Raw genomic sequence first — 55,935 nt, 5'->3', positions numbered from 1 at the left:
GCCCAGCATCCCGCGCAGCACCTGCTCGGCGATGTCGTCGGGGAGCATCCGGAAGTAGTCCACCGGCGCCCACGGCGTGTGCGAGAAGTGCCCGATCCGCACATCCGGCCGGAAGTCGCGCAGCATCCCCGGGACCAGCGTCAGGTGGTAGTCCTGCACCACCACGGCCGCGCCCTCGGCCGCCTCCTCCGCCAGCGCCTCGGCGAAGGCCAGGTTGTACGCCTCGTACGACGCCCACCGGTGCCGGAACTCCGCGTCGAAGACCGGCTCCAGCGGCGTCTGGTAGAGCATGTGGTGGACGAACCACAGCACCGAGTTGGCGATGCCGTTGTAGGCGTCGGCGAAGACGCCGGCGTCGATGTCGAGCATCCGTACCTGCTGCCCGCCGGTCGCCTCGGAGGGCAGCCGGCGGCCGCCCTCGAAGCGGCGTACCGCCTCGCGGTCGGCGTCGTTCAGCGCGGCGCACACCCACACCGCGCCCGCGTCCGGACCGATCGCTGACAGCCCGGAGACCAGCCCTCCGCCGCCGCGTCTGGCGTGGAGCGAGCCGTCCGGGCGTACCTCGTACGAGACCGGGCCGCGATTGGACGCGACCAGCACCTCGGCGCCGTGCGTTGAAGCCATGGTCCTCAACCTAGCCCGGCCCGGAAACGCTCAAACGTACGGTTCCGCTTCGTAGCGGGCCGTATACGACGAGGCCGGGGTTTTACGCCACCTTCCGGGATGCATACTCCGCGATCTCGGTCATCGGCGGCCGTTCCTCGGTGTCCACCGAGTACGTGCGCGGCTCGAAGCCGTCCTGCCCGCGCTCGAACTGGGTGAGGCAGGGACGGACGAGGTGGCCGCGGGCCAGCCGCAGCTGGGCGGTCCGGTAGATCGCGGCGGCCATCCGGCCCAGCGCCTGCCCGTCCTGATGCCGGTGTTTGCGCACGCCGACGTCCACCTGGGCGAGCGCGTCCAGGCCGACCAGGTGCAGGGCGTCGACCAGCATCCCCAGCTCGACGCCGTAGCCGACGGGGAACGGCAGCTGCTCCAGCAGCGAGCGGCGGGCCGCGTACTCGCCGCCGAGCGGCTGCACGAAGCCGGCCAGCTGCGGCCAGTGCATGTTGAGCAGTGGGCGTGCCATCAGCTCCGTGACCCGTCCGCCCTGCCCGGCCGCGGTCGTGCCCGGGGCGCGCCCGTCGGACACGGTGAGCGGGCGGTCGTACATGGCCTTGACCAGTTGCACGTCCGGCTCGGTGAGCAGCGGGCCCACGATCCCGGTGACGAAGTCGGAGGAGAACTCCTTCAGGTCGGCGTCGACGAAGCAGATGACGTCCCCGCGGGTGACGAGCAGGGAGCGCCACAGGACCTCGCCCTTGCCGGGCACCGCCGGCAGGCGCGGCAGGATCTCGTCGCGGTGCATCACCCGGGCGCCCGCGGCGGCGGCCACCTCGGAGGTGCGGTCGGTGGAGCCGGAGTCGACCACGACGATCTCGTCGACGAGCGGCACCTGGTCCATGAGGTCGTGGCGGATCACGGCGACGATGTCGCCGACCGTCTCCTCCTCGTTCAGGGCGGGCAGCACGACGGAGACCGACTGACCGGTGCGCTGCTTGGCGGCCAGGATCTGGTGGAGCGGGCGATCGGTCACGGACCAGGAGCGGGTGGCCAGCCAGCGCTCGACTTCTTCCAGCACAGTCAGCGGCTCCTCACTGTTGTCTCGCGGTTCGGACGACTATCTCAACTGTCCTGGCCTTCGGTTACAGTCTTGAACAACGCGGATGACCATCGCATGTCGGGGGTCGCCGCCGCTCAACAACCGCATACAGCTCATCCAGAGGGGCAGAGGGACACGGCCCGATGAAGCCCCGGCAACCCTCCAGCCGGTTCTCGTAGACCACCGTTGATCGTCCAGTCGTGGATCAGCGTCGACGGTCACCGCGAGGCTCCCGGCTAGGGAAGGTGCCAAATCCGTCTCACGGCGAGATGCGTCGTGAGGAAGATGAGGAGAAAGGGCCTCGCCTCCATGGCTGTGCAGACTGTTGCAAGCAGCACCGACTCCACCGTAGACCTCGGTCCCGCCGCGGCGCTGAGCTGCCGCGAGTGCGGCCATCGCGTGCCCCTCGGCCCGGTCTTCGCCTGCGAGGAGTGTTTCGGCCCGCTGGAGATCGCCTACGACTTCTCGGCCTACGACGCCGAGGAACTGCGCAAGAGGATCGAGGCGGGCCCCGCGAACATCTGGCGCTACGCGCCACTGCTGCCGGTCCCCGCGGACGTGGCGACCAAGCCGAACCTGAACCCGGGCTGGACCCAGCTCGTCCAGGCCGACCACCTCGCCCGCGAGCTCGGCGTCGACGCCGGCAAGCTCTTCGTCAAGGACGACTCCGGCAACCCGACGCACTCCTTCAAGGACCGGGTGGTCGCCCAGGCGCTGGAGGCGGCGCGCGCGTTCGGCTTCACCACCCTGTCCTGCTCCTCCACCGGCAACCTCGCCGGTGCCGTCGGCGCGGCGGCCGCCCGGGCCGGCTTGCGCTCCTGTGTGTTCATCCCGCACGACCTGGAGCAGGGCAAGGTCGTCATGGCCGCGGTCTACGGCGGCGAGCTCGTCGGCATCGAGGGCAACTACGACGACGTGAACCGCTTCTGCTCCGAGCTGATCGGCGACCCGGCCGGCGAGGGCTGGGGCTTTGTCAACGTCAACCTGCGGCCGTACTACGCCGAGGGCTCCAAGACGCTGGCGTACGAGATCTGCGAGCAGCTCGGCTGGCGGCTGCCGGACCAGATCGTCGTCCCGATCGCCTCCGGCTCGCAGCTCACCAAGGTCGACAAGGGCCTGCAGGAGCTGATCAAGCTCGGTCTGGTCGAGGACCGGCCGTACAAGATCTTCGGCGCCCAGGCCGAGGGCTGCTCGCCGGTGTCCACCGCCTTCAAGGCCGGGCACGACGTGGTCCGGCCGCAGAAGCCGAACACCATCGCCAAGTCGCTGGCGATCGGCAACCCGGCAGACGGCCCCTACGTCCTGGACATCGCCCGCCGCACGGGCGGCGCGGTGGAGGACGTGACGGACGAGCAGGTCGTGGACGCGATCAAGCTGCTGGCGCGGACCGAGGGCATCTTCGCGGAGACGGCGGGCGGGGTGACGGTCGGCGTGACGAAGAAGCTGATCGAGGCCGGCCTGCTCGACCCGACGAAGACCACCGTCGTCCTCAACACCGGCGACGGCCTGAAGACCCTGGACGCCGTCGCGGGCACGGGGCTCACCGCGACCATCCGCCCCAGCCTGGAGTCGTTCCGGGAAGCCGGTCTGGCGTAGACCGTCGCGCTGCGGGCCGATGGGCCGGTCGCGCAGCTTCCCCGGGCGCGCGGTTTCCCCGCGCCCCTGGGGCGTTGCCCAGCCGTATCCGCGAGACACCACCGGAGGTTTCACCGCATGAGCGTGACCGTTCGCATCCCCACCATCCTGCGCACCTACACGGGCGGGCAGGCCGAGGTGAGCGCCGAGGGCGCGACCCTCGCCGAGGTCATCTCCGACCTGGAGAAGAACCACACCGGCATCGCCGCCCGCGTTCTTGACGACCAGGGCAAGCTGCGCCGCTTCGTCAACGTCTACGTCAACGACGACGACGTCCGCTTCGAACAGGGCCTTCAGACCGCCACCCCGGACGGTGCGGGCGTCTCCATCATCCCGGCGGTCGCCGGCGGCTGATCATTACCATCGGTAACATCCGTTACGCAGAGTTCATCGAATTGCCCCCTCCGTAAGAGAAGCGGAGGGGGCAATTCCGTGTGATTGAGCGCGGTACAGTTGGGGAACGCGCTCCTGATCTCGGGGTCACGGGCCCTGGATTCCTGCCGCGGGCCCGACAAGAAGTAGCCAAAGTGCGAGGGCATTTCGCGGCATTTGTCTTGTTTGCGGGGCCCGACTTGCCCTGAATTCAGGTGAATTCTCACCACATTCCGGACCGTGTGCGTCCAGAATTCTCGTCCGATTGACCTGTTGCAGACGGCAGTTGGACAGATACATTCAGCCGCGGTCGACGCGTTCCGGCGCACACCCCCATTCCACGGGGGGTGAGGTCTGACCCGGGTCCGCGAAGTGTGGATCTGTGCAAGGGCCAGTAATAGGGGAGTTAGGCATGGCTCAGGGCACCGTCAAGTGGTTCAACGCGGAGAAGGGGTACGGCTTCATCGCGGTCGACGGTGGTGCGGACGTCTTCGTCCACTACAGCGCGATCCAGATGGACGGCTACCGCACGCTGGAAGAGGGCCAGCGGGTCGAGTTCGAGATCTCGCAGGGCCAGAAGGGTCCGCAGGCCGACATGGTCCGCGTCACGGCCTGAATCGCGCGACCACCGCAAGCAATCTTCTTCTTTCGAAGGGCTCGCACCTCCGCTGGGGTGCGGGCCCTTCGGCGTGTCCGGCCGCCACCTGCTCCGGCGCCGGCCGCCGCCGCGGCGTACCCGTGTTCGCGCCCGGCTGAGTCGCCTGCCGGACCCCCCGGAGGCGCTTGCACTCGATGGGGTCGAGTGCTAATCATTGGCGTTAGCACTCTGAAGGTGAGAGTGACAACGAAGGACCGGGTCGGTGAGGCCCGCAGGCCGGGTGGGGCAAGGAACCACAAGGCCGGCGAGCCGTCCGTCGCGGGCGCGGGCGCGGTCCGAAGGAATCACCCCCAGTCCTGGAGGGACCACTTCACATGGCCAAGATCATCGCGTTCGACGAGGAGGCGCGGCGCGGCCTCGAGCGCGGCATGAACCAGCTCGCGGACGCCGTCAAGGTGACCCTCGGCCCCAAGGGCCGCAACGTCGTCCTCGAGAAGAAGTGGGGCGCCCCCACGATCACCAACGACGGCGTCTCCATCGCCAAGGAGATCGAGCTCGAGGACCCGTACGAGAAGATCGGCGCCGAGCTGGTCAAGGAAGTCGCCAAGAAGACGGACGACGTCGCCGGTGACGGTACGACCACCGCGACCGTGCTCGCCCAGGCGCTGGTCCGCGAGGGTCTGCGCAACGTGGCCGCCGGTGCCAACCCGATGGCCCTGAAGCGCGGCATCGAGAAGGCCGTCGAGGCCGTCTCCGCCGCCCTGCTCGACCAGGCCAAGGAGGTCGAGACCAAGGAGCAGATCGCCTCCACCGCCTCCATCTCCGCCGCCGACACCCAGATCGGCGAGCTGATCGCCGAGGCCATGGACAAGGTCGGCAAGGAAGGCGTCATCACCGTCGAGGAGTCGCAGACCTTCGGTCTGGAGCTCGAGCTCACCGAGGGCATGCGCTTCGACAAGGGCTACATCTCCGCCTACTTCGCGACCGACATGGAGCGCATGGAGGCGTCGCTCGAGGACCCGTACATCCTCATCGCCAACTCCAAGATCTCCTCGGTCAAGGACCTGCTCCCGCTCCTGGAGAAGGTCATGCAGTCGGGCAAGCCGCTGCTGATCATCGCCGAGGACGTCGAGGGCGAGGCCCTGTCGACCCTGGTCGTCAACAAGATCCGCGGCACCTTCAAGTCCGTCGCCGTCAAGGCCCCGGGCTTCGGTGACCGCCGCAAGGCCATGCTCGGCGACATCGCCATCCTCACGGGCGGCGAGGTCATCTCCGAGGAGGTCGGCCTCAAGCTGGAGAACGCGTCCCTGGACCTCCTGGGCCGCGCCCGCAAGGTCGTCATCACCAAGGACGAGACCACCATCGTCGACGGCGCCGGCTCCGCCGAGCAGGTCGCGGGCCGGGTGAACCAGATCCGCGCCGAGATCGAGAACAGCGACTCCGACTACGACCGCGAGAAGCTGCAGGAGCGCCTGGCGAAGCTCGCCGGCGGTGTCGCGGTCATCAAGGCCGGTGCCGCCACCGAGGTGGAGCTCAAGGAGCGCAAGCACCGCATCGAGGACGCCGTGCGCAACGCCAAGGCGGCCGTCGAGGAGGGCATCGTCGCCGGTGGTGGCGTGGCCCTGCTGCAGGCCTCCCAGGTGTTCGAGAAGCTGGAGCTCGAGGGCGACGAGGCGACCGGCGCCAACGCCGTGAAGCTGGCCCTGGAGGCCCCGCTGAAGCAGATCGCCGTCAACGGTGGTCTCGAGGGCGGCGTCGTCGTGGAGAAGGTGCGCAACCTGGCCGTCGGCCACGGTCTGAACGCCGCCACCGGCGAGTACGTCGACATGATCGCCGAGGGCATCATCGACCCGGCGAAGGTGACCCGTTCCGCGCTGCAGAACGCCGCCTCCATCGCCGCGCTGTTCCTCACCACCGAGGCCGTCATCGCCGACAAGCCGGAGAAGGCCGCCGCGCCGGCCGGCGGCGGCATGCCGGGCGGTGACATGGACTTCTGATCCTTCCGAGGATCGGATCCGTCCTGCACGTACCGAGGGCGGCACCTCCTGCTGATGCAGGAGGTGCCGCCCTCGGGTGTTTCAGTCGGCGTATCGCTTGAGCGGCTCGGTGTCGAGGGTGATGCTCACGGGGGTGGGACATCCACGGTGGCGCCCCAGGGGCAGGACCGGGACTGCTGGTAGCGGCCGTCCCTGGGCTCGCTGTAGACGACGACCGTGGCGTTGTCCCGGTCGATGAGGAGGTAGACGGGGATGTCGACCCCCGCCTAGCCGACGGGAAGCGGACAGGGGTGTATTGGGGCGGGCGGGGGAGCGTTCACCCCTGCATGCGCCGCAGAGACCGCCCGGGAGGACCTCCGGAGGCCCGGGGCGATCGGGTGATCCAGCGTGAGCCTCCGCCCGAGTCCGCCGCTGCCACGCACTCCCTCCCCCGGCGCAAGTGGCCCGCGCGGTGCCGTGAGGCGCTGAGGCGTGTTCCCGCTCACAACTGCGCGGCGGTGGAATGGCGTGGCGGACGGCACAGTTGCCACCACTGCACAGTGCATGCGCGTGCACATACCATTTGGTATCCGATCCGCTCTGCCGAGGAGACCTCCACGTGACCGCCACCGCCTCCGAGTCCGCCTCCCGCGCGGCACAGATCCTGTCCCGTCCCGTCACGCTGAACGGCCTGACCGTTCCCAACCGGATCGTGATGGCGCCGATGACGCGCATGTTCTCGCCGGGCGGCATCCCGGGCGAGGACGTGCTGTCGTACTACGCCCGCCGCGCCGCCGCGGGTGTCGGCCTGATCGTCACCGAGGGCACGTACGTGGGACACGACTCGGCCGGTGAGAGCAGCCGGGTGCCCCGGTTCCACGGGGAGGAGCAGCTCGCGGGCTGGGCGAAGGTCGCCGAGGCCGTGCACGCGGCGGGCGGCACGATCGTGCCGCAGCTGTGGCACATCGGCATGGTCCGCAAGCCGGGCCGGCCGCCGTTCGCGGACGCGCCGCCGGTCGGCCCCTCCGGGCTGCGCATCGGCGAGTCCGAGGTCACCGGCAAGGCGATGACGCAGACGGACGTGGACGACGTCATCGGCGCCTTCGCCGAGGCGGCCGCGGCGGCCGAGCGCATCGGCTTCGACGGTGTGGAGCTGCACGGCGCCCACGGCTACCTGCTCGACCAGTTCCTCTGGGCGGGCACCAACCGCCGCACCGACGCCTACGGCGGCGACCCGGTGGCCCGTAGCAAGTTCGCGGCGGAGATCGTGGCGGCGGTGCGCGCGGCCGTCTCGCCCGCCTTCCCCGTCATCTTCCGCTACTCCCAGTGGAAGCAGGAGGCCTACGACGCCCGGCTCGCCGAGACCCCCGAGGAGCTGGAGGCGATCCTGGCCCCGCTCGCCGCGGCCGGCGTGGACGTCTTCCACGCCTCCACCCGCCGCTACTGGCTCCCGGAGTTCGAGGGCTCGGACCTCAACCTCGCGGGCTGGACGAAGAAGCTGACCGGCAAGCAGGTCATCACCGTCGGTTCGGTCGGCCTGGACGGCGACTTCATCAAGGCCTTCATGGGCGAGGGCGCGGCGATCGGCAGCCTGGACAACCTGCTGGACCGCATGGAGCGCGACGAGTTCGACCTGGTGGCCGTGGGGCGCGCGCTGCTCCAGGACCCCGAGTGGGCGGCGAAGGTGCTGGGCGACCGCTTCGAGGAGCTGAAGCCGTACGACGCGGCGGCGCTGAAGACGCTGAGCTGACGCACGGGACCGAGAGGTCCGCGATCGGGGCGGTGCCCGGCGGGGGGCGGGCACCGCCCACGGCCGGCGTGGTGGCGGGGCCGGTGCCGGCGTGCCGGCCCCGCTCGGCCACCCGGTCCGGACCCTGCGCGCCGCCCTCCGGGAACGGCTTTTCGCACCGTCCTCGCGGTCGGCGCCTAAAGGTTGCCCATCGGCTCGATGTCGACCCGCACGGGGTTGCCCCAGATCCGCACCACCTCGTAGTCGGTGAACTCGTGCACCAGCCGGTAGGCCATCGCGGCGCGCGGGGCCCGGCGCTGGGCGTTGATGAACGACTCGGCCTCGCGCCGGTCCCGGCGCGGGGTGCCGCACAACTGCCACTCCCGTCCGTTCCACAGCTCCGGCAGCCAGCGCTGCTGGGGCTGCGGCCGGTCCCCGCGCACGCCGTAGCGGGAGGGGGCGCGGTCGGCGGGCTCGGCGGCCGGGCGGGCGTACGACGCATAGGCGTCGTCGACCTCGGAGCGGCGGGCGGCCCGCCGCCGGGTTTCGCAGAGCAGACAGAGGTCGGGGGCGCTCTCGTCCACGGGCCCCTGGGGGTGCTCCCGGCAGCGGGTCGCGGGCGCGGCCGTGGTGACGGTCTCGTCCAGCAGCTCCAGGGCACGCCGGAGATCCGCCTTGACCTCGTGCAGCTTGGCGTCGGGCGTGTCGGCGGCCAGGGACTCGCCGTGCTCCCCGAGGAGACGGAGGGCCCGGCCGAGCGCGGTGAGCTGGGCGTGGTTCATGGTGCCAGTGTGCAGCGGCCGTCGGCGACCGTGATGCCGAGGTGCACCTGGTCGCGCCGAGCGCCGAACGATTCGGTCAGGTGCATGCAGAACGCGGCGTCCGTGCCGCCTCCGGTGACCGTGAAGTCGGGGGAGTCGCCCTCCTCCCGGACCATGGCGCCGAAGGACGGGCCCGCGCCGGTCTTGTCGATGGCCTCCTCCATGAGCAGGCCGTACTGGTTGTAGCCGTCCCAGTCGTCCCTGGGCTGCGGCTCCTGCTCCAGTGCCGTGGCCGCCTGGTGCGTGGCGCTGCGCAGCTCGCTCTCGCTCCAGTGCGAGTCGTCGTACTGCCAGAGCAGGACCGCGCCCGTGACCGCGAGCGAGAAGAAGATCGCCGCCAGTCCCGCCCGGCTGCGCGGGTTGTAGACGTAACCGCTCGGCGACGACCTGCTCCTGACGAGGAACGGCTCGTCCTCCCGTGCCTCGCTCAACGGCCCCCCCGCGCCGTCGACCCCAGCGCCGCCCGCAGATGACCGCCCGACTCCTCCAGGAGGCGGGCGGCCGTCGGGCCGTCGACGTCCGCGAGGAGCGTGAGGATGGCGTTCTTGACCTCGCCGTCGGTGGTGGCCAGGGCCTTCTCGATCTCGTCGTCCGGTGCGCCCGTGGCCAGGGCGACGATACGGCGGGAGCGGGCGCGGAGCTTGTCGTTGGAGGCGCGCACGTCGACCATCAGGTTTCCGTAGGTCTTGCCCAGGCGGATCATCGTGATCGTCGAGAGCATGTTCAGGACCAGCTTCTGGGCGGTGCCGGCTTTCAGCCGGGTGGAGCCGGTGAGCAGTTCCGGGCCGACGACGATCTCGATGCCGTGCTCGGCGGCGGCCGCGAGCGCGCTGTCGGCGTTGCAGGCCAGGCCGATGGTCAGGGCGCCCAGCCGCCGGGCGTGCTCGACCGCGCCGATGGCGTACGGGGTGCGGCCGGAGGCCGAGATGCCGACCACCGTGTCGGCGGCCGTCAGCCGCAGCGCGTCGAGCGCCTCCACCGCCAGTTCCGTTGAGTCCTCCGCCCCCTCGACCGAGGTCACCATGGCCTCGGGGCCGCCCGCGATCAGGCCGACGACCCGCGACGGCTCGGTGTTGAAGGTCGGCGGGCACTCCGAGGCGTCCAGTACCCCCAGCCGGCCCGCCGTGCCCGCGCCGGCGTAGATCAGCCGCCCGCCGCGTGCCATCCGCTCGGCCACCGCGTCGATCGCGGCGGCGATCTGCGGCAGCCGCTCGGCCACGGCGGCGGGCACGGTGGTGTCCTCGGTGTTCATCAGCCGCGCGATCTCGAGCGTGGGCAGCCGGTCGATGTCGGACAGCTCGGGCCGGAACGCCTCGGTCGTCAGCGACTCCAACTCGGCGCGCAGCTCACGGTAGTGGGACGTGGAGGTCATCAGAGGGCGACTCTCTTTGTGCGATGCGGTACGGCGGATCGGTGGCTGGGGCAGGGCAGGGCGGATCGGTGGTTGGGCGGGACGGGTGAGCTCGGTCCGGAGGACGGGCGGGCTAGCGCCGCGTTCCGCCGCCGCGCGGACTGTGCCGGTGGGCCAGTGCCTCGTACGACGCCGCCAGGGCCGGCGCCGCCGTCTCGTACGTCCGCTGGGCCACGCCCACGAACAGACAGTCGACCACCAGCAGTTGGCTGGTCCGGGAGGACATCGCCGCCGGGCGCAGCTCGCTCTCGCGGGCCGTGGACGTGGTCAGGACGTGGTCGGCGTACTGCGTGACGGGAGCGTCGGGCCGGCCGGTGATCGCGACGGTGGTCGCGCCGCGCTCGAAGGCCACCCGCAGCGGCTCGATCACGTCCCCCGTGGAGCCCGAGTGGGTGATCGCGATCGCCACGTCGCCCGCACGCAGCTGCACGGCGTTGGTGACGGCGAGGTGGGGGTCGCTGTGCGCGTGGGCTATCAGCCCTATGCGCAGCAGCTTCTGGGTGAGGTCCTGGGCGACCAGGCCGGAGGCGCCGATGCCGTACACGTCCGTGCGGCGGGCGGCGGCCAGCGCGGTGACGGCCGCGCCGAGCTGCACGGTGTCGAGCCCGGCGGCGGTGTCGGCGAGGGTCTGCTGCTCGTCGTAGGCGAGTTTGGTGACGACGTCGGCGATGGGGTCGTCCACCGCGATGTCGGTCGTTATGGCGGGCGCGCGGCCGGACTGCTGCTGGGCGGCGAGGCCCGCCAGGGCCAGGCGCAGATCGCGGTAGCCGGGATAGCCGAGCAGGCGGGCGGTGCGCACGACGGTCGCCTCGCTGGTGCCGGTGAGCTCGGCGAGGCCGGTGACCGTGAGGGCCGCGCAGCCGGCCGGATCACCCGCGACCGCCTCGGCGACGCGCTGCATGGAGCGGGTCATCGTGGGCGCGAGCGTGCGGACCTTGGCCGCGAGGGCGGCGGGCGCGGGGGGTGCCAGGCCCGCGGTGTTGCCCGAGCCTGCGAAAATTTCCTTCACGTCCTGGGTCACATATGAAAGATATTTTCCGTTCGGAGGTGTGGTCAAGAGTGCGCACAATGGAGGCATGGACCCCATCAGCCCCCTGGAGCAGGCCCTGCACGCCGCCCGCGCCCTGGTACTCGCCGATCTGATCGCGGGCGAGGTGGCCGAGGCGGACGTGGTCTCGCTCGTGGAGGAGTCCGTCGCCCAGCGCCGCTGGTGGGTGGAGCAGTGGCCGGACGGCATGCAGTTCGTGGCGGGGCTGGTCGCGCAGGACGTCCAGGACGCGCTCCTGGAGCGGTACGGCCGCTGGCCGCTGTGCCCGGTCTGCGGCTACGGCGACCCGCACGCGCTGGACGTCGAGCCGGAGCTCGGACCCGACCCGCACTGGGTGTGCCCGAAGGCGGGCGTGAAGGTGGCGCCGGTGGGAGAGCTGGCGCGGGCGACGGGCGGGAATCCGTCCTCGTGAGCGCGCCACCGGCCGCGGTGGCACCGTGACCGTCTACATCGACCCGGCCACCTGGCCGGGCCACGGCCGCCTGTGGTCCCACCTCGTCAGCGACGTCTCGTACGACGAACTGCACGCCTTCGCCGACCGGTTGGGCGTGCCCCGCCGGGCCTTCGAACGCGACCACTACGATCTGCCCTCGCACCGCTACGCGGACGCCGTCGCCGCCGGCGCGGTCGAGGTCGGCAGCCGCGAGGTGGTGCGGCTGCTGCACGCGGCCGGGCTGCGCCGTCCCAAGGGCCGCGCTCAGCCGGACGTGTCCCCGCAGCCGCGCAGTTCGTAGGCGATCAGCGTCCCGTCCTGGTCGTCGCACCCGCCCTGCGGGCCCCGCTCGTCCTCGCTCACCCGCACGAACCCGGCGCGCGCGACCACCCGGTGCGAGGGGCCGTTGTCCCGCTCGACCGTCGCGAACAGCTGCCGTACGTCGTCCCGGGCCAGCGCCCACGCCGACAGCGCACGCAGCGCCTCGGTCGCGTAGCCGTGGCCGCGGGCGGACTCGGCGAGGTCGTAGCCGATCTCCACCCGCCCCTCCTCGTCGGGTGCGCTGTGGAAGCCGATCGCGCCGACCGCGCGGCCGTCCTGCCGCCGTACGAGCACGAACATGCCCCACTCGGGCCGGTGCACCCCGTCCTCGTACGCCTTGGCCAGCATCCCGGCGGCCTCCCGCGTGCCCCGGAACGGGCCGTCCCCGACCCACTCGAAGCCGCCGTCGCCGCCCAGGCTGAGGTCGCGGGCGGCGGCGGGGCGGACGCCGGTCAGGATGAGGCGTTCGGCCGGGACGACCAGGTTGTTGTGCCAGCGCCACTCGGTGACCGGGGCGCGGCCGGCGAGTTCGCCGCGGCCGGTGGCCCACAGCAGGGTCGGCCAGGCGGCCGGGCCGGGCTGGACGTGCGGGAAGAGCCAGGTCAGGACGGACTCGGCCAGCTCCTCGCAGGGTTCGTGGGCCAGGCCCAGCCCCTGGGCGATGTCGTGCGTGTGCAGCAGTACCTCGGCGACGCCCATCGCGGCGAAGCCCTCGCGGTCGGCGCTGCGGAAGGGGTAGGGGTGGAAGGCGCGGACATCGCGCGGGGCGGTGCGGACGGCGGCGGCGAGCAGGGCGCCGGTCGTCTCGACGACGTGCAGCAGGCCGGTGTTGCCGGTGCCCTCGTCGAGGGTGATCTCGAAGGGGACGTAGGCGTCCTGGGCGCGTCCCGCGAGGTTGGCGGCATAGGCGACGAGGTCCTCCGCGATGTGGAACGCCGTCCGGCGGCAGCTCCACTCCAGCCCGCCGGCCCTCACCCCTTCCCAGTCCCGGTCCGCCGCCGTCCGCAGGGCCGCCACACAGCCCGCGACGGCCTCCTCCACCTGATCCCCGCCCATGGCACGCATGTGCCGCAGACTAGGCGGGCCGACCGCTCAGGTCGACAGCATTTCCAGCTCGGAGGTGAGGTTGTAGCGGGCCGTCGCCGTCCAGTGCTCCTGCCCGTACGGGGTCCGGAACAGTCGCGGCAGGGCCAGGAGCCGGCGCAGAATCGCGGCCCGGCCCTCGCGGAAGGCGTCGCTGGGGACGAAGTGGTACTCCTCGCGCACGGCGGCCGTGTAGGCGGCGTACGCCGACGGGGGTGCGGCCAGGATCGCCAGGTCGGCGTCGCACAGCACCTGGCCGTCGCGGTCGTCGTCGGCCGGGTCGTGGGTGACGGTGAGGCGGACCAGCCGGGCCACCTCGGCGGTCTTCTCCTGCGACACCCCGGCCTCGGGCAGTGCGCGTTCCGCGAGGCGGGCCGAGCGCTCCTCGTTCGTCGATCGGTCGGGCAGGTAGACGGCGTCGTGGAACCAGGCGGCCAGCCGGACCGCGTCCGGGTCGTCGGCGTACTGCCCGAGGACGTCGACGTGCTCGAGGACGGCGGTGAGGTGGGTGAGCGTGTGGTAGTGCCGCTGGGGCTCCTGCCAGCGGGCGAGCAGGTTGTCGGCGTACGGCACCGGGTCGGGCCCGCCGCCCGGGCCGCGGGTGCTTCGAAGGGCGCGGGTCCAGCGGGAACGCAGCGCGTCGAGATCGACGTGATCGGCCATGCGCTCATTCTCCCGCCGCCACCGCCCCGCCCCCCGGGACACGGCCCGGCGCGGAGGGCAGGACTTCTGCTGACGTGCGAGGTGCGCGAGACCATCGGCGAGCCGGGATCGTACGCCGGCGACGGGCTGCCGCACGCGCCCGCCGGGCCGGCGCGGGCGACCGTGGGAGGGCACCCGCCGCTGCTCGCCGGCCTCGACGGCGTGGACGAGCCGCTCGGGCTCCGCGGCCCGAGCGGGGAGAGAGGGAGGGGACGGGGACCCCGGCCCGCCACAACGGTGACGCCGCCACGCTGGTACGGCTCCACGCGGGGCGTCCGGTGCCCGCGGCGGGGCAGGAACCCGCGGGCGCGGAGAAGGGGGAGCTCGACATCTTCGGGTGACCGGTTCTCGGTCCTGGGACCAACCCGGCGTACCCTGAGATTGGACTAGACCTGTCCGCTCCAGGGGAAACCGAGGAAAGGGGTCCTATGAGCACGCGTGCAGTCCTGGAGGTGATCGCCCTCGACGTCGAGGACGCGATCGCCGCCCAGGCCGGAGGCGCGGACCGCCTCGAGCTGGTCACCGACATGGCGGCCGACGGGCTCACCCCGCCGGCCGCGACCGTCACCCGGATCCGCGCCGCCGTCGACATCTCGCTGCGCGTGATGCTGCGGCTGGCGGACGGGTTCGCCGCGGGGGGCGAGGGGGGCGTCGACCGGCTGGCCCGGGCCGCCGGGGAACTGCGGAACGCGGGGGCCGAGGAGTTCGTGCTCGGCTTCCTCGACCCGGACGGCGGGGCGGACCTGGCGGCCGTGGAGCGGGTCGTCACCCGGCTGGACGGCTGCCGGTGGACCTTCCACCGGGCGATCGACCGCGCCGCCGACCGGGACGCGCTGCGCAAACAGCTGGACGGCCTGCCCGGACTCGACACCTATCTGACGGCAGGCGCGGCGGGCGGTGTGGACGACGGACTGCCCACCCTCGTCGCCGAGGCCGCGCGCAGCGGGGAACCCGGCTACGAACAGCGGATCATGGTGGGCGGCGGGCTGCGGCTCGGCCACGTCCCACGGCTGCGGGACGCCGGGATCGACGCGTTCCACATCGGCGGGGCGGCTCGGCCCGGCGGATGGGACGGGCCGGTCTCCGCCGCGGCGGTCGCCAGGTGGCGTCGGACGCTGGACGGCGAGGTACTGCCGGGTCCCGCCGTCTGAGGCGGCGCCCGGGTCAGGACAGCTGCGGCGGCAGCGGGCTCGCGTGGGTGACGATCAGGCCCGACACCGCTCGGGTGAGCGCCACATAGAGGCGGCGCAGGCCGGTGCGTTCGTCCGGCTCGCCGTCGACCACGGCCCGGGGTTCGTCAAGGACGACGTAGTCGTACTCCAGGCCCTTGGCGAGGGAGGCCGGGACCAGGGTGAGACGGGTCTCGGCCGTGGTCTCCTCGCCGGGGGCGAGGTGGGCGAGACCAGCCGCCGTGAGGGCCTCGGCGAGGGCAGGGACGCGGGCGTCGGCGGCGATCAGGCCGGTGGAGCCCTCGTTGCGCAGCAACTCCTCGCAGGCGGCGATCACCTCGGTGTCATCGGTGGTCCGGCGGACCTCGAAGAAGCCGGGGTTCTCACGCACCGACGCGACCGGGGTCAGGCCCGGCGCGATGTGCGTCAGCAGCCGTGAGGCGTAGGTGATGACGTCGGTCGGCACCCGGAAGCCCGCCGTCAGTTCCTCGATGACGCCGCCGGACTTGCCGAGATGGGCGAGGGCCTCCTGCCAGGTTCGGGTGGCCCAGGGGGTGGTGCCCTGCGCCAGGTCGCCGAGGACGGTGGCGGAGCCGGTGGTGCAGCGGCGGCCGACCGCCCGGTACTGCATGGGGGAGAGGTCCTGGGCCTCGTCCAGCACCACATGGCCGAGGGAGTGGGTGCGCTCCACCAGGTCGGCCGCCTCGTCGATCAGTACGGCGTCGGCCGCGGACCACTTGGCGGACTTCACCGACCGCACGGGTTTTGCCCACAGGATCGTCTTGCGCTCCTCCTCGGTGAGGATTCCGTCCGCGTGTCCGGCGAGGAAGTCCGCGTCCGAGAGCAGCCGCAGCACCAGTTTCGCCGGGTCGACCGGCGGCCACACGGCCTTGACGGCGGCCTTCACCGCCGAGTTGCGGGCGACGGCGTCCTGCACGCGGTCGTCCGGGGCCTCGCCCGCCCGCTCCATCTGCACCAGTACGGCGTGCGCGATGCGCTGGGGCAGCGCCTCGCGGGCGGCCCCGTAGCGGATGCCGCGGTCTAGCAACTCCTGCACGATGTCCTGCAGTTCGTACGCCGGGACACGCCAGCGGCGGGAGCCGCGCACCACCACGACCGGTTCGGTGGGCGTCGTGACGTGGGAGTACACCGCCCTGCGCAGCACCTCGGCCATCCGTGCGTCGCCCTTGACGATCGCCGCGGCCGCGTCGTCCGAGCCCCGCACCTCCACATGGGCCACCAGGTCGTCGACCGTCGCCTGCCGCACCGTCAGCTCGCCGAGCGCGGGCAGCACTTGCTCGATGTAGTGCAGGAAGGAACGGTTCGGGCCGATGACGAGGGTGCCGGTGCGGGCCAGCCGCTCGCGGTGGGCGTAGAGGAGGTAGGCGACCCGGTGCAGGCCGACGGCGGTCTTTCCGGTGCCGGGGCCGCCCTGGACGCAGACCGTGCCGCCCAGGCCGGAACGCACGATCTCGTCCTGCTCGGGCTGGATGGTCGCCACGATGTCGCGCATCGGGCCCACACGCGGGCGCTCGATCTCCTGCTGCAGCAGCCTGCTGGTGGTGACCGCCTCCGCCGGGTCGGACAGGTGCTCGTCCTCGTACGCCGTCAGGTCGCCGCCGGTGTAGCCGAAGCGGCGGCGCAGCGCCACGTCCATCGGCTCCTTCTTGGACGCCCGGTAGAACGGCTGCGAGACCGGTGCGCGCCAGTCGATGACCATGGGGTCGCCGCCGGCGTCGTGCACGTGCCGCCGCCCGATGTAGAACCGCTCGCCCTCGGCCCCCTCCGCCCGGTCGGCGCCCGGAGCGTGCAGGTAGTCGAGGCGGCCGAAGAACAGCGGGGTGTCGCTGAGGTCGGCCAGGGCCTTGATGCGCTCGTCGATCTGGCGGGCGAGGACCTCGGCGTTGACCCAGTTCGCCGTGACGTCGCTGATGTCCAGCGACTCGACGTCCTCGCGCATCGCGCGCAGGGCGGCGCGGGAGGCGGTGAGGTGGGAGCGTTCGCGGGCGAGGGGGCCGGTGGCGGGCATGGCGGGGCCGGTGGTGGCGGTGGTGGCGGTGGTGGCGGTGGGTGCGGGGTCGGCGGGGGCGGGTGTGGGTGTGGGCGAGGGCGACAAGGGGGTGCCTCCGGAAGGCCTACGGGCAGGCGGGTCTGCCATGGGGCGGCGCCATGCGGCTGCGGGATCTTGCCGGCCGGGTTTTCCGTCCGGTCGGACGACACGGCGGCCCCGAGGGCCTCCGATGAGGGTGGTGGTGGGCGACGGGCGGGAGCTTTGTGAGGGAGCGGGCAGGGCAAGAGCGGAGATTCTAGGTCGGTGGGGGAGGCGGAGGCCAACCGATTTCCGGCGCCGGGCGCGCCGCGGCACCCGGATCCCCGCCCCCTGCCCCCTAGGGGGCGCCGTCCGCCCGGTGTAGGGGAGATGGTCCCTCCAGAGGGGTACGCAGAGGGCAGGAAGGTTGGCTCCACAGACCGATGCCGGCCTTACGTCCTCGGATCCACCATTGAGTCATGAGCGCAGCAACCATCCACCCAGCCCCCGCCGCCCGCCCGGCCGGTGCCACGGCCGTCCAGGGCAGCCACCACCACCGCCTGGGCGACGCCCTGCACGCCATCAAGGTGTTCGTGGGCGCCACGTTCGACGTCGTCGTCCTCGGTGAGTACGGCGAGGAAGCAGGCATACGCCGCAAGTGACCAACTAGGGTCGGTCCGTGACAGAACGGACAGTGGCCCGACGGTCGCACGCAGCAACTCCCTTCGTCCTCCTCGCCGTCTCCTTCGTCGGCCTCGCGGTCCTGCTCGCCCTCCTGCGCGTGCCGATGCCCGACGCGCTGGTCTACCGGGCCGAGGGCGCGGCGGTGGTCCACGGCCGTGACCTCTACGGCTTCACGATCACGCAGGGCCGGCTGCCGGCCACGTATCCGCCGTTCGCGGCGATGCTGTTCGTGCCCACGGTGTGGCTCTCCGTTCCGGAACTGAAGGCGGCGTTCCTCGCGGGCAACGCGCTCCTGCTCGCCTGGCTCGTCCACCTCTCCGCCCGCCTCGCGGGCCGCCGGGCCGGCCTTCCGCTGCTGTGCGCCGCGACGGCGGTGGCCGTCTGGCTCGAACCGGTCTTCCAGACCTTCGTGTTCGGGCAGATCAACCTCGCGATCGCCTGCCTGGTCCTGTGGGACCTCACCCGGCCGCCCGGCGCGCGGGGCAAGGGGGTGGCGGTCGGCGTCGCGACCGGGATCAAGCTCACCCCGGGGCTCTTCGTCGTCTACCTGCTGCTGCGCGGACGCGGGCGGAGCCGCGAGGCGGTCACCGCGACGGCCGCGTTCGCCGGGACGGTCCTCGTCGGCGCGCTCGTCCTGCCCGCGGCCAGCGTCGACTACTGGACCCGTCGCCTCTTCGAGACCAACCGAGTGGGGAAGCCATGGATCATCGCCAACCAGTCCCTCCAGGGCCTGGTCGCCCGCGCGCTGCGCGACCCGGCGCCCGGCCTCGCCTGGGTGCTGCCCTCGCTCGCCGTGGCCGCGGCCGGCCTCTGGCTCGCGCGCCGGGTCCCCGAGGAGCGGTGGGGCATCCTGCTGACGGGCCTGACCGCCCTGCTGGTCTCACCGATCAGCTGGTCCCACCACTGGGTGTGGTGCGTGCCGCTGATCGCCGTACTCCTGGCGGAGGGCCGCCGCGCCTGGGCCGCGGTCACCGCGGTCCTCTTCACGGCCCGCACCATGTGGCTGGTCCCCCGCGACGGAGACCTGGACCTGCACCTGCCGTGGTGGCAGGAGCCACTGGCCTCGCCGTACCCGCTGCTGGCGCTGGCCCTGCTCGCGGCGGCCGCGCTGGGATGTCACAGGCGGAGGGGCGACCGCATGCCGCTTGCCACCGCCTCCCTCTCCCTGCGGGCCGCGGGGCCGAGGTCGCGGGCCGAATAGCCCGCCCAGCGGCTCGTCAGGCATCCTCCGCCAGGAGCTCGTCGGCGTCCATGATGCGGTAGGCGTAGCCCTGTTCGGCCAGGAAGCGCTGGCGGTGGGCGGCGAAGTCCTGGTCGATCGTGTCGCGGGCGACCACCGAGTAGAAATGGGCCTGGTGGCCGTCGGCCTTCGGGCGCAGCACCCGTCCCAGCCGCTGCGCCTCCTCCTGGCGGGAGCCGAAGGTGCCCGAGACCTGGACGGCGACGGTGGCCTCCGGCAGGTCGATGGAGAAGTTGGCGACCTTCGACACCACCAGCACGCTGATCTCGCCCTCGCGGAAGGCGTCGAAGAGCTTCTCACGCTGGGCGTTGGACGTCTCCCCCTTGATCACGGGAGCGTTCAAGTGCTCGCCCAGCTCGTCGAGTTGGTCGATGTACTGGCCGATCACCAGGATCTGCTGCCCGGCGAAGCGGCGGACGATCGCCTCGGTGACCTTCCGCTTGGTCGCGGTGGTCGCGCAGAAGCGGTACTTCTCCTCCGTCTCGGCGGTCGCGTACGCCAGCCGCTCGGAGTCCGTGAGGTTCACCCGGACCTCGACGCAGTCGGCGGGCGCGATGTAGCCCTGCGCCTCGATCTCCTTCCAGGGCGCGTCGAACCGCTTCGGGCCGATCAGGGAGAACACGTCCGACTCGCGGCCGTCCTCCCGGACGAGGGTCGCGGTCAGCCCCAGCCGCCGCCGCGCCTGCAGGTCGGCCGTGAACTTGAAGACGGGTGCCGGCAACAGGTGCACCTCGTCGTAGACGATCAGCCCCCAGTCCCGGGAGTCGAACAGCTCCAGGTGCGGGTAGACGCCCTTGCGTTTGGTGGTGAGAACTTGGTACGTCGCGATGGTGACCGGCCGGATCTCCTTCCTGGTCCCGCTGTACTCGCCGACCTCGTCCTCGGTCAGCGAGGTCCGCTTCACCAGCTCGTGCTTCCACTGGCGGGCGGAGACGGTGTTCGTGACCAGGATCAGGGTCGTGGACTTCGCCTGCGCCATCGAACCGGCGCCGACCAGCGTCTTGCCTGCCCCACAGGGCAGTACGACGACCCCGCTGCCGCCGTGCCAGAAGTTCTCCACGGCCTGCTTCTGATACGGGCGCAGCGCCCAGCCGTCCTCGTGCAGCTCGATCGGATGCGCCTCGCCGTCGACGTAGCCCGCCAGGTCCTCGGCCGGCCAGCCCAGCTTCAGCAGCACCTGCTTGATCTGCCCGCGCTCGGAGGGGTGCACGGCCACGGAGTCCGCATCGATGCGGGCACCGACCAGCGGAGCGATCCGCTTGGACTTCAGCACCTCCTCCAGAACCGGCCGGTCGGTGGTGGTCAGGACCAGCCCGTGCGCCGGGTGCTTGCTCAGGGTCAGCCGGCCGTAGCGGTCCATCGTCTCGGCGATGTCGACGAGCAGCGCGTGCGGCACGGGGTAGCGGCTGTACTGCACCAGCGCGTCCACGACCTGCTCGGCGTCGTGCCCGGCGGCACGCGCGTTCCACAGGCCGAGCGGGGTGACCCGGTAGGTGTGGATGTGCTCGGGCGCCCGTTCCAGCTCGGCGAACGGCGCGATGGCGCGACGGCAGTCATCGGCCTGCTCGTGGTCGACCTCGAGGAGCAGGGTCTTGTCGGACTGGACGATTAGGCAGGACACACATACCTCCGGAGATAAGGTCGTCTCATGACAGAACCAACGCCTGTCACAGCACGGGCTATGCCCCGTGCCCGACGCCGGAAGGGCGTCCCGGCCAGCGCGCCGGGGATGCGCGCCGCTATCTATGTTCGCCTATCGCGCGAAACCGACGAGACGACTTCGCCGGAACGTCAGCGCGCGGCCTGTGAAGCGCTGTGCGAGGCACGCGGCTGGGAGGTCGTGGCCGCCGAGGAAGACATCGATGTCTCGGGCTTCTCACGCGGGCTCGACCGGCCGGGACTGCAACGCATCCTGACCAGGCTCGCCGAGCTGGACGTGATCGTGTTCTTCAAGATCGACCGGCTTGCGCGCTCGACGGTCGACTTCGCGGAGATCATGCGACTCGCCGAGCACCAGAGCGTTGCGCTCGCGTCGGCGACAGAGCCGCTCGACCTCACGTCGTCCATGGGCCGGGCCATGGCGAAGGTGATCGCGGTCTTCGCTGAGCTGGAGTCCGACACCATCGGCATGCGGGTGTCCAGCGCGCACGAGCACCTGCGCCGCGAGGGCCGCTACACCGGCGGTCGGGTCCCGTACGGGTACATGGTCGTCCCCAACCCCAACGGGGCGGGCAAGGTCCTCGCGGTCAACGAGGAAGAGGCCAAGACGATCAAGAGGATCGTGGAGCGGGTTCTGACCAAGGACTCGCTCATGCAGATCATCAACGACCTCAACAAGGAGGGCGTCCCGTCGCCCGGCCACTCCTCACGCCAGACCTCGGGCAAGCGCAGCGACTCCAAGCAGTGGTACACGACGACGCTGCGGAGCTTGCTGGGCAACCCCCAGTTGCTCGGCCAGGTCATCGAGGACGGAAAGCCGATCCTGCGGACGGACGGCCTGCCGCTGGTCAACCGGCCGCCGATCCTCGACACGGACACCTGGCAGACGCTCCAGGACGAGTTGGAGCGCCGTGCCAACCCCGGTGAGAAGCGCCGGGAGGGGACGTCGCTGCTGCGCGGCATCATGCACTGCGGAGTCTGCGGCGAGCGCATGTACACCTTCAGCGGGCGCAACGGTCAGCTTCGGTACCGGTGCATCGGCCCGCTGAAGTACCGCCAGCGGGCGGCCAAGGGGGAGGAGAAGGCGGGCGTGAAGTGCTACGGGCCGACCGTGGCCGGGGTGACCACCGAGGAGCACGTCACCGAGCAGTTCCTCGCGAAGTACGGCCACCTTTCCGTGATGCGGATGGTCCAGGAGGTGGGAGAGGACTTCCGCCCGCAGATCAGGCAGGCCGAGGAAGCGTTGGCCGACCTGCAAAAGGATCGCTACGACCGGGGCCTGTTCAGGGGCGACGACGGAGCGATCCGGTACGCGGAGCAGTACGCCAAGCTGGAAGAGCGACTGGCAACCCTGAAGGAGAGGCAGCGAACGGCGAAGCCGGGCGGTGTGAAGGCGGAGCCGACCGGAGAGACGCACGCCGAGCAGTGGAAGCGCTCGGACGTGGCCGGTAAGCGAGATCTGCTGTTGAACGCGGGCGGCTACGTGGAGGTGGCACCCGCGCGGCGTGGCGGCAAGAAGCTGGACACGTCGCGTCTGTCGGTGTACTTCGGCGAGGAGGGGCACATGCGGCGGGCGGCAGCGGCGAAGGAGAGCGGACAGGAGACCGAGGCGGCTGACAACCAGGGCTGACGCCAACGTCACCGGACACACGCAGTGGCACATCTTCTTGTGGGCGTCCGCCGCCCGCAGCACGGGCACGAGCGGCGGACGCCAGGAAGCCGCAAGCAGTCCCCTCGGGGGAGCGGGGACCGTGCGGCGGGCTACTGGGGCGGCAGCTCGATTTCGATGGCGAGCGCGCCGAGCGCTTCCTTCTCCGCCGGGTAGATATCGCGGATGTTGGCGAGCTGCTGCTCGCGGGGGGAGGCCGGGTTGACGTTCGCCGGGCCCTCTCCGTCAAGCAGTTCCTCGAACGACTTGTACTCCGTGACCCGCTTCACCAGGACGTCACACGTCTCTTCGGTGCCCTTGATGCGGAAGCGGATGACGTCTCCAGCGGCCAGGTCTTCGAGGTGGGGGTACTTCACCCGCACCTCGATCGTCTTCTGACCAGCGGCGACCAGGTCGAAGTAACGGCGGTAGAGGTTCAGTTCACGGACGCGCGCGGCGGCAGTCTCCGTCATGGGGCGGGAACGCTCCTGGTTGTTGCAGCGGACATGAGCCGGCCGAGTTCACCGGCCGAGTACGAGCGGAAGAAATGGCGGGGGTCGGCGAGTAGCACGTCGGTCAGACCGAGAAGGCGATCGACGTACTCTCCCAACGAGCCAGGCCACTCGCGGGTGTCGAGCATCCACGGGGCCGCACCGTCGGGCAAGGGCGCGCGTCCCTCGCGGATGAGGGACTTGGACAGCTTCGCGCCCGTGTCCGTGACGACCTGGGGGCAGAAGAGCCGGGCGGTCATCTGTCCGCGAGTGAGGCCCACGGCCTGTAGGGCGCCGTCGACGAGAAGACAGCCGGGCATCCAGTCGCTGCCCTTGACCATGACGTACAGCGTGCCTCGCGCTCCAACGACCGCCAGTTCCTTGACGAGGTTCCGGTACAGCGTGGCGAGGTCGAGGTATGCATCGCTCAAGGGTTCAATGACGACGTCGTATTCGCCGTGGTGCAGGCACACAGCCGAGATGGTTGCCCGCTCGAAACCGTCGTCACGGACGTGGGTGCGTTCGGCGTACTTCTCGGCCCACCCGCAGCCAGGGCGCGGGCAGGGAACACGAACGTGTGGCACGCCGGACGACGGAGACAGGTGCCAGCGTGCGGCGTCCAGGCGGGGCAGCAGGAGCAGCCAGGTACGGCGGAAGTGCTCGCCCGCCTGCTGCTGGCTGTAGGTCTCGACGGAGTACGGCACGTCCAGGCGCTCGGACAGCGCGGTGAACAGCGGGCGGTACAGCTTGTCGATCTGGTCAGCGATGCCCACCTCGCCCAGGGCGTGCACGTAGGCCCGCTGGTATCGGTGACCGGTCTCCTTGTCGGTCACGATGGCGTACGGGGCGTTGTCGAGTGCGCCGAACTGGACTTCAGCCGGTACGCCGAACCTGTCCCGGATCCGGGCCGCCGTGGCGAACGTGAGTGACTGAACCAGCGACGTGCCGACGTGCGGTGCTCCGTTGATCTGCGTTCCCATCACGAACACGATGCGCTCCGGAGCCACCTGGGCGATGTGCGGCCTCAGCAGGTCCTCAGCATTCGTCAGCGCGTTGGCGAGCACGGTGTTCGGCGATACGGGATAGATGGTCACCGCGTCTTCCCCTCGGTAGATGGGCAGGGCAGCGCCGCAGAGCGGCGGGTGTACGTTCAGCGGTTCACCTGCGATTGCGTGGTGGACCCGCCCCCGCGCCGGGGGAAACCGGAAAAGACGCGGGGGCGGGAGTCATCGGGTCGGACGACGCCCGCGGGGACGTCGGTGACGGCCCGCCCTCACCGAGGGGTGGGGTAGCCCCCCGGCCAGGGCAGGATGCTGCGGAAGACGAGGCCGGCGAGTCGGCAGCGGGTACACGCGGAGGCAGTACCGAGCGTCGTAGTCCGTCACGGTGAACACGAAGACGCGGCCTGCGGCGAGGGCTCGAAGGGCTTGCTCGTACGCCGGATCGCTGTCCGCCCACGCCCGTAACTCGACATCGGGGCGCGGGACTTCGGGGCCGGCAGGGATGAGCGGCGCGTCGCGGAGGCCCAGGGCCCCGACGTCCGGAGACAGTAGCCGCGCGAAACGATGCGCGGACGCTCTCAGCCACCGTGCCGCGAGGCGTGGGGAACGGCCGCGATAGGTGGTGGCGAGCAGGACCTCGCGGGAGCCGCTGAGGTCACCGGCAGTGGCCTCACACCGGAATGCGACGGCAGGTCGCACGAAGGCACGTGCAGAGGTCGGTGGGGCGAGCTTCAGCACGGCCGTGCTCACCGCCGACGATCCTGAGCCGATTCCCTCGCCTTGATCATGCGGCCGAGCTGGTTGTAGTACAGCTCGACTTGCGCAGGGGTGAGGACGAGCATCGACTCGCAGACGCCGCCGTCCTCGTAGTGGACGGTCACCGCCATAGCGGCTTGCTGCGCACGCGGGTCGTACACGGCGTCGCGCTTCACGGGCGTGACGTGCGTGACCGGAACCGGCACGGGGCGGAGGGTGCTTCCGTCGGACCTTGCGCGCCAGTCCACGCCTCCGCCAGGCGGACGGAGTTGGTAAGACGCCGAGCTGTCGCTTGGCAGGGCGACGACGACCCCGATCGTTCCCGCCTTGGCCAGATCGATGGCAAGGTCGCCGAGGCGGGGATGGAAGGGGCTGCCGGCGCTCAAAGCGCTCTGGGACGTGGGGAGTTGCTGTGAGGTTCGATCGGCCATGCCCCGAAGCTAGGTGGATGATCGGGGCCCAATATGAATCGCAGGAATACGGCCCCTACCCGTCGAGGTGGAAGCGGCCTGACATGCGACGCAGCTTCTCACGACTGCTCGCCCGCTCGGCGTACACGATGCTGCGCAGGGTTGACCGGGCGATGGGATGGTTCCGGACGAGCTGGGGGGCGATGACCTCCGCCTTCTCCAGTTCCTTCAGCGCCTTGTCGCGGTTCCCGTCCCACAGCCACGCACGGGCAAGGTCCATGTGGTGGTGCCCCTGGCGGGAGTTGGGAAGAGACGCGATCAACTCCTTGCTCGTGCGCCGGTTTATCGACAGCGCCTCACGTTGCTCGTGCATCTCCAGTGCGACGCTGATCGCGTGGATCTGCACGTTGCCAGCCGAGAAAGTCAGACTGTGGCGGTCGTAGATCGGAGGGTCGGCGGCCTCAGCCATCCGCTTGGCCGCGCTCCGGGCATGCTTGATCCGATCCTTCGCTTCGGCCTTACGACCACCCCGCGCCGCCGAGACTGCCGCGCGCAGTTGCAGTGACCCCCATGCCCGCACGGCCAACGGCTCACCACGGTCGTACTCCCGCTGCACGCTGCGAATCGCCTTGTCAGACAGGGCAACAGAGTCGTCCCAATCCGCGGTGGCCCACATGTCCCACACGCGCATCCAGTCGGCGACGGCAGGCATCACCGGGTCGCCGGACAGCCGCGCCGACCATGCGGCCCGTTCGCATGCCATGGCGACCAGTTCCGGGTGTCCAAGGGCGTGCGCGGCGGTGTGCGCGAACTTGCAGCACACCGCGTAGATGGCGTACGCCTCTTCCTGCTCGTGGCCCGTGGCGACTTCGGCCAGGGCGCGCGCCTCGCGGAACAGGTCGGGGAGCACCTGCACGATCGCCACGTTCGCGGCAGCGTCGCGGAGGCGATGCAGGCGGGTGGTTTCCTGCCACAGCTGACCGGCTGGGCGGGGGGTTCCGTCGAAGACGGGAGCGAGGTCGTAACGGCGCAGCTCCCGCATGATCGCGGCGGCAGACACCTGCCACTGATTCTCGGCCGGGGTAGTGCTGTTGTACGGACGCCCGATCAGGTCGTTCGGGTGTACGTGCAGTTCCGAGGCGAGCAGGTTGAGCAGGCCGACGCGGTCGAGTTCGATGTGCCCGCGTTCCATCTTGGACACCCAGCCCTGTGTCTTGCCCAGGGCGGCAGCGAGGTCGGCTTGCGTCATGCCGAGGCGGAGCCGTGCGCGACGTGCGCGACGGCCGATCTCTTCGGCTTCTTCCAGCATCAGCGCGCCCCCCTGTAGGTGAGGCGCCGGCGGTCCTGCATGCGGCGAGGCATCGTGCTCCATCCATCGGGCTTCTACCCTTGACGGTACCGAGGCCGCGCGACTCGTGTGCAGAGCTACGGGTCAGGAAGTGCTTGCCAACACATTCAGCAGCCCCTGGGACCACGTACCGAGTGAATCGATGGGGCCGGGCGTGGACGCCGATGCTCAGAGGTCTGGACGAACCCTGAGCGGACACCCGGTGGATTCCGCCGAATGTGAGGTCGTGCCGTAGCCGACAGGGGCAGCCACCAGCGAGGATGCCCGTCGTGACTTCTGACCAGAACCTCGCTTCCCTCCGCTCGACGCACTCAGCACCCATGGTGTTCGGTGCGGGAGCAGCCATCGGCGTTCTGGGCGGCATGATCGGCTTGGGCGGCGCGGAGTTCCGCCTGCCAATGCTGATCAGCCTCTTCGGGTTCGCTGCGCTCTCAGCCGTCATCCTGAACAAGGCGATGAGCCTGGTCGTGGTCATAGTCGCACTGCCCGCCCGCCTCGCAGCGGTGCCGGCCGCCGAGGTCGCGTCACGCTGGCCCGTCACGGTCAACCTGCTAGCCGGCAGCGTCCTCGGTGCCTGGGCCGGAGCGAGTTGGGCGGTACGCATGCGTTCAGCCACCCTCTACAAGGTGCTGGCCGCGCTGATGGTCCTCATGGCCGCCGCCCTCGTGGTCACCCACGCCACCACCCTGGACACCCTGGCACTACCGCTCTGGGCTCAGATCCCTGCTGGCGTCGTGGCCGGGTTCGGCATCGGGGTCGTCGCCGCGATCATGGGCGTCGCTGGCGGTGAGCTGCTGATCCCGACGATCGTGCTGCTGTTCGGTGAGGACATCAAGACTGCCGGAAGCCTCTCCCTGCTGGTCTCCCTGCCCACCATGCTGGTCGCCTTCGCCCGCTACAGCCGCGACGGCAGCTTCGCCGTACTCGGCGCCAACATCCGCTTCACCGCCGTCATGGCCGCAGGCTCGATCGCTGGCGCCCTCCTGGGCGGGCTACTGGTCGGCCTGTTCCCGGACGTGGTCCTCATGCCCCTGCTGGCCGTGATCCTGCTTGTCTCCGCGGTCAGGCTGGCCCATCACAACTGACTCCGACGGCAACCCTGACGGCAACGACAGCAGACGGAACCCCACTGACCAGGCAAACCGCTCCACAGCTCGGACCTATCCCTTAGTGTGTGCATCACGCCTGATCGTATGGACGATCAGCGGACCATTCACGCGCGGCTGCCTTTCTGCACTGAAGCTGCCTCAAGCCGTGGCGGGCCGGCTCACGACATCGCCCGGCCAAACGTCCAGTGTGCCCTACCGGCGGGTGATCACGGCTGGACCGTCCGGACGGTCACTGCTGGTCGTCCGCGAGCTCGGCGACCCCGGTGACCCGGTGCAGCGGATAGGTGCGGACCTCGTCCGCGGTGTGGTCGTAGGCCGTCACGAAGCCGCCCTCGACGCGGATCGGCGCGATGACGCGCTGGCTGGCGGCACCCTCGGCGTTGACGTAGCCGATCCACAGCGCCTCGCCGGTCAGGACGGCGGCCTGCATGGTGGCGAGGGTCTCGGCGGAGCTGGTGCGGGGCAGCTCACCGCCCGTCACCGGGGCCGCGGTCGGTTTGCGCGGGGCGGTGGAGGCCAGGTCGCCCGCCCGGATCGCGCGGATCGCGGCCGACAGCAGCGTGGCATCGGGGGCCGGCGGGCCGTCCGGGACCGGTTCGGGGGCGGTGCGCGGCGGGGTGCGGCGGGAGTCGGCGCGCGCGATCAGGACGTCGCCCTCCGCGGACTCGGCGGCCGGGGCGTAGCCCATCGAGCGCAGGCCCTCAAGGAGCGTGGCCGGGTCGGCCTGCGTGGCCAGCACGGTCGGCGCGAGGCGGCGCAGGCGCAGGCCGGCGGAGCGCTTGTCGGCGAGGATCTCGTTCAGCAGCGCGTCGTCGTCGCAGCGCACATATGCCGAGGCGGCGCCGACCCGCAGGTGCCCGTGCCGCCGGGCCACGTCGTCGATCAGGTACGCCAGCGGCTGCGGCACCGGGGTACGGGAGTGCTCGGTGAGGAAGGCGTGCAGGTCGGCGGCGCCCCGGCCGGCGTCCAGGGCGCGGCGCACGGAGGCCGGGGTGAACCGGTAGACGGTCGCGCCGCCCTTGGACTCCACGTCCGCGAGCACGCCCAACATGTCGGCCAGCGGTCGTCGCAGCGGGCCGGGCGCCACAGCCGTCAGGTCCGCCTGGAGCAGGACGTGGTCCAGGGGCTCGGGCAGCAGCGGGGCGAGGACGCGGGCGGCCGCGGCGGAGGCGCCGGCCTGTTCGGCGGGGGAGAGGCGTTCCCGGGGGGCCGCCGGATCACGCCCCGGAGCGGGGGCCGCCGCGGTCGCGGCGGGGGCCGCCGCCTTCGCTCCGGTGGCTTCCGGACGATCCGGCGTGGGCCGATGGTGCTTGTGGACGGGCAGCTTGTCCCCCGGCCCCGCGGACCCGGGCGCGCGGCCGGGCGCGGACTCGCGCCCGGCATGGTGCTCGGCCGCCTCCGCGGGGATCTCCACGGCTGGCCTCGCGGGCGGCGGCCCACCGAGCAGCGCCCGCCCGTGCGCGGACAGCGCCCCGCGCCCGGTGACGCCGAGCAGCTCCGCCTCGGACAGCGTCCACCGGGCGAGCCGGTCACGCAGGTCGTCCTCCGTGGGGGCCTGCTGGGGCCCGCGCAGCGGGCGCTCCCAGCGCAGCCGGGCCAGCACCGACTCGGCGGCCGGCGCGGCGCCCTCCGGCAGCGCGGCCAACAGGGTCAGCACCCGGTGCCGTACCTCCGGCGCGGCCGAGCGGTCCAGCCCCGGGCCGAGCGCGGAGAGCGCGCGCTCCTTCGCGTCCCGCCCGCCGACCAGCCCCGGCGTCCGGGTCGCGGCCAGCCATGCCTCGGCCAGGTGCACCCAGCGCTGGGCGGCGGGCCGCTCCAGCCACTCGTCGTAGGCCGGGGTCGCCGCGTACCGCTCGTCCGCCTCGCCGTCGGAGGCCAGCAGCCCGGCCGCGTGGGCGAGCTCGACCCAGAAGGCGGCCACCGGCTCCGGCACGTCGAGGGCGACGGCGGTGCGCTTGAGGTCCCGCACGCTCAGACCGCCCGCGCGCATCACGCCCGGCCCGCCCTCGTCCCACTCCTTCAGCAGCTCCTCGACGGTGGCCAGCGCGGCGTACGCCTGTCCGGCCGCCGTCGCGTCCACCATCTGCGGGCGGTGTGCCGCGGCCGCCTCGACGGCGGGCGGCACCGGCTCGGGCACGCGGTGGGCGCGGCCCTCGCGCAGGTGCAGGGCCACCTCGCGGGGGAGTACGACGGTGCCGGGTGCCGTCGGCAGCAGCAGACCCCGGTCGAGCAGCCAGCGCAGCCGGGGCGCCGGGTCGGGGGTGACCTGGCCGTAGGGCGGGCCCCACACCAGGCGGCCGAGCACGTCGAGGGAGTCGGCGGGGGCGTCGGCGAGCAGCGCGGCCATCCGCTCGCGGTCGGTGAACAGGGCGGTCAGCGAGCCGACCGCGGAGACGGAGTCATGGGTCGAGGTCAGCCCGGCCGTGGTCACGATCTCCTGGATCCGCCCCGGCGACATGCCCGAGGTCGCTTCCCGCACGGTCGGGCCGAGCCCTGTGGGGGAGGGGTGCTGCGGCGACGGGGCGAGCAGTTCGCGGGCCGTGCGCACCAGGCGCAGCCGGTCGTCGCCGCCCCAGACCAGGGCCTGTTCGCGCAGGGTGCGCAGGGCGCGGGGCAGCGCGGCGGCGACCGCGGGATCCCCGGCGTCGCCGGCCGTCAGCCCGAGCAGCTCCTCGTATGCCGCCGGGTCGCCGGCCACCGCCAGCGCCTCCGCCGTCTGCAGGGCGAACCGGTCCAGCCGCTCCAGGGCGCGGACCACCGAGGCGCGGGTCCCGGCGCGGGTGGCGAGCTGCGTGAGGTCGGTCGGGACCGGGGTGATGAGATCGGGACGGCTGCGCAGGAGCGCGCCCAGGGACGCGTCGTCGCGCGCGCGAAGCGCTTCGGCGAGCGAGCGGGGGGCTGCCGCCGGGTTCTCATCGCTGCTCATCCGACCCACGGTAGCGGGTGGGTGCGACGACGGGGCCCCCGTCCGCCGTGTGGGCGGCACGACCGCGGGCGGCCACGACGCCCTGCGCCACGCGGTACCTTCGTTCCCACGGGGTTTCCGGCCAGCCGCCCCGGAGGGGTTCCGTGGGGATCGAGAGCGACCAGGTCGTCTACGAGTACTTGAGCCGCGTCGGGGACGTCGCTCATCAGCGGCAGCTGTCCTCGGCCACCCGGATGCGCCTGGTCTCGGAGCTGCGCAACGAGATCGACCGGCGGCGCGCCAAGGCCGCAGTCGACAGTCCGGCCGCGGTCCGCCGCATCCTCGATCGGCTCGGCAGCCCCGACGAGGTCGTCGCGGCCGCGGGCGGCACCGGTGACGCAGGTGCGCGGGCGCCGTCCCCGGTCGTGCCGGTGCAGCGCGAGGCGGAGGAGGAGCGGCCCAAGGGCCTGCGCAGGGTCGTGCCGCGGCCGCGCCCCGCCCAGCCCGCGGCACCCCCGCCGTCCTCCGGCACCGCCGTCCCGCCGCACCTGGCGACCGCCGACGAACTCGGCGGCGCCGCGACCCGCCCCGACTGGTGGCGCACCGACGGGAGCCCCTTCGGAATCGGCGACGACGTGCCCGGCTTCGTGGGCGGTGTCGAGATCCCCGACCTGCTCAAGCCCCCGCCCCCGAAGAACCCCGTGCGGCTTCCGGAGCCCGCGCCGGACCCGGCAGCCGAGGCGGTCCCGGCCGTCGAGGCGGCCCCGGAAGCGGCCGAGGCGCCCACGCCGCGCCGGCGGCTCGCCCTGCCCCTGCGCCCAGGACGCTGGACCAACCCGCTGCTCCTGCTCGCCGCCGGACTGCTGGTCGTGGGCGCGGTGCTCGGCAACTGGTTCGCACTGCTGCTCGGCTGGCTCATCGCGTACGCGTCCCGCCGGCTGACCCCGACCGAGTCCAAGTGGGCCGTCATGGGCATGCCGGGCCTGGCCCTGGCCGCGGGCGCCTTCTGGCTGTGGGGGCGGACCAACGACCGCTGGGGCGCCCCCATCACCCAGGGCCATATGAACGAGGCGATCACCCAGACCTGGCCCTGGGTGGTCCGTGCCGCGGCCGTACTGTCGGCGCTGTTCCTGGTGTGGCGCTCACAGCGGCAGCAGCGATAGGCCCCTCTGCACCCTTGCACCCTGTAGGCCCCGTCACAGCGGCAGCGACAGGCCCTGCAGAGCTGCAGGGCCTGTCCGGCAATTCCCGCCGGACGCCGCCCGCTGATCCGGCGCGAATCGCCGGACAACGGCCCGGGCGGGCCGTGGGGACGCGGTCGGCGCCGGGCAGGTGCAGGTCACGGGCCGGACGGCCCGCGGTTCCGCCGCCTGGGCACAATGGCCCACATGATCTCGCGCCCGCTGACCGTCGGCTTCGACCTCGACATGACCCTCATCGACTCCCGCCCCGGCATCCACGCCTGCTATCTGGCGCTGTCCGAGCGGACCGGGACCCACATCGACGCCGACCTGGTGGTCACCCGCCTCGGGCCGCCGCTCGCGCAGGAGATGATCAACTGGTTCCCGGCCGATCAGGTCGAGCGCATGATCGGGCTGTACCGCGAGATGTACCCGACGACCGCCATCACCTCCTCGCCCGCGCTGACCGGCGCCCGTGAGGCCATAGCGGCCGTGCAGCGGGCGGGCGGACGCGCGATCGTCGTCACGGCCAAGAACGAGCCGCACGCCAGGCTGCACATGGAGCACCTGGGCCTGGAGCCCGACGCGGTGGTCGGCAACCTGTGGGCCGAGCAGAAGGCCGAGGCGCTGCGCGAGCACGGCGCGAGTGTGTACGTCGGCGACCACGTCGGAGACGTGCGCGGCGCCCGTACGGCCGGCGCGCTGTCGGTGGCGGTGGCCACCGGCCCGTGCGGCGGAGAGGAACTCCGGGCGGCCGGCGCGGACGTCGTACTCGCTGATCTGACCGAGTTCCCGAATTGGTTTTCGGACTACCGCGGAGTCTCTTCGGACGGCGACACGCGCGAGGCAACCGCTCACCGCGACGCCGTCGGTTACCGCGAGTCGCCGCGCGCCTGACGTCGTCCGGCGGCGATCGACCGGAGCACGCCCGCGCCCGCGATCAGGAAGCCGACGGCCATCAGCATGCTCAGGCCGAACATGAACGTCGGAAAAGGCCTCGTCCCGAGGAACAGCGGTGCCACCGTGACCAGAGTGGCCACCACACCGATGAAGAACACGATGGCACCGGCACGGATCAGCCGGTCACCGGCCTCGGCGGAATTCGTTTGGGTTTTGCTGCGCACCCGACCAGGGTAGTTCCCAGCGCGAAGGAACAACCGGGCGACGTCTTGTCACCCGGCCCAAGACCATTAGCCTTGGTACCGGCGGGTCCGGGTGCGACCCGCCCCAGTGCTATCAAGAGCCGTTTTCCGAAGCAGTTTTCCGACGAGTACGAGGACGAGGACAGACGTGCCTACCGGCAAGGTCAAGTGGTTCAACAGTGAGAAGGGCTTCGGCTTTCTCTCCCGCGACGACGGCGGTGACGTCTTCGTCCATTCCTCGGTCCTGCCCGCCGGAGTAGACACGCTCAAGCCGGGACAGCGAGTGGAGTTCGGGGTGGTCGCCGGGCAGCGCGGCGACCAGGCCCTGTCCGTGACGCTCCTGGAACCGGCCCCCTCGGTGGCCGCCGCGCAACGCAAGAAGCCGGACGAGCTGGCCTCCATCGTGCAGGACCTGACGACCCTCCTGGAGAGCGTCGCGCAGACCCTCGAACGCGGCCGCTACCCCGAGAAGACCTCCGGCAAGAAGGTCGCGGGACTGCTGCGCGCGGTCGCCGACCAGCTGGACGTCTGAGCGGGGGGCGTCCGGCCGGAGACCGTGGCCCGTCCTACGGGAAGTCCAGCGCGCCAGGGCCGAGGGGCGGAACGAGCCCCTCGGCCGCCGCGCGCGTGAGCAGCCCGCGGACCGCCGCGTAGCCTTCCTCGCCGAGGCCGGCGGTGAACTCGTTGACGTAGAGCCCGATGTGCTGGTCGGCGACGGCCGGGTCCATCTCCTGGGCGTGTTCCATGACGTACGGCCGGGAGACCTCCGGGTCCTCCCAGGCCGCGCGCACGGAGGCCCGGATCGACTCCGCGAGCCTCGTCAGCGCCGGCGCGCCCAGCGACCGCTTGGCGACGATCGCGCCGAGCGGGATCGGCAGCCCGGTGGTGTGCTCCCAGTGCTCGCCCATGTCGGCGAGCTTGTGCAGGCCGTAGTTCTGGTACGTGAAGCGCGCCTCGTGGATCACGAGCCCGGCGTCGACCTTCCCGTCGCGCACGGCCGGCATGATCTCGTGGAACGGCATGACGACGATCTCGCCGACCCCGCCCGCCCGTCGCCCACCACCCTCGACCGAGGGCCCTGCGGGCCCGCCCCCGGTGTTTCCGCCACTGTCCGCAGCCCACAGGCGGAACAGCAGGTAGGCCGTCGACTTCACGCTCGGCACCGCGACCGTGCGCCCCTTGAGGTCGGCCCCCGGTTCCCGGGTGAGGACCAGCGGCCCGCAGCCCCTGCCCAGCGCGCCGCCGCACGGCAGCAGCGCGTACTCGCCGAGGACGTACGGCAGCACCGCGTAGGACACCTTCAGCACGTCGAACTCGCCGCGCTCGGCCATGCCGTTGGTGATGTCGATGTCGGCGAACGTGACGTCCAGCGCGGGCGCGTCCGGGATCCGGCCGTGGGCGAGGGCGTCGAAGACGAAGGTGTCGTTGGGGCAGGGGGAGTAGGCGATCTGCAGCGGTCGGCTCTCAGGGCTCATGTGGGTTCCAACTCGTGAGGACGGGCGCGAGCTTCCCGAAGCCCTCGGTCAGGGCCGCGAGCGCGTCGCCGATGCGCCAGGCGGCGCGGTCGCGCGGACCGACGGGATTGGAGACCGCGCGGATCTCCAGCACGGGGACGCGGTGGGCGGCGGCCGCCTCGGCGACGCCGAACCCCTCCATGGCCTCGGCGAGGGCCCGCGGGTGACGGGCGCGCAGGACGTCGGCCCGGGCGGCGGTGCCGGTCACGGTCGAGCCGGTGAGCACGGTGCCGGCGCGGGCTCCGGTGGCGGCCACGATCCCCCGTACGAGTGCTTCGGGCGGATGGTGGGTGACGGTGCCGAAGCCGAGCTCGGTCACCGGCAGGAAACCCTCGCCGGTCTCGGCACCCAGGTCGGCAGCGGTGATCTCGTCGGCGACGACGAGGGAGCCGACGGGCGCGCCGGGCAGGAAGCCGCCGGCGATACCGGCGCACACGACGAGGTCGTAGGGAGCGCCGCCGAGCGCGGCGGCGGTCAGGACGGTGGCGGTGGACGCGGCGGCCAGGGCGGGGCCGACGCCGGCGGCGATCAGGTCGTAGCGGACCGCTCCCGTCGTCCGGTGCACGGCCGGTCCGGGCAGCCCGGGCAGCCCGGGCAGCGGGACCTCGGTGACCGGCTCCGTGAACGCCCGTGCCACCGCGTCCCGTTCGACGGGGACCGCGGTGGCGACGAGTACACGTGGCGAGGACGTGGTCAGGAGGCCTTCTTCAGCTGGAAGGACCACAGACCCGTCACGTCCTTCTCGCCCTCCTTGATGGTGATCTTCGTCGAGTTGCCGGTGGCGCCGTACTGGGAGTTGAAGAACACGCTGCCCGGGATCGTGCGATAGGTCTTCTTGCTGGAGTCGGTCAGCGGCTGATCGTTCATCAGGATCGTCCAGCCCTGGTCCGCGATCTTCGGGTCGACGCCGAAGCGCACGGTCTCGTCGGGGTCGACCTTGATCGACTTGATGTCCGTGTCCTTGAGGCACTTCGCCAGGTCGGCCATCTTGAGCGCGTTGCCGTCGTTGTAGCAGGTGGCTTCCGAGCTCACCGAGTCCTGGCCGACGGTGATCGTGGCCATCGGGGTCGGCTTGGAACAGGCCGACAGAGCGAGCAGTCCGGCGGACACGGCGCCGGCAGCGGCGACGGCGCGGCGGCGTCGCACGGCGGAATGCATCGAGGTCATGGCCGAAGGCTATCTGGCAGGCCCAGCCGTCCGGCCACGCGGGGGTGCGGCGTGCCGCCCGGCCGGGACGCGGTGTGGGGTACGGCGTGCCGCCCGGCCGGGGGCGGCCTGGGCACGGCGTACCGCCCGGCCGGGGGCGGGTGCCGCGCGTGTCACGCCACCCGTGGCCGCGCCGCGCCGCCCTGGCGGGCCGAGGCGAGCAGGCCGCGGACCGTGGGCAGCCAGCCGGCGGCCACGATCGCCGCGCCCACCGAAAGGCCCAGCACGCCGTTGAGCGGCAGCACGATGCCGATCGCGCCGCCCAGCACCCAGGCCATCTGCAGCAGCGTCTCCGAGCGCGCGAACGCCGACGTGCGCACCAGCTCGGGCACGTCCCGCTGGATCAGCGCGTCCAGGGACAGCTTGGCCAGCGCCTGCCCGAAGCCGGCGATCGCGGCCAGGCACGCCACCAGGAACGCCCCGAAGAAGAGCGCGGCCAGGATCGCCGCGCCCAGCACGATCGCCACGACGGTGACGATGATGATCTCCGGCGCCCGCGACCGCAGCCACGCCCCGACCGCGGTGCCCAGCGCGTTGCCCGCGCCCGCCGCGACCCCCACTATCCCCAGCGACACCGCCGCGCTCGACCCGGTCAGCGGCTGCTCCCGCAGCAGGAAGGCGAGGAAGAAGATCAGGAAGCCGGACAGACAGCGCAGGGCCGCGTTCGCGGCGAGGGCATGGGTGACGGCCGTACCGACCGTCCGCAGGCCGGGCCGCCTGGGCGGCTTGCGGTGCGGCCCGTGCAGATGCTGCTCGTCCGCCGCGAGCAGTGCCCGGTCCTCGCCCTTGGCCGAGTCGACCTTGGGCGGCAGGGAGAAGGACAGGAACGTTCCCGCCACGAAGATCACGAAGGCGCCGTAGAGCGGCCAGCGCGAGTCGAGGGCCTGCAGGCCGGCCCCGATCGGCGCGGCCACACCGGTGGCGAGCAGCCCGCCCAGGGTCACCCGTGAGTTCGCCTTCACCAGGGAGAACCGGGGCGGCAGCAGCCGGGGCACCACGGCGCTTCTGACCACGCCGTAGGCCTTGGAGGCGACCAGCACGCCGAGCGCGGCCGGATACAGCTCCAGGCCGCCGCCGGCCGCGGCCCCGGCGATGATCAGCGCGAGCAGCGCCCGGGCGAGCATCGCGCAGGCCATCGCGGCGCGCCTGCCGTGCGGCAGGCGGTCCAGGAGGGGGCCGATCACGGGCGCGAGGAGGGTGAACGGCGCCATGGTGATCGCGAGGTAGAGCGCGACCCGGCCGCGGGCCTCGTCGGTGGGCACGGAGAAGAACACGGTGGAGGCGAGCGCGACGGTGATCATGACGTCGCCGGCGCCGTTCACCGCGTGCAGTTCGATCAGTTTGCCGAGCCCGGACTCACCGGCGCCGTGCGCGTGGGTCGCCCGGCGGATGCCGCGGACCGCTCCGGTGACGGGGAGGCGCAGGGCGCGGCCGATCGCGCGGACGGACCCGCCGAACCGGCCCGAACCGCTGCCCCGGCTGCTCCCCTTGACCCCCTTGGCCCCACCGATCCCGGCGGTACCCGGGGGCGTCCTCGCGGCTGCCACCCCGTCATAGTGCCCCGGAACAGGCCCAGGTAGCGCCATTACGGCACGGATGGGACCGATCGAACAGAACGGAGGCACCCGGGCAGCGGCGCGGGGCGGTCCCGCCGGCCGGTCACGGCGACGGCGTCCGCCCTCGCCCGGGTCGGCGCGCACGAGGGGCCGGGATGCCCGCCTTCGCACTCGGCGAGAGGTGTGGGCGGGCGGGAAACCTCACCGCGGGGCGGTGAAGCGACCGTCGGTGTAGGCCGAGCGGCAGCGAGAAGGTAGCGTGCCTAGCGCGCCGTGGCGAACGTTCTCGGCCGCGCGCCTTACGGGCATACCGCAGAATGGATGACGTAGGTGCGCCCGAGCGCGATCGGGCGCGGACGTCGACGCGGTCCCCGGGTCCGCTCCGTCCGCCCCGCCGCCTTCAGGCCGGCGCACCCGAGAGACGGCGTAGGAGAGAAGCGATACCTGTGAGCGCAGCGACCACGCGAAGCCGCACCCCCGACCGCCTGTGCGCCGAGGCCGTCGACCTCGCCCGCGCCGCAGCCGAGGAGGCGGCCGCGCCCGGCGTCGTCGGTGAGCACGCGGGCCTGGTGTCCGAGGGTGACCGGGTCGTCACGCACTTCTTCGAGTGCAAGGAACTCGGGTACCGCGGCTGGCGCTGGGCCGTGACCGTGGCCCGTGCCTCCCGCGCCAAGATCGTCACCCTGGACGAGGCCGTCCTGCTGCCCGGCCCCGACGCCCTGCTCGCGCCCGAGTGGGTGCCGTGGAGCGAGCGCCTGCGCCCGGGCGACATGGGCCCCGGCGATCTGCTGCCCACCGACGCCGAGGACCTCCGGCTGGAGCCCGGCTACTCCGGCGAGGACGAGCCCACGCCGAACTCCCCGGTCTCCGAGGAGATGGCCGAACTGGTGGAGGCCGAGGACGCCGAGGTCACGGCGGCCCCGCCGAAGAACCTTCCCGCCGTGCCGTCGCGCGGCTCGATCGCGTCGGTCGCCGAGGAGCTGGGCCTGCGCCGCGCCCGGGTGCTCTCCCGGTACGGCCTGCATGTCGCCGCCGACCGCTGGGAGGAGGCGTTCGGTGCCAAGACGCCGATGGCGCAGGCGGCCCCGGCGGCCTGCGTGAGCTGCGGCTTCCTGGTGCCGATGGGCGGCTCGCTGGGCCAGGCCTTCGGGATCTGCGCCAACGAGTTCTCCCCGGCGGACGGCCGGGTGGTCTCACTGACGTACGGGTGCGGCGGGCACTCCGAGGCCGCGATCATGCCGAAGCCGCCGCAGCCGGCTCCGCCGGTGATCGACGAGACGCGGGTGGATCCGTTCCCGCTGCGGCCGGCGCGGGATTCGGGGTCGGTCTCCGTTTCCGACGACGAGACCGCCGAGCTGGGGCACTCCTAGGACCGGGACCCGGCCCCGGGCGCGTTTTCGTCCGCGGGTGCGCGGTGGCTCGCGCCCCTGGGGGCTGCCGCCTGCAGACCCCCGCTTCTGCTTTGACGGCCTCGTCCTCACTCGCCGGACGGGCTGACCTCCGCCCGCGCGGTACCTTCGGGGGCGTCCCCCATGAGGAGAGTGAACGTGAGCATGTTGGTGCAGCCGTCCGCCGGAGGCGATCCGTTCGCGACCGTGCGCCTGCGGCGCGGCGTGCTGGACGCCTGGGCGACCAGCCCGGCCCGGTTCCGTGAGGACGCCAACGCCGAGGAGGATCTGGTCCTCGGCGGCTACCGGGACCGGCTCGTCGTCGAGCTGGCGCAGAACGCCGCCGACGCCGCCGCCCGCGCGGGTGTGCCCGGCCGGCTGCGTCTCACCCTCCGCGACGGCGTCCTCGTCGCCGCCAACACCGGCGCACCGCTGGACGCGGCCGGCGTGGAGTCCCTGGCCACCCTGCGCGCCTCCTCCAAACGCGACAGCCCGTCGGTGGGCCGGTTCGGCGTCGGTTTCGCCGCCGTCATCGCCGTCACCGACGAGCCCGCGGTGGTCGGCCGGCACGGCGGTGTCCGCTGGTCCCTGGCCGAGGCCCGCGGTCTCGCCGAGGAGACCGCCCGGCACAGCCCGGGGCTCGGCGACGAGATCCGCCGCCGCGACGGGCACGTACCGCTGCTGCGGCTTCCGTTCGCCGCCGAGGGCACCGCCCCCGATCCGTACGACACGGTCGTCATCCTGCCGCTGCGGGACACGGCCGCCGCCGACCTCGCCGAGCGGCTGCTGCACGCCGTCGACGACGCCCTGCTCCTCGCCCTGCCCGGCCTCGAGGAGGTCGTGGTCGAAATCGGGGACGCCGGCCCCCGCACCCTGCGCCGCCGCACTGAAGGCGCGCTGACCGTCGTGGAGGACACTCGCGAGGGCACGACCCGCTGGCGTACCACCGCCGCCCACGGGCCGCTCACGCCCGAACTCCTCGCCGGCCGGCCGGTGGAGGAGCGCCTGCGCCCCCACTGGTCCGTGACCTGGGCCGTCCCCGTGGACGCCGACGGCACCCCGGCCCGCCCCCGCACCAGCCCGGTCCTGCACGCGCCCACGCCGAGCGACGAACCCCTCGGCGTACCGGCCCTGCTCATCGCGTCGTTCCCGCTGGACTCCACCCGCCGGCACACCGCGCCCGGCCCGCTGACCGACTTCCTGGTGCGGCGCGCGGCCGACGCCTACGCCGAACTCCTCGCCGACTGGCGGCCGGTGACCGAGGGGATCATCGGCCTCGTGCCCGGCCCGCTGGGCAAGGGCGAACTGGACGGCGCGCTGCGGCAGGAGATCCTTCAGCGGCTGCCGCGGACCTCCTTCCTGCCGCCCGCCCTCGAGCCGAAGGAACACGACCGCGACCTGCCCGAGTCGCTGCGGCCCCGGGACGCCGAGGTGGTGGAGGGCGCGGGCGCCGGCACCGTGCGCGTCCTCGCCGAGGTGCTGCCCACCCTGCTGCCCGCCGGACTCGAACGGCGCGTGGAGCTGCGCACGCTGGGCGTGGCCCGTCTTCCGCTGGCCGACGCCATCGACCGGCTGGCCGGTCTGGAGAAGGAGCCGGAGTGGTGGTGGCGGCTCTACGACAGCCTCGCGGGCGTCGACCCGGACCGGCTCTCCGGGCTGCCCGTGCCGCTCGCCGGGGGCACCTCCCAGGCGTTCGGCACCGGGGGAGGCCGTACGACGATCGGGCCCCGCCAGGTGCTGCTGCCCGCCCCCGGCGCCGCTTCGGCCGACCCGGAGATCCTCGCCCGGCTCGGCCTGAAGGTCGCCCATCCGGACGCCGTCCACCCGATCCTGGAGAAGCTCGGCGCCCTGCCCGCCACCCCGCGCGCGGTGCTCACCACCCCGCAGGTGCGGGCCGCGGTCGCCGCCTCCCTCGAGGAGGACGCCGGTGCGTGGGACGAGGACACCCCGGACGCCGAGGAACTGGCCGACACGGTCCTCGCCCTCGTCCGGGACGCGGGTCTGGAGCCCGGCGACGAGCCCTGGCTCGGCGCGCTCGCCCTGCCCGACGAGGACGGCGAGCTCTCCCCGGCCGGTGAACTGGTCTTCCCCGGCGGCCCGTTCGCGCAGGTCATGCGGGAGGGGGAACTCCCGGCCGCCGACGCCGAGCTGGCCGGGAAATGGGGTGAGCAGCCGCTGGCCGCGTGCGGTGTGCTCGTGGACTTCGCCCTCGTACGGACCACGGACGTGGTCCTCGACCCCGACGAACTGGAGCCGCGGGAGGGGGACTTCCCCGAACCCGACGACCCCGGGCTGCTCGACGCCGTCGACGTGTGGTGCGAGGACATCCTCGACCGCTTCCCGGACACTCCCGTGCCGCCGGTCGCCACCGAGATCGTCGCCGTGCGCGACCTGGACCTCGTCGACGACGACGAGTGGCCGCGGGCCCTCGCCCTGCTGGCCCGGCCGCCCCTGCGGGACGCGCTCACCCAGCCGGTGCGGATCCTGCTGCCGGACGGCACCCACGAGGTCGTACGGCCCTACACCGCCTGGTGGCTGCGCGGGCACCCGGTGCTCGGCGGCCGCCGCCCGGCCGGGCTGCGTGCCGCCGGCTCCGACCCGCTGCTGCGCGGCCTGTACGACGAGGCCGACGCCACCGGCTTCGACGACGAGCAGGTGCTGCGCGCCCTGGGCGTACGCACGTCCGTGGCCGCCCTGCTCGCCGAGCCGGGCGGCGCCGCCGAACTGCTGGACCGGCTCGCCGACCCCGAGCGCCCGGTGACGGCCTCCCAACTGCACGCCTTGTACGGCGCGTTGGCCGAGCTGGACCCGGAGCAGGTGACGCTGCCGGACGAGCTGCGGGCCGTGGTCGACGGGCGGGTGGAGGTCGTGGACGCGGCCGACGCAGTGGTGTGCGACTCCCCGGACCTGCTGCCGTTCACGTCCGGCGTCCCGCTGCTGCCGGTACGGCCGGCGCGGGCGGCCGAACTGGCCGAACTGTTCCAGGTGCGGCGGCTGAGCGAGTCCGTCACCGGATCCGTGGACTCCGCGGGCACCGAGCACGACGTACCGGAGTCCGTGCGGGTGCTGCTCGGCCCGCGCACGCCCGGCACCTACGTCGAGCACGAGGAACTCGTCGTCGACGGCACCGAGCTGGACTGGCGCCTGACCTCGGACGGCGTACTGCACGCCGCGACCCTGGAGGGGGTGGCCGCCGGCCTCGCCTGGGCCTCCGGCCAGTGGCCGCGCCGCTTCGAGGTGGCCGCCCTGCTGGAGGACCCCTCCCGCACGGAGGAACTGGCCCGGGACCGCTGGTTCGACTGAACCGGGAAGCCGGGAAGCCGGGAAGCCGGGAAAGCCGGGAAGCCGGGAAGCCGGGAAGCCGGGAAGCCGGGAAGCCGGGAAAGCCGGGCAGTCGAGAAAGCCCGAAAGCCGGGAAAGCCCGAAAGCCGGGAAAGGTCGGACGGCCGGAACTCCTGAAGGCGGCGGCGTGCGACCGGGCGCGCGCCCCTTCCGGGGGCCGTGCAATGCGGACGTCAAGCGTCGTGCATGGAGCGGCAAAATCCGGATCGGCGGCCGCAACCCTCCCCGCCGGTGACGGATCTGATCAGCGAGTCAACAGACTCCACCATCACTTCTCCACCTTGGGGAACGCAATGCGCATACGAGCCACCGTGGCCGCCCTCACCGGCGCCCTGGCCCTCACCGCCTTCGCCGTGCCGGCCGCGCAGGCCGCCGGCTCCGTCCCGGCCACCGGGACGGGCGGGACGCCGTACACCCTGAACGTAGGCTTCTCCAATCTGAAGATCGCCTCGGCGATCAAGGTCGGCACCACCAACGAGGTCAGCACCACCGTCACCTACACGCTGACGCACGGCGCGGACGTCGACATCACCGCGAGCGACTTCTACACCGACGCCTTCCTCTACCGCGGCGACTTCGCCAGCCCCTCCAGCGAGCTCTACGGCGACAACCCGGCGACCTGCACGGCCACCTCGTCGACCACCGCGAACTGCAAGGGCACCATCGACATCTACCCGGCCGACGGCGACCTGAAGATCGCGGACGCCGGCAAGTGGACCGCCGCCGCCGAGGCGGTCGCCTTCAACGGCCAGGACCAGAACAACCCCGACATGAGCAAGGTCGGCTACAAGGACCAGGACGCGCTGGGCAGCACGCTGGTGCAGCGCTACTCCAAGCTGACGGCCAACGCCGGTCCGGAACCCGTCGCCAAGGGCAAGACGCTGACCACCACCGGAAAGCTCTCCCGCGCCGACTGGGACGACCACCTGTACCACGGGTACGCCAACCAGCCCGTCAAGCTGCAGTTCCGCAAGGCCGGCACGAGCACGTACACCACCGTCAAGACGGTGTACACCGACGCCTACGGCAACCTGAAGGCGACCGCCACCGCCCAGTACGACGGCTACTGGCGCTTCAGCTTCGCGGGCACCACGACCACCCCGGCGGTCAGCGCCACGGGTGACTACGTCGACGTGCAGTAGGCGAAGGCACCGGACCCACCGGACCCACCGGCCGTACCGGGCCGACGGGGCCTCAGGCCGGGAAGCGGCGGTCGACCCACTTCCACAGGAACTCAAGGGCGACCGCCGCCACCGCGGCGATGCCCACCGCGAGCCAGGGCATCGCCGCCCCCACCAGCTTCAGCGCGAAGAAGTGCTGGAGCGCGGGCACCACGAGCACGAACACGAACGCCACCCCCATCGAGGCCACCAGGACGACCCGCCACCAGGTGTAGGGGCGGGCGATGATCGCCAGCACCCACATCGAGACCAGGAAGAGCGTGAGCGTCGCGGCGCTGGTCTCGGCGTCGAGGGTGTCCGGGCCGGTGTAGTGGTGGCGGGCGATCAGATACGTCACGAAGGTCGCCACCGCGGCCACCACGCCGCCCGGCACCGAGTAGCGCATGACCCGGCGCACGAAGTGCGGCCGGGCCCGTTCCGTGTTCGGGGCGAGGGCCAGGAAGAAGGCCGGTATGCCGATGGTGAGCGTGGACAGCAGGGTCAGGTGCCGGGGCAGGAACGGGTACTCCACCTGCGAGCACACCACCAGCACGGCCAGCAGCACCGAGTAGACCGTCTTCACCAGGAACAGGGTCGCCACCCGGGTGATGTTGCCGATGACCCGCCGCCCCTCCGCGACCACGGACGGCAGGCTCGCGAAGCTGTTGTCCAGCAGCACGATCTGCGCGACGGCCCGGGTGGCCTCCGAGCCGGAGCCCATCGAGACGCCTATGTCGGCGTCCTTCAGGGCGAGGACGTCGTTCACGCCGTCGCCGGTCATCGCGACCGTGTGCCCGCGCGCCTGCAGGGCGCCCACCATGTCCCGCTTCTGCTGCGGGGTGACCCGCCCGAACACCGTGCCCTCCTCCAGCGCCCGCGCCATGTCCTCCCGCTCCGCGGGCAGCCGGCGGGCGTCCACGGCGGTGCCGGTCACACCCACCTTGGCGGCCACCGCGCCCACGGACACCGCGTTGTCGCCGGAGATGACCTTGGCGCGGACGTTCTGCCGGGCGAAGAAGCCGAGGGTGCCGGCGGCGTCGGCCCGCAGCCGCTGCTCCAGTACGACCAGGGCGGCGGGCGTGACGGTCCGCACGACGTCCTGGGCATCCAGGTCACGGCCCGCGCGGGCGAGCAGCAGCACGCGCAGGCCCTGCTCGTTCAGCCGCCCGGTCTCGGCGAGGGCGGGCGCGTCGGCCGGGAGCAGCACGTCGGGGGCGCCCAGCAGCCACGTACTGGACTCGCCGTTGCCCTCGCTGAAGCTGGCGCCGCTGTACTTGCGGGCGGAGGAGAAGGGCAGCGACTCCACGCACCGCCACTCCTCGCTGTCCGGGTAGGCGTCGATGATCGCCCGCAGGGAGGGGTTCGGGTGCGGGTCGGACTCGCCGAGGGCGCCGAGGACCTTGCGCACGTACGACTCGTCGTAGCCGTCCAGGGTCCTGAGCTCGGTGACGTCCATGCCGCCCTCGGTGAGGGTGCCGGTCTTGTCCAGGCAGACGGTGTCGACGCGGGCGAGGCCCTCGATGGCGGGCAGCTCCTGGACGAGGCACTGCTTGCGCCCGAGCCGGATGACCCCGATGGCGAAGGCGACGGAGGTGAGGAGCACCAGCCCTTCGGGGACCATGGGGGTGATGCCGCCGACGGTGCGGGCGATCGAGTCCTTCAGATCGTTGTTCTTCACCACCAGCTGGCTGATGACCAGTCCGATCGCGGTCGGGACCATCATCCACGTCACGTACTTCAGGATGGTGGAGATGCCGCTGCGCAGTTCGGAGTGGACCAGCGTGAAGCGGGAGGCGTCCTCGGCGAGCTGGGCGGCATAGGCGGCGCGGCCGACCCTGGTCGTCTGGAAGGCGCCGCCGCCGGCGACGACGAAGCTGCCTGACATGACGTGGTCGCCGGGCCGTTTGACCACCGGGTCGGCCTCGCCGGTGAGCAGGGACTCGTCGATCTCGAGCCCGTCCGCCTCCATACAGGTGCCGTCGACGACGACCTTGTCCCCCGGCCCGATCTCGATCACGTCGTCGAGGACGATCTCGGACGTGCCGACCTCGGTGGCGGTGCCGTCCCGCCGGACGGTGGGACGGGCCTCGCCGATCACGGCGAGGGAGTCGAGGGTCTGCTTCGCCCGCCACTCCTGGATGATGCCGATGCCGGTGTTGGCGAGGATCACATAGCCGAAGAGGCTGTCCTGGACCGGCGCGACGAACAGCATGACCAGCCAGAGCACACCGATGATCGCGTTGAAGCGGGTGAAGACGTTCGCGCGGACTATGTCGGTCAGGGAACGGCTGCTGCGCACGGGGACGTCGTTGACCTGACCACGCGCGACGCGCTCCGCGACCTCGGCGTGGGTCAGTCCCGCCGTCCGGACCGACGGGAGAGGCACCGGGTGCACGGGGTCCAGTTCTGCGCCCGCGTCGATATGGGTCATGCATTCGACGGTACGTGCGGATCTGGGGCTTCACCCGCCGGGGGAGCGGAAGTTCCGACTTGGGGATGAGCGGCGTCCTGCGGTGGTTGTAGGGCGCCTGCCCGCCGGGCTCGCACCTGCGGGCGCTACTCCGCGGGTGTCTTCTCGGCGGAGGTCACGGCGGAGGCCGCCGCCCGCTTGATCGCCGCGTCGCGCCTGCGGACGTACCAGATGCCGATGAGGCCCAGGCCGCCGCCGGCCAGGCAGGTCCACAGCCACCAGGTGTGGCCGTGGTCGTCGAACCAGCCGTAGAAGGGCAGCTGGACCAGGAAGAGGACGAACCAGACGATCGTGCCGCCGGTGATGGTGGCTACCACGGGCCCCTCCAGGGGCTCCGGCGCCTCGTGCTTGGGGGTCCACTTCGCCATGGCCATCAGCTTACGGCCCCAGGGGGTCTACGCGCGGAGATAGCCTTTTCGGCTTTATATGTTCATACTGAAACGGTCCGAGTCTGGCTACTTCTGGTCGTACGAAACGCCAACAGAGACAGGGGGAGACCTGTTGGTGACGCGGCGACGGCCGGACTCGATGACTCGATCACGTTCATGCCGGTACCCCCGTACCCCCCACCTCTGAGGTCACCCGTATGTCCACCTCGGCCACCGCCAAGGCCCCCGCCCCCGAGCAGCCGGGTACGCCGCCCGTGTACGGCGCCCTCGACCGCCACTTCCGGATCTCCGAACGGGGCAGCAGCCTGTCCCGCGAGATCCGCGGAGGTTTCGCCACCTTCTTCGCGATGGCCTACATCATCGTGCTGAACCCGATCATCCTCGGCAGCGCGAAGGACATGTACGGGCATCAGCTCGACAACGGCCAGCTGGTCACCGCCACCGCCGTGACCGCCGCGTTCACCACGCTGCTCATGGGTGTCGTCGGCAATGTGCCGATCGCGCTGGCGGCCGGGCTCGGTGTCAACACCGTCGTCGCGCTGCAGCTCGCGCCCCGTATGTCCTGGCCGGACGCCATGGGCATGGTGGTCCTCGCCGGGTTCACCGTCATGCTGCTCGTCGCGACCGGGCTGCGCGAGCGCGTGATGAACGCCGTGCCACTCGGCCTGCGCAAGGGCATCGCGATCGGTATCGGCCTGTTCATCATGCTGATCGGCCTGGTCGACTCCGGCTTCGTCTCCCGTATCCCGGACGCCGCCCACACCACCGTCCCGCTCCAGCTGGGCGCCGACGGTCACCTGAGCGGCTGGCCGGTCCTGGTCTTCATCCTGGGCGAGCTGCTCACCCTGGCGCTGATCGTCCGCAAGGTGCCGGGCGCGATCCTCATCTCGATCGTCGCGATGACCGTCCTGGCCGTCGTCGTCAACGCCGTCGCCAAGGTGCCCTCCTGGGGCCTGACCACCCCGAAGTGGCCCGGCAACCCGGTCTCCACCCCCGACTTCGGGCTCATCGGCAAGGTCAGCCTCTTCGGCGGCTTCTCCAAGGTCGGCGCGCTGACCGGCGTCCTCTTCGTCTTCACCGTCCTGCTGTCGTGCTTCTTCGACGCCATGGGCACGATCATGGGCATCAGCGACGAGGCCAAGCTGACCGACGCCCAGGGGCAGATGCCGGGCATCAACAGGGTCCTCTTCGTCGACGGCATCGCGGTCGCCGCCGGTGGTGCCAGTTCCTCCTCGGCCACCACCTGCTTCGTGGAGTCGACGGCGGGTGTCGGCGAGGGTGCCAGGACCGGCTTCGCCAACGTCGTCACCGGCGGCCTGTTCGCCGTGGCCCTCTTCCTCACACCCATCGCCACGATGGTCCCGTCCCAGGCGGCCACCCCGGCGCTGCTCGCGGTGGGCTTCCTGATCCTGGCCGGCTCGGTCCGGGAAATCGACTGGGCGGACTACACGATCGCCGTCCCGGCCTTCATCACGATGGTGATGATGCCGTTCACCTACTCGATCACCAACGGCATCGGCATGGGTTTCATCACCTTCGCGGTGCTGCGCCTGGCCTCCGGCCGCGGCCGCGAGGTCCCGGCGGCGATGTACGTGGTGGCGGCGGTCTTCGCCTTCTACTACCTGATGCCGGCCCTGGGCCTGACCTGATCCCCGCGAGGGGTGCCGGGGGTCAGGTGACCCCGTAGAACCTCTCCGTCTCCTCGACGGCGGTCTGGAACCGCTCGTCGAAGTCATCTCGAATGAGCGTCCGGACGACATAGTCCTGGACGCTCATTCCTCTTTTGGCGGCGTGGTGCCGGAGTCGTTCGAGCAGCTCACGGTCTATGCGCAGGCTGAGCACGCTGGTCCCCATGGGACGAGGGTCGCCGCACGCTTGGTCACGACACGCGACGTTCCGCAAGCGGATCACCCATATGAGTGATCTCAGAGCGATATGGCACCGCAGTGGCCGGAGTCATGGGCATGTGTCCGCATGTGTGCGCGTCTCCGGTGGTCTTTAGCGAGGGTAATGAGTTATGCTAAAGAACATGCCGGACCTTACCCATGGCGACGACGCTGCCGCCGTGAACTCCCTGCGATCCGCCGTGATGCGGTTGTCCCGTCGGCTCAAGCACCAGCGCGTCGACGAGTCGCTGAGCCCCACCGAGATGTCGGTGCTGGGCACCCTGTCCATCTGCGGAAGCGCCACGCCGGGCGAGCTCGCCCGCAAGGAGCACGTGCAGCCGCCGTCGATGACCCGCATCGTGGCGCTGCTCGAGGCCAAGGGCCTGGTCCGCCTGGAGCCGCACCCCGAGGACCGGCGCCAGAAGGTCGTCACACGGACCGAGCGGGCCGAGACCATGCTCGAGGAGAGCCGCCGCAAGCGGAACGCCTTCCTGGCCGGCCTGGTCGAGGGACTCGACGAGGACGAGTGGGCGAAACTGCGCGCCGCCGCCCCCGTGCTGGAGAAGCTGGCACACCTGTAAACACGTTCCACAAGGAGGCGAACCCTTTTGAGTACGGGATCCGGAGCAGCTTCCGCCCCCGCACCTACTCCTACTACCGCCCACGGCGACACCCCGGCCCCGCGTACCCGGGGCTCCTCGATGTTCAGCTCCCTGAGGATCAGGAACTACCGCCTCTTCTTCATCGGTCAGGTCGTCTCCAACACCGGCACCTGGATGCAGCGCATCGCCCAGGACTGGCTGGTGCTCAGCCTCACCGGCTCCTCCGCGGCGGTCGGCATCACCACGGCCCTGCAGTTCCTGCCGATGCTGCTCTTCGGCCTCTACGGCGGCGTCCTCGTCGACCGTCTGCCCAAGCGGCCCGCGCTGCTCGTCACGCAGTCGTCGATGGCCGTCACCGGACTCGCGCTCGCCGCGCTGACCCTCACCGGGCACGTCCAGGTCTGGCACGTCTACGTCGCCGCCTTCGCCGTCGGCCTCGCCACGGTCGTCGACAACCCGGCCCGCCAGTCCTTCGTCTCCGAGATGGTCGGCCCGAAGCAGCTGCAGAACGCGGTCAGCCTGAACTCGGCGAACTTCCAGTCGGCCCGCCTGATCGGCCCCGCCGTCGCGGGCCTGATGATCACCGGTGTCGGCACCGGCTGGGCGTTCCTCGCCAACGGCCTGTCCTTCGTCGCGCCCATCGCGGGTCTGCTGCTGATGCGCGCCCGTGAGCTGCACATGGTCGAGCGCGCCCCGCGCGGCAAGGGCCAGCTCCGCGAAGGCCTGCGCTACGTCGCCGGCCGCCCCGACCTGATCTGGCCGATCGTCCTGGTCGGCTTCATCGGCACCTTCGGCTTCAACTTCCCGGTGTGGCTGTCGGCCTACGCCGACGACGTCTACCACGCCGGCGCCGGCGCCTACAGCCTCTTCAACACCGTGATGGCGGTCGGCTCCCTGGTCGGCGCCCTGCTCGCGGCCCGCCGCGGCACCGCCCGGCTGCGCGTGCTGATCGCGGCCGCCGCCGCCTTCGGCACGCTGGAGATCGTGGCCGCGCTGGCCCCGTCGTACTGGGTGTTCGCGCTGCTGATGGCGCCGATCGGGATCTTCGGCCTGACGGTCAACGTCACGGCGAACACGGCCGTCCAGATGGCCACCGACCCGGCCATGCGCGGGCGGGTGATGGCCCTGTTCATGATGGTCTTCATGGGCGGTACGCCGCTGGGCGCACCCCTCGTCGGCTGGATCACCGACGCCTACGGCCCCCGGATCGGCTTCGCCCTCGGCGGGGTGGTCTCGGCCGCCGCGGCCGCCACCGTCGGCCTGGTCCTGGCCCGTGTCGGGGACCTGCGCCTGTCGGTCGGCTGGAACCACGGCCACCCGCGGGTGCGGTTCGTGCCGCGTGAGCGACGGGAGGAACTGGCGGTGGCGTAGCCCGGGCCTCTCGCAGACGGGTCAGTCGCGGGGGAACTCGTCGGTCTTGAGGACCAGGCCGACCGGGGTGTCGGTCAGGTCGATCTCGTCGCCGAAGCCGAACTTGGTCACCGTCGCGTAGTCGCCGTTCCTGCTGTGGGTGTAGACACGGCACTCGCCCTTGTAGGGGTCGGCGATGAGGTAGACGGGGACCCCTGCGGAGGCCTAGGCGAGCTTCCCCGTCGTGGCGCTCCTCCCCGGCTGCCCCGTCGACGAATGCAGCCGCGCAGTACAACGATACGCACGGTGACCGGGTCAGGCCGGGGCAGCCGCGAACACGCGGCGGGACACTGGCTGTATGAGACTCTTCACCGCCGTACTGCCACCGGACGACGTCACCCGCGAGCTCGGACGCGCGGTCGCCGAGTTGAGGAGCCTGCCCGGCGCGGACCGGATGCGCTGGACCGGGCATCCCGGCTGGCACTTCACGCTCGCGTTCTACGGCGAGGTCGACGAGGTGGTGCTGCCGGAGCTCTCGGCCCGGCTGGAGAAGAGCGCGCTGCGTACGGAACCCTTCCCGCTCGCCCTGCGCGGGGGCGGGCAGTTCGGGCGCGGGAAGGCGCTGTGGACGGGGGCGGAGGGCGACCTGCGGACCATGGGGCTGCTGGCCGGCCGTTCGGAGGCGGCGGCCCGGAAGGCGGGCGTGCCGATGGGGGAGCACCGCCGCTACAAGGCCCATCTGACGGTGGCCCGCAGCCGGGAGGTGGTGGACGTACGGGCGCACGTCGAGGCCCTGAGCGCCTTCGGCAGTCGCGTGTGGACGGTGGAGGAGGTGGTCCTGGTGCGAAGCCATCTGCCGACGTCCGGTGTGCCCGGCGAGCAGCCCCGCTACGAGCCGGTCGCCCGCTGGCCGCTCGGCGGCGCCGGTTAGTCTCGAATACGTGGACCCGAAAACCCGTAACCGGATCATGGCCTGTGCGCTGGTGCTGATGTTCGCCGTCGTCGCCCTGGCGGCCGCGCGCGGCAGGTGACGCCGTGCGCGGCCGCCGGGCTCGGCAGGTGACGCCGCGCCCGGGCGCCAGGAGCGGTCAGCGACCGGCGTCCCTCACCAGGCGAAGGCCTCCGGTGACGGTCCCGGACCCGGGAAGATCCCGTCGAGACCGGCCAGCAGCTCCTCGCTCAGCTCCAGCTCGACCGCCCGCAGCGCGGACTGCAACTGCTCGGCGGTGCGCGGGCCCACGATCGGGCCGGTCACGCCCGGCCGGGTGAGCAGCCAGGCCAGCGCCACCTCGCCGGGCTCGAGTCCGTGCTTGTCGAGCAGGTCCTCGTACGCCTGGATCTGCGCGCGGATGGAGGTGCTGGCGAGCGAGTCGGCGGCCCTCCCGCTCGCCCGCCGGCCGCCCTGGACCTCCTTCTTGATCACCCCGCCCAGCAGCCCGCCGTGCAGCGGCGACCAGGGGATGACCCCGAGCCCGTAGTCCCGCGCGGCCGGGATGACCTCCATCTCGGCGCGCCGCTCGGCGAGGTTGTACAGGCACTGCTCGCTGACCAGGCCGATGGTGCCGTGGCGGCGGGCGGCGATCTCGTTGGCCTGGGCGATCTTGTAGCCGGGGAAGTTGGAGGAGCCGACGTAGAGGATCTTGCCCTGCTGGACCAGTACGTCGACGGCCTGCCAGATCTCCTCGAAGGGGGTGCTGCGGTCGATGTGGTGGAACTGGTAGAGGTCGATGTAGTCGGTCCGCAGCCGCTTGAGGCTGGCGTCCACGGCCCGCCGGATGTTCAGGGCGGAGAGCTTGTCCTGGTTCGGCCAGACGGAGGAGCCGTCCGCCGCCATGTTGCCGTACACCTTGGTGGCGAGGACGACCTTGTCCCGCCGGTCGCCGCCCTTGGCGAACCAGTTGCCGATGATGCTCTCGGTACGGCCCTTGTTCTCGCCCCAGCCGTACACGTTGGCGGTGTCGAAGAAGTTGATCCCCGCGTCCAGCGCCGCGTCCATGATCGCGTGACTGCCGGCCTCGTCGGTCTGCGGGCCGAAGTTCATCGTGCCGAGGACCAGTCGGCCGACCTTGAGTCCTGTGCGTCCGAGCTGCGTGTACTTCATGGTCCTCAAGCCAACGTCCTGGAGTGCGCTCGAAGCAAGAGGGGTTGGGGGCGCGTGCGGCGGCCGTCAGTCCCGGGGGAAATCGTCGGTCTTGAGGGTGAGGCCGAGGGGGGTGGTGGACATGTCGACGTCGGTTCCGTAGTCGACGCGCAGCTCGCAGGTGTACCCGCCCTCCTTGGGTTCCGTGTACACGTGGCACCTGCCTTGGCAGGGGTCGGCAATGAGGTACACCGGCACCTCGGCGAGCGCGTAGGCGGTCTTCTTGGGGCCGTAGTCGTTCTGGGCCGTCCCCTTGGAGATGACCTCGGCGACGAACTCGACATCCTCGTATCGCCGGCGGCCTTCGGCGTCCTTTGCCGCGCCCTCGCGCAACTTGGCCACATCGGGGCAGAAGCCGTTCTGGAGCCCGGGGAGGTCGATACGGACGTCCGTGAGAACGCGTGTGCTGCGCCTTCCGAAGTGATCTTCGAGTGCCCAGAGGATCTCGCGAATGGTTTCCCGGTGGATGTCCCGCTGCGGCGTCTCGAAGACGCTGCCCCCCCACGATCTCGACCTTGTAACCCTCGGGCACGGGCATCCGCTCGAGACGCTCGAACCACTGGTCCAGGCGCTCCATCTTGATCTCGATCCTGTCTTCCAGCCGGATGGAAGGCGCGGGTGCCGGGCCCAGTCACTCGCCGCTCAGCCCCCGTACTCCTCGCCCCACCCCCACGCCTGGTACATGGCGTCCGCGAACGCCCCGGCGATCCTGTGCTCGCCGCGTCCGTTCGGGTGGGTGCCGTCGTAGGTGTCCGTGTGGATGTCGTACGTGGGCGGCGGGGACGCCAGCAGCAGCGGGGAGCGGGGTTCGTCCAGGTCGGCCACCGCCTTGGACAGCAGCTCGTTGAAGAGGGTCACCTCGGCGGCGAAGGGCGGGTCGGACTGGGCGCGGACGTTGGCGATCACGGGGAGCAGCACCATGCGGATGCGTGGCCTGGCCGCCCGGGCCTGCGCGACGAAGGCCCGCACGTTCGCCGCCGTCTGCTCGGCGTTGGTGTAGAAGCCCAGGTCGATCAGGCCCAGGGAGACGAGCAGCACGTCTGCCCGGCACTCCCGTACCGCGTCCCCGATCAGCGGGGCCATGTGCGCCCAGCCCTCGCCCCAGCCGGCCAGATGGGCGCGGGGGAAGCCGAGGTCGGCGTACTCGTACGACGTGGGCGAGTCCGTCGACTTGTCGTACAGCGTCTCGCGCGGGCCGACGAGCGTGAACGGGCCGCCGTACGTGTCGCGCAGGTGCTGCCACAGCCGGTAACGCCACGTGTGTTCGCCCGCGCTTCCGATCGTCATGGAGTCACCGACGGGCATGAACCTGAGCATCCGCTCATGATGGACGATCACGGCGCCGGGTGCGATGTGAGGCCCACCACGTGGGATGAACCCCCGCCCGGGATGGCAGGCTTGAGGGATGCGCCGACCGTTCGCCCTCCTCGCCGGGGCCCTCCTCGTGGGCGCCTTCGCCGTGCCCGCCTCCGCCGCCGACGGAGACGACGGGTTCACGATCAAGGATCCCCGGATCAAGGAGTCCAGCGGGCTCGCCGCCTCCCATCTGCACCCGGGCGTCTACTGGACCCACAACGACAGCGGCTACGGACCGCAGATCTACGCCGTGGACGGCAGGACCGGGAAGACCGTCGCCACCGTCACGTTCAGCGGCGTCGGCAAACCCCGCGACTTCGAGGCGATCTCCATCGGCCCCGGCAACCAGATCTACTGCGGTGACATCGGCGACAACCTCGGCGGCACCTGGCCCTACGTGTGGATCTACAAGCTGCCCGAGCCGAAGGTCCTCAAGGACCAGACGATCCGGGCCACGCAGTACGTGGTGAAGTACTCCGACGGCCCCCGCAACGCCGAGTCGCTGATCGTGCACCCGAAGACCGGACGCGTGTACATCATCGACAAGAAGGAGGACGGCGGCCACCTGTTCGAGGGGCCGGCCCAGCTGTCCCCCACGGGAACCAACGTCTTCCGGCCGATCGCCCCCGTCGACCTCTGGGCCACCGACGCCGCCTTCTCGCCGGACGGCCGGCAACTCGCCGTGCGGGGCTACTTCGGCGGCATCTACTACGACTGGAACGGCGGGAGGATCAAGCGCGAGGGCACGCTGAACGTGCCGCTCCAGCAACAGGGCGAGTCGGTGACGTACACCGTCGACGGGAAGAAGCTGCTGTACGGCAGCGAGGGCGCCGACAGCCCGGTACAGGCTCAGGACGCACCCGGCGGAGGTGGCGATTCGCCGAAGTCGCCGTCGAGCGGCGGCGGCTCGCAGGCGGCGGGTGGCAGCGGAGGCGGCGGCACGGGCAGCGGGCTGAAGACCGGTGCCGTGGCCGTCGTGGTCGCGGCGGTCGCGGTGTTCGGACTGGGGCGGCTGTTGCGCCGGCGGTCCTGACGGAGGCCGGCCGGTGCGGCGTTCGCCGGAGCGGTGATCACGGCCCACACCGTCTTGCCGGGTCCTCCGGCGGTCCGTCCGGTGACGCCCCAGGCGTCCGCGAGAGCGGCCACCAGCAGCAGACCCCGCCCGCCGTCCGCCCCGCCGTCCGCTCCGGGGCCGCCGGGCGTCACTTCCGGGCGGCGTTCCCCGCGCGCGTCGCTCACCTCCACCCGCACGCGCCGGCCCTCCTCCGCACTCAGCCGAAGCTCGGCGTCCCGCCCGGGGACCAGGCCGTGGGTGACGGCGTTCGCGGCCAGTTCGGCGACGACCAGTTCCACGGCGTCGTGGACGGGCGTGCCGTAGCTCCACCCCCAGGCGTCCATCTGGCAGGAGGCGAGCCTGCGGGCGAGCCGGGCCCCGCGCGGGGAAGCGGTGAAGCGGAGGGCGAAGACCGGCTGGTCGGCGGCCGGACGCAGCGGCGGGCGCTGCCGCTCTGGGGAGGTCGTCATGCACCGAAGATCTCGTGCGGCCGTCCGCCCCCACCAGCTCCGGCGCCCCTACGGCGGAGGTCTGTCGGGGCAGGAGCCGATCATGTCGGGGCTGTCGGAACGCCACTACGCCCCGAGGTCTTCGTCGTCGACGGGCCCGGGCGGAACGGCCTTCACCCGTACGACGCAACCGGGCCTGGTCCGAGCGTGGTTGAGGCCCGTGCGTCCTACTGTGCGATCACAACGAGTGGTTGGCGTGCGAGCCGAGGAGGCGAGGCGGGATGGAGTCGGGCGCGGACTCGGGCGCGGGTGTGGGCGCGGAGGCGGACTCCAACGGGGAGTTCCTGCGCTGCTTCGGCCGTCAGGTGAAGCTCTTCCGTGAGGCCGCCGGGCTGACGCAGGCGCAGTTGGGCGAGCGGGTCGGGTACGGCGAGGCGCAGATCGCGGCGGTGGAGCAGGGGCGCCGGATCCCGAGGCCGGAGCTGGTGGACGCGGTGGACCGGGAGACGGGCGCACGGGGGGTGTTGGTGGCCATGAAGGGGGAGGTGGCTAAGGCTCGGTATCCGGGGTTCTTCCGTGAGTTCGCGAGTCTGGAGACCGACGCCGCCGAACTGCACGCCTACGACGCCCACCTGGTCAACGGCCTGCTGCAGTGCGAGGAGTACGCGCGTGCGGTCTTTGGCATGTGGCGCCCGTTACTGGACTCCGAGACCATTGAGCAGCGGGTGTCGGCAAGGTTGGATCGCCAGAAACTGCTGACCCGTCGGCCGAAGCCGCTGTTGAGCTTCGTCATCGAAGAGGCGGTCCTGCGCAGGCCACTTGGCGGTACGGGCGTGATGCGTGCCCAGTTGGAACACCTGCTGCTAATCGGACACGAACGCAACGTGGAGCTGCAGGTGATGCCGACCGACCGCGACGAACATGCCGGAGTTGCAGGGCCGTTCACGTTGATCCTCACGCGCGGACGACGGAGGATGGCGTACACGGAGGTGCAGAGCAACAGCACCCTGCACACGGAGCCGGCGAAGGTCCAGGGGTTCGAGTCCACGTACGGAGTCCTGCGAGCGCAAGCCATGACGCCCCGGGAGTCGCTGGCCTGGATCGAGAAGCTCTTGGGAGAGTTGTGAACGCCAACGACGATCAGGCAGCCGAGCTGACCTGGGTGAAGAGCAGCTACAGCGCAGGGGACGGCGGCCAGTGCATCGAGGTCGCCGTCGCAGGCACTGCCGTGTACGTCCGCGACTCCAAGCGGCCGGACGCGGCCATTCTCAGCGTCCCCGCCGGCCAGTGGACGGCGTTCGTGCGGGTGGCCGTACGCGGTTGACATGAAGGCGGGGTGGGGGGGGGGCGGGGCCCCCCCCCCCCCCCCCCCCCCCCCCCCCCCCGCCCCCCACCACCCCCCCCCCCCCCCCCCCCAACACCACCCCCCCCCCCCCCCCCCCACCCCCAACCAAACACACACCCCCCCCACCA

At 71.8% G+C, this 55,935-nt stretch carries 50 protein-coding genes, 2 pseudogenes and 1 riboswitch (1 of these 53 only partly in view); of the genes and pseudogenes, 25 read left to right on the top strand and 27 right to left on the bottom strand.

The annotated features are described in order from the left end of the window. Together ACH4UM_RS20480 and ACH4UM_RS20475 are read right to left on the bottom strand one after the other, a co-directional pair. A protein-coding gene (locus tag ACH4UM_RS20480; RefSeq protein ID WP_398181002.1) for a trehalose-6-phosphate synthase crosses the window boundary here: on the bottom strand, positions 1-624 show its beginning. Its footprint begins 819 nt before the window's first position; only the first 624 of its 1,443 coding nucleotides appear in the window; the start codon lies at positions 622-624; the stop codon falls past the left edge of the window. A gap of 82 nt (positions 625-706) precedes the next feature. Then, positions 707-1,678 carry a glucosyl-3-phosphoglycerate synthase gene (locus ACH4UM_RS20475; protein WP_398181000.1) on the bottom strand — a complete coding sequence of 324 codons (972 nt, stop codon included), beginning with the start codon at positions 1,676-1,678 and terminating at the stop codon, positions 707-709. A gap of 131 nt (positions 1,679-1,809) precedes the next feature. After that, positions 1,810-1,991, top strand: a riboswitch (SAM riboswitch). A gap of 17 nt (positions 1,992-2,008) precedes the next feature. Here ACH4UM_RS20475 and thrC point away from each other — a divergent pair. The 5 genes from thrC (at position 2,009) to ACH4UM_RS20450 (ending at position 8,030) form a co-directional block, all read left to right on the top strand. Beyond that, the gene (gene thrC, locus ACH4UM_RS20470; protein WP_398180997.1) at positions 2,009-3,295 is read left to right on the top strand and encodes a threonine synthase; all 1,287 of its coding nucleotides are present in this window, start codon (positions 2,009-2,011) and stop codon (positions 3,293-3,295) included. Between the two features lie 117 nt (positions 3,296-3,412). Continuing rightward, positions 3,413-3,688: a MoaD/ThiS family protein gene (locus tag ACH4UM_RS20465; protein WP_398180995.1), complete on the top strand. Its 276-nt coding sequence runs from the start codon at positions 3,413-3,415 to the stop codon at positions 3,686-3,688. Between the two features lie 430 nt (positions 3,689-4,118). Next, positions 4,119-4,322 (top strand): cold-shock protein, encoded by a 204-nt coding sequence (locus ACH4UM_RS20460; protein WP_004986573.1) that lies wholly within the window; start codon positions 4,119-4,121, stop codon positions 4,320-4,322. A 356-nt stretch (positions 4,323-4,678) separates the two neighbouring features. After that, positions 4,679-6,301: a chaperonin GroEL gene (groL, locus tag ACH4UM_RS20455; RefSeq protein WP_398180992.1), complete on the top strand. Its 1,623-nt coding sequence runs from the start codon at positions 4,679-4,681 to the stop codon at positions 6,299-6,301. A 598-nt stretch (positions 6,302-6,899) separates the two neighbouring features. Next, positions 6,900-8,030, top strand: a complete 1,131-nt coding sequence (locus ACH4UM_RS20450; protein ID WP_398180990.1) for an NADH:flavin oxidoreductase — start codon at positions 6,900-6,902, stop codon at positions 8,028-8,030. A gap of 176 nt (positions 8,031-8,206) precedes the next feature. Here the strand turns inward: ACH4UM_RS20450 and ACH4UM_RS20445 are convergent, their stop codons facing one another. The 4 genes from ACH4UM_RS20445 to ACH4UM_RS20430 all read right to left on the bottom strand — a co-directional run bounded on the left by ACH4UM_RS20445 (position 8,207) and on the right by ACH4UM_RS20430 (position 11,262). Then, a complete protein-coding gene (locus ACH4UM_RS20445) occupies positions 8,207-8,791 on the bottom strand; it encodes a hypothetical protein (protein ID WP_398180987.1) in 585 nt (194 codons plus the stop codon). Then, positions 8,788-9,261, bottom strand: a complete 474-nt coding sequence (locus tag ACH4UM_RS20440) for a hypothetical protein (RefSeq protein WP_398180984.1) — start codon at positions 9,259-9,261, stop codon at positions 8,788-8,790. Before ACH4UM_RS20440 ends, ACH4UM_RS20445 begins: the two co-directional genes overlap by 4 nt. Next, complete coding sequence (gene murQ / locus ACH4UM_RS20435; protein WP_398180981.1) at positions 9,258-10,202, bottom strand: N-acetylmuramic acid 6-phosphate etherase; 945 nt, start codon at positions 10,200-10,202, stop codon at positions 9,258-9,260. The genes ACH4UM_RS20440 and murQ overlap by 4 nt, the downstream gene beginning before the upstream one ends. Positions 10,203-10,314: 112 nt before the next feature. Next, on the bottom strand, positions 10,315-11,262 hold the full coding sequence (locus ACH4UM_RS20430; RefSeq protein ID WP_398180978.1) for a MurR/RpiR family transcriptional regulator: 948 nt from the start codon (positions 11,260-11,262) through the stop codon (positions 10,315-10,317). 55 nt (positions 11,263-11,317) lie between these two features. On the opposite strand from ACH4UM_RS20430, the gene ACH4UM_RS20425 reads away from it, so the two are divergent. Continuing rightward, entirely contained in the window at positions 11,318-11,701 is a 384-nt protein-coding gene (locus tag ACH4UM_RS20425; protein WP_398180975.1) for a hypothetical protein, read from the top strand. Positions 11,702-11,726: 25 nt separating this feature from the next. Continuing rightward, a complete protein-coding gene (locus tag ACH4UM_RS20420) occupies positions 11,727-12,023 on the top strand; it encodes a DUF4031 domain-containing protein (protein ID WP_398180973.1) in 297 nt (98 codons plus the stop codon). Here ACH4UM_RS20420 and ACH4UM_RS20415 read toward each other — a convergent pair. Continuing rightward, positions 11,987-13,084: a GNAT family N-acetyltransferase gene (locus ACH4UM_RS20415; protein ID WP_398181417.1), complete on the bottom strand. Its 1,098-nt coding sequence runs from the start codon at positions 13,082-13,084 to the stop codon at positions 11,987-11,989. The genes ACH4UM_RS20420 and ACH4UM_RS20415 overlap by 37 nt on opposite strands. A gap of 51 nt (positions 13,085-13,135) precedes the next feature. Then, positions 13,136-13,789: a hypothetical protein gene (locus ACH4UM_RS20410; RefSeq protein ID WP_398180970.1), complete on the bottom strand. Its 654-nt coding sequence runs from the start codon at positions 13,787-13,789 to the stop codon at positions 13,136-13,138. Between the two features lie 467 nt (positions 13,790-14,256). Between ACH4UM_RS20410 and ACH4UM_RS20405 the strand changes: the two genes are divergently transcribed. Continuing rightward, positions 14,257-14,979, top strand: coding sequence for a copper homeostasis protein CutC (locus ACH4UM_RS20405; RefSeq protein WP_398180968.1), 723 nt, complete (start codon positions 14,257-14,259; stop codon positions 14,977-14,979). A gap of 13 nt (positions 14,980-14,992) precedes the next feature. On the opposite strand, the gene ACH4UM_RS20400 is transcribed toward ACH4UM_RS20405, so the two are convergent. After that, entirely contained in the window at positions 14,993-17,026 is a 2,034-nt protein-coding gene (locus ACH4UM_RS20400; RefSeq protein ID WP_398181415.1) for a HelD family protein, read from the bottom strand. A gap of 479 nt (positions 17,027-17,505) precedes the next feature. Between ACH4UM_RS20400 and ACH4UM_RS20395 the strand changes: the two genes are divergently transcribed. Next, entirely contained in the window at positions 17,506-17,688 is a 183-nt protein-coding gene (locus ACH4UM_RS20395) for a hypothetical protein (RefSeq protein ID WP_398180965.1), read from the top strand. Positions 17,689-17,705: 17 nt separating this feature from the next. Then, positions 17,706-18,911, top strand: coding sequence for a glycosyltransferase 87 family protein (locus tag ACH4UM_RS20390; protein WP_398180962.1), 1,206 nt, complete (start codon positions 17,706-17,708; stop codon positions 18,909-18,911). A gap of 16 nt (positions 18,912-18,927) precedes the next feature. On the opposite strand, the gene ACH4UM_RS20385 is transcribed toward ACH4UM_RS20390, so the two are convergent. Next, positions 18,928-20,571, bottom strand: coding sequence for a DNA repair helicase XPB (locus ACH4UM_RS20385; protein ID WP_398180959.1), 1,644 nt, complete (start codon positions 20,569-20,571; stop codon positions 18,928-18,930). Positions 20,572-20,598: 27 nt separating this feature from the next. Here ACH4UM_RS20385 and ACH4UM_RS20380 point away from each other — a divergent pair, with 27 nt between their 5' ends. Further along, complete coding sequence (locus tag ACH4UM_RS20380; RefSeq protein WP_398180956.1) at positions 20,599-22,239, top strand: recombinase family protein; 1,641 nt, start codon at positions 20,599-20,601, stop codon at positions 22,237-22,239. A gap of 131 nt (positions 22,240-22,370) precedes the next feature. Here ACH4UM_RS20380 and ACH4UM_RS20375 read toward each other — a convergent pair whose 3' ends face one another. The 4 genes from ACH4UM_RS20375 to ACH4UM_RS20360 all read right to left on the bottom strand — a co-directional run bounded on the left by ACH4UM_RS20375 (position 22,371) and on the right by ACH4UM_RS20360 (position 26,224). Continuing rightward, the gene (locus ACH4UM_RS20375; protein WP_398180953.1) at positions 22,371-22,730 is read right to left on the bottom strand and encodes an ASCH domain-containing protein; all 360 of its coding nucleotides are present in this window, start codon (positions 22,728-22,730) and stop codon (positions 22,371-22,373) included. Next, positions 22,727-23,842: a hypothetical protein gene (locus ACH4UM_RS20370; protein ID WP_398180950.1), complete on the bottom strand. Its 1,116-nt coding sequence runs from the start codon at positions 23,840-23,842 to the stop codon at positions 22,727-22,729. The genes ACH4UM_RS20375 and ACH4UM_RS20370 overlap by 4 nt, the downstream gene beginning before the upstream one ends. 653 nt (positions 23,843-24,495) lie before the next feature. Next, a complete protein-coding gene (locus ACH4UM_RS20365) occupies positions 24,496-24,936 on the bottom strand; it encodes a hypothetical protein (protein ID WP_398180947.1) in 441 nt (146 codons plus the stop codon). Positions 24,937-24,991: 55 nt separating this feature from the next. Further along, entirely contained in the window at positions 24,992-26,224 is a 1,233-nt protein-coding gene (locus tag ACH4UM_RS20360; protein WP_398180945.1) for a helix-turn-helix domain-containing protein, read from the bottom strand. A gap of 308 nt (positions 26,225-26,532) precedes the next feature. Between ACH4UM_RS20360 and ACH4UM_RS20355 the strand changes: the two genes are divergently transcribed. Next, positions 26,533-27,348, top strand: coding sequence for a sulfite exporter TauE/SafE family protein (locus tag ACH4UM_RS20355; protein ID WP_398180942.1), 816 nt, complete (start codon positions 26,533-26,535; stop codon positions 27,346-27,348). A gap of 253 nt (positions 27,349-27,601) precedes the next feature. Here ACH4UM_RS20355 and ACH4UM_RS20350 read toward each other — a convergent pair whose 3' ends face one another. Next, a complete protein-coding gene (locus tag ACH4UM_RS20350) occupies positions 27,602-30,298 on the bottom strand; it encodes a helicase-associated domain-containing protein (protein WP_398180940.1) in 2,697 nt (898 codons plus the stop codon). A 143-nt stretch (positions 30,299-30,441) separates the two neighbouring features. On the opposite strand from ACH4UM_RS20350, the gene ACH4UM_RS20345 reads away from it, so the two are divergent. Then, entirely contained in the window at positions 30,442-31,440 is a 999-nt protein-coding gene (locus ACH4UM_RS20345; RefSeq protein ID WP_398180938.1) for a hypothetical protein, read from the top strand. Between the two features lie 225 nt (positions 31,441-31,665). Next, positions 31,666-32,355: an HAD family hydrolase gene (locus ACH4UM_RS20340; protein ID WP_398180936.1), complete on the top strand. Its 690-nt coding sequence runs from the start codon at positions 31,666-31,668 to the stop codon at positions 32,353-32,355. Here ACH4UM_RS20340 and ACH4UM_RS20335 read toward each other — a convergent pair. Then, positions 32,331-32,582, bottom strand: a complete 252-nt coding sequence (locus tag ACH4UM_RS20335; protein WP_398180933.1) for a hypothetical protein — start codon at positions 32,580-32,582, stop codon at positions 32,331-32,333. The genes ACH4UM_RS20340 and ACH4UM_RS20335 overlap by 25 nt on opposite strands. A 166-nt stretch (positions 32,583-32,748) precedes the next feature. Here ACH4UM_RS20335 and ACH4UM_RS20330 point away from each other — a divergent pair, with 166 nt between their 5' ends. Continuing rightward, a complete protein-coding gene (locus ACH4UM_RS20330) occupies positions 32,749-33,132 on the top strand; it encodes a cold-shock protein (protein ID WP_398180930.1) in 384 nt (127 codons plus the stop codon). Between the two features lie 34 nt (positions 33,133-33,166). Here ACH4UM_RS20330 and ACH4UM_RS20325 read toward each other — a convergent pair whose 3' ends face one another. From ACH4UM_RS20325 to ACH4UM_RS20310, 4 genes are all read right to left on the bottom strand, one after another. After that, positions 33,167-34,075: a 1,4-dihydroxy-6-naphthoate synthase gene (locus ACH4UM_RS20325; protein WP_398180927.1), complete on the bottom strand. Its 909-nt coding sequence runs from the start codon at positions 34,073-34,075 to the stop codon at positions 33,167-33,169. Continuing rightward, positions 34,065-34,838, bottom strand: a complete 774-nt coding sequence (locus ACH4UM_RS20320; RefSeq protein ID WP_398180924.1) for a futalosine hydrolase — start codon at positions 34,836-34,838, stop codon at positions 34,065-34,067. The genes ACH4UM_RS20325 and ACH4UM_RS20320 overlap by 11 nt, the downstream gene beginning before the upstream one ends. After that, the gene (locus tag ACH4UM_RS20315) at positions 34,808-35,281 is read right to left on the bottom strand and encodes a DUF2771 domain-containing protein (RefSeq protein ID WP_398180922.1); all 474 of its coding nucleotides are present in this window, start codon (positions 35,279-35,281) and stop codon (positions 34,808-34,810) included. Before ACH4UM_RS20315 ends, ACH4UM_RS20320 begins: the two co-directional genes overlap by 31 nt. A gap of 152 nt (positions 35,282-35,433) precedes the next feature. Beyond that, positions 35,434-36,867, bottom strand: coding sequence for an MFS transporter (locus ACH4UM_RS20310; protein WP_398180919.1), 1,434 nt, complete (start codon positions 36,865-36,867; stop codon positions 35,434-35,436). A gap of 455 nt (positions 36,868-37,322) precedes the next feature. On the opposite strand from ACH4UM_RS20310, the gene ACH4UM_RS20305 reads away from it, so the two are divergent. From ACH4UM_RS20305 to ACH4UM_RS20295, 3 genes are all read left to right on the top strand, one after another. Beyond that, a complete protein-coding gene (locus ACH4UM_RS20305; RefSeq protein ID WP_398180917.1) occupies positions 37,323-38,246 on the top strand; it encodes a DUF3027 domain-containing protein in 924 nt (307 codons plus the stop codon). Between the two features lie 183 nt (positions 38,247-38,429). Then, a complete protein-coding gene (locus ACH4UM_RS20300) occupies positions 38,430-41,567 on the top strand; it encodes a sacsin N-terminal ATP-binding-like domain-containing protein (protein WP_398181412.1) in 3,138 nt (1,045 codons plus the stop codon). 332 nt (positions 41,568-41,899) lie between these two features. Beyond that, a complete protein-coding gene (locus ACH4UM_RS20295) occupies positions 41,900-42,748 on the top strand; it encodes a hypothetical protein (protein WP_398180914.1) in 849 nt (282 codons plus the stop codon). 52 nt (positions 42,749-42,800) lie between these two features. Here ACH4UM_RS20295 and ACH4UM_RS20290 read toward each other — a convergent pair whose 3' ends face one another. Together ACH4UM_RS20290 and ACH4UM_RS20285 are read right to left on the bottom strand one after the other, a co-directional pair. Next, on the bottom strand, positions 42,801-45,197 hold the full coding sequence (locus tag ACH4UM_RS20290) for an HAD-IC family P-type ATPase (RefSeq protein ID WP_398180913.1): 2,397 nt from the start codon (positions 45,195-45,197) through the stop codon (positions 42,801-42,803). Positions 45,198-45,322: 125 nt separating this feature from the next. Then, a complete protein-coding gene (locus ACH4UM_RS20285) occupies positions 45,323-45,604 on the bottom strand; it encodes a DUF2530 domain-containing protein (protein WP_398180910.1) in 282 nt (93 codons plus the stop codon). A 218-nt stretch (positions 45,605-45,822) separates the two neighbouring features. On the opposite strand from ACH4UM_RS20285, the gene ACH4UM_RS20280 reads away from it, so the two are divergent. Further along, the gene (locus ACH4UM_RS20280) at positions 45,823-47,274 is read left to right on the top strand and encodes an NCS2 family permease (RefSeq protein ID WP_398180907.1); all 1,452 of its coding nucleotides are present in this window, start codon (positions 45,823-45,825) and stop codon (positions 47,272-47,274) included. A gap of 22 nt (positions 47,275-47,296) precedes the next feature. Here the strand turns inward: ACH4UM_RS20280 and ACH4UM_RS20275 are convergent, their stop codons facing one another. Then, positions 47,297-47,479 (bottom strand): ribbon-helix-helix protein, CopG family, encoded by a 183-nt coding sequence (locus ACH4UM_RS20275; protein WP_398180904.1) that lies wholly within the window; start codon positions 47,477-47,479, stop codon positions 47,297-47,299. A 175-nt stretch (positions 47,480-47,654) separates the two neighbouring features. Here ACH4UM_RS20275 and ACH4UM_RS20270 point away from each other — a divergent pair, with 175 nt between their 5' ends. The 3 genes from ACH4UM_RS20270 to thpR all read left to right on the top strand — a co-directional run bounded on the left by ACH4UM_RS20270 (position 47,655) and on the right by thpR (position 50,394). Then, positions 47,655-48,092, top strand: coding sequence for a MarR family winged helix-turn-helix transcriptional regulator (locus ACH4UM_RS20270; RefSeq protein WP_398180902.1), 438 nt, complete (start codon positions 47,655-47,657; stop codon positions 48,090-48,092). Between the two features lie 120 nt (positions 48,093-48,212). After that, positions 48,213-49,484, top strand: a complete 1,272-nt coding sequence (locus ACH4UM_RS20265) for an MFS transporter (RefSeq protein ID WP_398180900.1) — start codon at positions 48,213-48,215, stop codon at positions 49,482-49,484. A gap of 337 nt (positions 49,485-49,821) precedes the next feature. Next, entirely contained in the window at positions 49,822-50,394 is a 573-nt protein-coding gene (gene thpR, locus ACH4UM_RS20260) for an RNA 2',3'-cyclic phosphodiesterase (RefSeq protein ID WP_398180898.1), read from the top strand. 174 nt (positions 50,395-50,568) lie between these two features. On the opposite strand, the gene ACH4UM_RS20255 is transcribed toward thpR, so the two are convergent. The 3 genes and pseudogenes from ACH4UM_RS20255 to ACH4UM_RS20245 form a co-directional block, all read right to left on the bottom strand. Then, a complete protein-coding gene (locus ACH4UM_RS20255) occupies positions 50,569-51,564 on the bottom strand; it encodes an aldo/keto reductase (RefSeq protein WP_398180896.1) in 996 nt (331 codons plus the stop codon). Positions 51,565-51,630: 66 nt separating this feature from the next. Beyond that, positions 51,631-52,180, bottom strand: a pseudogene (locus ACH4UM_RS20250) (Uma2 family endonuclease). A 65-nt stretch (positions 52,181-52,245) separates the two neighbouring features. Next, a complete protein-coding gene (locus tag ACH4UM_RS20245; RefSeq protein WP_398180894.1) occupies positions 52,246-52,920 on the bottom strand; it encodes a GDSL-type esterase/lipase family protein in 675 nt (224 codons plus the stop codon). A gap of 88 nt (positions 52,921-53,008) precedes the next feature. Here ACH4UM_RS20245 and ACH4UM_RS20240 point away from each other — a divergent pair, with 88 nt between their 5' ends. Next, positions 53,009-53,992, top strand: a complete 984-nt coding sequence (locus ACH4UM_RS20240) for a WD40 repeat domain-containing protein (RefSeq protein WP_398180891.1) — start codon at positions 53,009-53,011, stop codon at positions 53,990-53,992. A 53-nt stretch (positions 53,993-54,045) separates the two neighbouring features. On the opposite strand, the pseudogene ACH4UM_RS20235 reads toward ACH4UM_RS20240, so the two are convergent. Beyond that, a pseudogene (locus tag ACH4UM_RS20235) lies at positions 54,046-54,483 on the bottom strand (ATP-binding protein); the annotation flags it as partial. 260 nt (positions 54,484-54,743) lie between these two features. Between ACH4UM_RS20235 and ACH4UM_RS20230 the strand changes: the two are divergent. Both ACH4UM_RS20230 and ACH4UM_RS20225 read left to right on the top strand, forming a co-directional pair. Beyond that, positions 54,744-55,589, top strand: coding sequence for a Scr1 family TA system antitoxin-like transcriptional regulator (locus ACH4UM_RS20230; protein WP_398180889.1), 846 nt, complete (start codon positions 54,744-54,746; stop codon positions 55,587-55,589). After that, positions 55,586-55,786: a DUF397 domain-containing protein gene (locus ACH4UM_RS20225; RefSeq protein WP_398180886.1), complete on the top strand. Its 201-nt coding sequence runs from the start codon at positions 55,586-55,588 to the stop codon at positions 55,784-55,786. Before ACH4UM_RS20230 ends, ACH4UM_RS20225 begins: the two co-directional genes overlap by 4 nt. The last annotated feature ends 149 nt before the right edge of the window (positions 55,787-55,935 follow it).

Source organism: Streptomyces sp. NPDC020801, from assembly GCF_044334385.1.
Taxonomy (GTDB): Bacteria; Actinomycetota; Actinomycetes; order Streptomycetales; family Streptomycetaceae; genus Streptomyces.
The sequence above is the reverse complement of the archived record's forward strand: the minus strand, read 5'-3'. Positions and strand labels throughout refer to the sequence as shown.

Bases quoted from the DNA above. Each gene is read 5' to 3' on its own strand.
- ACH4UM_RS20290 (WP_398180913.1), bottom strand. From the start codon at position 45,197: ATGACCCATATCGACGCGGGCGCAGAACTGGACCCCGTGCACCCGGTG.
- ACH4UM_RS20340 (WP_398180936.1), top strand. From the start codon at position 31,666: ATGATCTCGCGCCCGCTGACCGTCGGCTTCGACCTCGACATGACCCTC.
- ACH4UM_RS20280 (WP_398180907.1), top strand. From the start codon at position 45,823: ATGTCCACCTCGGCCACCGCCAAGGCCCCCGCCCCCGAGCAGCCGGGT.
- murQ (WP_398180981.1), bottom strand. From the start codon at position 10,202: ATGACCTCCACGTCCCACTACCGTGAGCTGCGCGCCGAGTTGGAGTCG.
- ACH4UM_RS20230 (WP_398180889.1), top strand. From the start codon at position 54,744: ATGGAGTCGGGCGCGGACTCGGGCGCGGGTGTGGGCGCGGAGGCGGAC.
- ACH4UM_RS20360 (WP_398180945.1), bottom strand. From the start codon at position 26,224: ATGCTGGAAGAAGCCGAAGAGATCGGCCGTCGCGCACGTCGCGCACGG.
- ACH4UM_RS20300 (WP_398181412.1), top strand. From the start codon at position 38,430: ATGTTGGTGCAGCCGTCCGCCGGAGGCGATCCGTTCGCGACCGTGCGC.
- ACH4UM_RS20255 (WP_398180896.1), bottom strand. From the start codon at position 51,564: ATGAAGTACACGCAGCTCGGACGCACAGGACTCAAGGTCGGCCGACTG.
- ACH4UM_RS20405 (WP_398180968.1), top strand. From the start codon at position 14,257: ATGAGCACGCGTGCAGTCCTGGAGGTGATCGCCCTCGACGTCGAGGAC.
- groL (WP_398180992.1), top strand. From the start codon at position 4,679: ATGGCCAAGATCATCGCGTTCGACGAGGAGGCGCGGCGCGGCCTCGAG.
- thpR (WP_398180898.1), top strand. From the start codon at position 49,822: ATGAGACTCTTCACCGCCGTACTGCCACCGGACGACGTCACCCGCGAG.
- ACH4UM_RS20315 (WP_398180922.1), bottom strand. From the start codon at position 35,281: ATGACCTCGATGCATTCCGCCGTGCGACGCCGCCGCGCCGTCGCCGCT.
- ACH4UM_RS20365 (WP_398180947.1), bottom strand. From the start codon at position 24,936: ATGGCCGATCGAACCTCACAGCAACTCCCCACGTCCCAGAGCGCTTTG.
- ACH4UM_RS20265 (WP_398180900.1), top strand. From the start codon at position 48,213: ATGTTCAGCTCCCTGAGGATCAGGAACTACCGCCTCTTCTTCATCGGT.
- ACH4UM_RS20445 (WP_398180987.1), bottom strand. From the start codon at position 8,791: ATGAACCACGCCCAGCTCACCGCGCTCGGCCGGGCCCTCCGTCTCCTC.
- ACH4UM_RS20465 (WP_398180995.1), top strand. From the start codon at position 3,413: ATGAGCGTGACCGTTCGCATCCCCACCATCCTGCGCACCTACACGGGC.
- ACH4UM_RS20295 (WP_398180914.1), top strand. From the start codon at position 41,900: ATGCGCATACGAGCCACCGTGGCCGCCCTCACCGGCGCCCTGGCCCTC.
- ACH4UM_RS20380 (WP_398180956.1), top strand. From the start codon at position 20,599: ATGACAGAACCAACGCCTGTCACAGCACGGGCTATGCCCCGTGCCCGA.
- ACH4UM_RS20410 (WP_398180970.1), bottom strand. From the start codon at position 13,789: ATGGCCGATCACGTCGATCTCGACGCGCTGCGTTCCCGCTGGACCCGC.
- ACH4UM_RS20325 (WP_398180927.1), bottom strand. From the start codon at position 34,075: ATGAGCCCTGAGAGCCGACCGCTGCAGATCGCCTACTCCCCCTGCCCC.
- ACH4UM_RS20375 (WP_398180953.1), bottom strand. From the start codon at position 22,730: ATGACGGAGACTGCCGCCGCGCGCGTCCGTGAACTGAACCTCTACCGC.
- ACH4UM_RS20395 (WP_398180965.1), top strand. From the start codon at position 17,506: ATGAGCGCAGCAACCATCCACCCAGCCCCCGCCGCCCGCCCGGCCGGT.
- ACH4UM_RS20460 (WP_004986573.1), top strand. From the start codon at position 4,119: ATGGCTCAGGGCACCGTCAAGTGGTTCAACGCGGAGAAGGGGTACGGC.
- ACH4UM_RS20425 (WP_398180975.1), top strand. From the start codon at position 11,318: ATGGACCCCATCAGCCCCCTGGAGCAGGCCCTGCACGCCGCCCGCGCC.
- ACH4UM_RS20275 (WP_398180904.1), bottom strand. From the start codon at position 47,479: ATGGGGACCAGCGTGCTCAGCCTGCGCATAGACCGTGAGCTGCTCGAA.
- thrC (WP_398180997.1), top strand. From the start codon at position 2,009: ATGGCTGTGCAGACTGTTGCAAGCAGCACCGACTCCACCGTAGACCTC.
- ACH4UM_RS20240 (WP_398180891.1), top strand. From the start codon at position 53,009: ATGCGCCGACCGTTCGCCCTCCTCGCCGGGGCCCTCCTCGTGGGCGCC.
- ACH4UM_RS20245 (WP_398180894.1), bottom strand. From the start codon at position 52,920: ATGCTCAGGTTCATGCCCGTCGGTGACTCCATGACGATCGGAAGCGCG.
- ACH4UM_RS20285 (WP_398180910.1), bottom strand. From the start codon at position 45,604: ATGGCGAAGTGGACCCCCAAGCACGAGGCGCCGGAGCCCCTGGAGGGG.
- ACH4UM_RS20400 (WP_398181415.1), bottom strand. From the start codon at position 17,026: ATGCCCGCCACCGGCCCCCTCGCCCGCGAACGCTCCCACCTCACCGCC.
- ACH4UM_RS20350 (WP_398180940.1), bottom strand. From the start codon at position 30,298: ATGAGCAGCGATGAGAACCCGGCGGCAGCCCCCCGCTCGCTCGCCGAA.
- ACH4UM_RS20270 (WP_398180902.1), top strand. From the start codon at position 47,655: ATGCCGGACCTTACCCATGGCGACGACGCTGCCGCCGTGAACTCCCTG.